Annotated in this window: 52 protein-coding genes (1 of these 52 only partly in view); 19 read left to right on the top strand and 33 right to left on the bottom strand. The window is 71.2% G+C overall.

Annotated elements, in window-relative coordinates; all coding sequences use genetic code 11:
- Nucleotides 1-458, bottom strand: the 5' portion of a protein-coding gene (locus tag QWM81_RS11175) for a DUF6758 family protein (RefSeq protein WP_290111675.1). Its footprint begins 181 nt before the window's first position; the window shows 458 of its 639 coding nt (coding positions 1-458); its start codon is at nucleotides 456-458; the stop codon falls past the left edge of the window.
- A gap of 162 nt (nucleotides 459-620) precedes the next feature.
- On the opposite strand from QWM81_RS11175, the gene QWM81_RS11170 reads away from it, so the two are divergent.
- On the top strand, nucleotides 621-1844 hold the full coding sequence (locus tag QWM81_RS11170; protein ID WP_290111674.1) for an MFS transporter: 1224 nt from the start codon (nucleotides 621-623) through the stop codon (nucleotides 1842-1844).
- A gap of 6 nt (nucleotides 1845-1850) precedes the next feature.
- Here the strand turns inward: QWM81_RS11170 and QWM81_RS11165 are convergent, their stop codons facing one another.
- Nucleotides 1851-2435 carry a suppressor of fused domain protein gene (locus tag QWM81_RS11165; RefSeq protein ID WP_290111673.1) on the bottom strand — a complete coding sequence of 195 codons (585 nt, stop codon included), beginning with the start codon at nucleotides 2433-2435 and terminating at the stop codon, nucleotides 1851-1853.
- 414 nt (nucleotides 2436-2849) lie between these two features.
- Between QWM81_RS11165 and QWM81_RS11160 the strand changes: the two genes are divergently transcribed.
- Both QWM81_RS11160 and QWM81_RS11155 read left to right on the top strand, forming a co-directional pair.
- A complete protein-coding gene (locus QWM81_RS11160) occupies nucleotides 2850-3974 on the top strand; it encodes a magnesium and cobalt transport protein CorA (protein ID WP_290111672.1) in 1125 nt (374 codons plus the stop codon).
- Nucleotides 3975-3997: 23 nt separating this feature from the next.
- Entirely contained in the window at nucleotides 3998-4510 is a 513-nt protein-coding gene (locus QWM81_RS11155; RefSeq protein WP_290111671.1) for a hypothetical protein, read from the top strand.
- Nucleotides 4511-4733: 223 nt separating this feature from the next.
- On the opposite strand, the gene QWM81_RS11150 is transcribed toward QWM81_RS11155, so the two are convergent.
- A complete protein-coding gene (locus QWM81_RS11150; protein ID WP_290111670.1) occupies nucleotides 4734-5531 on the bottom strand; it encodes a hypothetical protein in 798 nt (265 codons plus the stop codon).
- A gap of 174 nt (nucleotides 5532-5705) precedes the next feature.
- Here QWM81_RS11150 and QWM81_RS11145 point away from each other — a divergent pair, with 174 nt between their 5' ends.
- From QWM81_RS11145 to QWM81_RS11135, 3 genes are read left to right on the top strand one after another with little or no spacing between them, the layout of a single operon-like run.
- Complete coding sequence (locus QWM81_RS11145) at nucleotides 5706-6998, top strand: magnesium transporter MgtE N-terminal domain-containing protein (RefSeq protein ID WP_290111669.1); 1293 nt, start codon at nucleotides 5706-5708, stop codon at nucleotides 6996-6998.
- A gap of 43 nt (nucleotides 6999-7041) precedes the next feature.
- Entirely contained in the window at nucleotides 7042-7626 is a 585-nt protein-coding gene (locus tag QWM81_RS11140) for a DUF1003 domain-containing protein (protein WP_290111733.1), read from the top strand.
- 42 nt (nucleotides 7627-7668) lie between these two features.
- Entirely contained in the window at nucleotides 7669-8802 is a 1134-nt protein-coding gene (locus QWM81_RS11135) for an Mrp/NBP35 family ATP-binding protein (RefSeq protein ID WP_290111668.1), read from the top strand.
- Nucleotides 8803-8863: 61 nt separating this feature from the next.
- Here the strand turns inward: QWM81_RS11135 and QWM81_RS11130 are convergent, their stop codons facing one another.
- The 5 genes from QWM81_RS11130 to sigE form a co-directional block, all read right to left on the bottom strand.
- Nucleotides 8864-9550 (bottom strand): hypothetical protein, encoded by a 687-nt coding sequence (locus tag QWM81_RS11130; RefSeq protein ID WP_290111667.1) that lies wholly within the window; start codon nucleotides 9548-9550, stop codon nucleotides 8864-8866.
- 120 nt (nucleotides 9551-9670) lie between these two features.
- The gene (locus tag QWM81_RS11125; protein WP_290111666.1) at nucleotides 9671-10132 is read right to left on the bottom strand and encodes a sec-independent translocase; all 462 of its coding nucleotides are present in this window, start codon (nucleotides 10130-10132) and stop codon (nucleotides 9671-9673) included.
- A gap of 188 nt (nucleotides 10133-10320) precedes the next feature.
- The gene (locus tag QWM81_RS11120) at nucleotides 10321-12168 is read right to left on the bottom strand and encodes a S1C family serine protease (protein WP_290111665.1); all 1848 of its coding nucleotides are present in this window, start codon (nucleotides 12166-12168) and stop codon (nucleotides 10321-10323) included.
- A 90-nt stretch (nucleotides 12169-12258) separates the two neighbouring features.
- Nucleotides 12259-13158 carry an anti-sigma factor family protein gene (locus QWM81_RS11115; protein WP_290111664.1) on the bottom strand — a complete coding sequence of 300 codons (900 nt, stop codon included), beginning with the start codon at nucleotides 13156-13158 and terminating at the stop codon, nucleotides 12259-12261.
- Entirely contained in the window at nucleotides 13155-13919 is a 765-nt protein-coding gene (gene sigE, locus QWM81_RS11110) for an RNA polymerase sigma factor SigE (protein ID WP_290111663.1), read from the bottom strand. Before sigE ends, QWM81_RS11115 begins: the two co-directional genes overlap by 4 nt.
- Before the next feature lie 144 nt (nucleotides 13920-14063).
- Here sigE and QWM81_RS11105 point away from each other — a divergent pair, with 144 nt between their 5' ends.
- Nucleotides 14064-14729 (top strand): O-methyltransferase, encoded by a 666-nt coding sequence (locus QWM81_RS11105; RefSeq protein ID WP_290111662.1) that lies wholly within the window; start codon nucleotides 14064-14066, stop codon nucleotides 14727-14729.
- A gap of 148 nt (nucleotides 14730-14877) precedes the next feature.
- On the opposite strand, the gene QWM81_RS11100 is transcribed toward QWM81_RS11105, so the two are convergent.
- The gene (locus tag QWM81_RS11100; protein WP_003966491.1) at nucleotides 14878-15045 is read right to left on the bottom strand and encodes a DUF3117 domain-containing protein; all 168 of its coding nucleotides are present in this window, start codon (nucleotides 15043-15045) and stop codon (nucleotides 14878-14880) included.
- Between the two features lie 322 nt (nucleotides 15046-15367).
- On the opposite strand from QWM81_RS11100, the gene chcB reads away from it, so the two are divergent.
- A complete protein-coding gene (chcB, locus tag QWM81_RS11095; RefSeq protein ID WP_290111661.1) occupies nucleotides 15368-16150 on the top strand; it encodes a 2-cyclohexenylcarbonyl CoA isomerase in 783 nt (260 codons plus the stop codon).
- 62 nt (nucleotides 16151-16212) lie between these two features.
- On the opposite strand, the gene QWM81_RS11090 is transcribed toward chcB, so the two are convergent.
- Nucleotides 16213-16803, bottom strand: coding sequence for a DNA-3-methyladenine glycosylase I (locus QWM81_RS11090; protein WP_290111660.1), 591 nt, complete (start codon nucleotides 16801-16803; stop codon nucleotides 16213-16215).
- Nucleotides 16800-17234 (bottom strand): DivIVA domain-containing protein, encoded by a 435-nt coding sequence (locus QWM81_RS11085; RefSeq protein WP_290111659.1) that lies wholly within the window; start codon nucleotides 17232-17234, stop codon nucleotides 16800-16802. The genes QWM81_RS11090 and QWM81_RS11085 overlap by 4 nt, the downstream gene beginning before the upstream one ends.
- Before the next feature lie 102 nt (nucleotides 17235-17336).
- Between QWM81_RS11085 and folP the strand changes: the two genes are divergently transcribed.
- Nucleotides 17337-18197 (top strand): dihydropteroate synthase, encoded by an 861-nt coding sequence (gene folP, locus QWM81_RS11080; RefSeq protein ID WP_290111658.1) that lies wholly within the window; start codon nucleotides 17337-17339, stop codon nucleotides 18195-18197.
- 9 nt (nucleotides 18198-18206) lie between these two features.
- Here folP and QWM81_RS11075 read toward each other — a convergent pair whose 3' ends face one another.
- Both QWM81_RS11075 and dapE read right to left on the bottom strand, forming a co-directional pair.
- Nucleotides 18207-18977 carry an LOG family protein gene (locus QWM81_RS11075; RefSeq protein ID WP_290111657.1) on the bottom strand — a complete coding sequence of 257 codons (771 nt, stop codon included), beginning with the start codon at nucleotides 18975-18977 and terminating at the stop codon, nucleotides 18207-18209.
- 92 nt (nucleotides 18978-19069) lie between these two features.
- Nucleotides 19070-20149: a succinyl-diaminopimelate desuccinylase gene (gene dapE / locus QWM81_RS11070; RefSeq protein ID WP_290111732.1), complete on the bottom strand. Its 1080-nt coding sequence runs from the start codon at nucleotides 20147-20149 to the stop codon at nucleotides 19070-19072.
- Nucleotides 20150-20191: 42 nt separating this feature from the next.
- Between dapE and QWM81_RS11065 the strand changes: the two genes are divergently transcribed.
- Nucleotides 20192-21109: a VldE C-terminal domain-containing protein gene (locus QWM81_RS11065; protein WP_290111656.1), complete on the top strand. Its 918-nt coding sequence runs from the start codon at nucleotides 20192-20194 to the stop codon at nucleotides 21107-21109.
- A gap of 665 nt (nucleotides 21110-21774) precedes the next feature.
- On the top strand, nucleotides 21775-22206 hold the full coding sequence (locus QWM81_RS11060; protein WP_290111655.1) for an ATP-binding protein: 432 nt from the start codon (nucleotides 21775-21777) through the stop codon (nucleotides 22204-22206).
- A gap of 87 nt (nucleotides 22207-22293) precedes the next feature.
- Here the strand turns inward: QWM81_RS11060 and dapC are convergent, their stop codons facing one another.
- Both dapC and fdxA read right to left on the bottom strand, forming a co-directional pair.
- Entirely contained in the window at nucleotides 22294-23415 is a 1122-nt protein-coding gene (gene dapC, locus QWM81_RS11055; protein WP_290111654.1) for a succinyldiaminopimelate transaminase, read from the bottom strand.
- 82 nt (nucleotides 23416-23497) lie between these two features.
- Nucleotides 23498-23818 (bottom strand): ferredoxin, encoded by a 321-nt coding sequence (gene fdxA, locus QWM81_RS11050; protein WP_031078476.1) that lies wholly within the window; start codon nucleotides 23816-23818, stop codon nucleotides 23498-23500.
- A 113-nt stretch (nucleotides 23819-23931) separates the two neighbouring features.
- Between fdxA and QWM81_RS11045 the strand changes: the two genes are divergently transcribed.
- The 3 genes from QWM81_RS11045 to QWM81_RS11035 all read left to right on the top strand — a co-directional run bounded on the left by QWM81_RS11045 (nucleotide 23932) and on the right by QWM81_RS11035 (nucleotide 26302).
- Nucleotides 23932-24948: a GNAT family N-acetyltransferase gene (locus QWM81_RS11045; protein WP_290111653.1), complete on the top strand. Its 1017-nt coding sequence runs from the start codon at nucleotides 23932-23934 to the stop codon at nucleotides 24946-24948.
- Between the two features lie 5 nt (nucleotides 24949-24953).
- Nucleotides 24954-25781 (top strand): transglutaminase family protein, encoded by an 828-nt coding sequence (locus QWM81_RS11040; protein WP_290111652.1) that lies wholly within the window; start codon nucleotides 24954-24956, stop codon nucleotides 25779-25781.
- Between the two features lie 278 nt (nucleotides 25782-26059).
- Entirely contained in the window at nucleotides 26060-26302 is a 243-nt protein-coding gene (locus QWM81_RS11035; protein WP_290111651.1) for a DUF6411 family protein, read from the top strand.
- Nucleotides 26303-26422: 120 nt separating this feature from the next.
- Here QWM81_RS11035 and QWM81_RS11030 read toward each other — a convergent pair whose 3' ends face one another.
- The 4 genes from QWM81_RS11030 to QWM81_RS11015 form a co-directional block, all read right to left on the bottom strand.
- Nucleotides 26423-28351, bottom strand: coding sequence for a peptidoglycan binding domain-containing protein (locus QWM81_RS11030; RefSeq protein ID WP_290111650.1), 1929 nt, complete (start codon nucleotides 28349-28351; stop codon nucleotides 26423-26425).
- A 142-nt stretch (nucleotides 28352-28493) separates the two neighbouring features.
- Complete coding sequence (locus QWM81_RS11025; RefSeq protein WP_290111649.1) at nucleotides 28494-28862, bottom strand: DUF6113 family protein; 369 nt, start codon at nucleotides 28860-28862, stop codon at nucleotides 28494-28496.
- A complete protein-coding gene (gene mshB / locus QWM81_RS11020; RefSeq protein ID WP_290111648.1) occupies nucleotides 28859-29743 on the bottom strand; it encodes an N-acetyl-1-D-myo-inositol-2-amino-2-deoxy-alpha-D-glucopyranoside deacetylase in 885 nt (294 codons plus the stop codon). The genes QWM81_RS11025 and mshB overlap by 4 nt, the downstream gene beginning before the upstream one ends.
- A gap of 100 nt (nucleotides 29744-29843) precedes the next feature.
- Nucleotides 29844-30038, bottom strand: coding sequence for a hypothetical protein (locus QWM81_RS11015; protein WP_290111647.1), 195 nt, complete (start codon nucleotides 30036-30038; stop codon nucleotides 29844-29846).
- A 157-nt stretch (nucleotides 30039-30195) separates the two neighbouring features.
- Here QWM81_RS11015 and QWM81_RS11010 point away from each other — a divergent pair, with 157 nt between their 5' ends.
- Nucleotides 30196-32325, top strand: coding sequence for a S9 family peptidase (locus QWM81_RS11010; RefSeq protein WP_290111645.1), 2130 nt, complete (start codon nucleotides 30196-30198; stop codon nucleotides 32323-32325).
- A gap of 176 nt (nucleotides 32326-32501) precedes the next feature.
- On the opposite strand, the gene QWM81_RS11005 is transcribed toward QWM81_RS11010, so the two are convergent.
- The 12 genes from QWM81_RS11005 to QWM81_RS10950 all read right to left on the bottom strand — a co-directional run bounded on the left by QWM81_RS11005 (nucleotide 32502) and on the right by QWM81_RS10950 (nucleotide 49084).
- Nucleotides 32502-33530, bottom strand: a complete 1029-nt coding sequence (locus QWM81_RS11005; protein ID WP_290111643.1) for an ABC transporter ATP-binding protein — start codon at nucleotides 33528-33530, stop codon at nucleotides 32502-32504.
- Nucleotides 33514-34497, bottom strand: coding sequence for an ABC transporter ATP-binding protein (locus QWM81_RS11000; protein ID WP_290111641.1), 984 nt, complete (start codon nucleotides 34495-34497; stop codon nucleotides 33514-33516). The genes QWM81_RS11005 and QWM81_RS11000 overlap by 17 nt, the downstream gene beginning before the upstream one ends.
- A gap of 6 nt (nucleotides 34498-34503) precedes the next feature.
- Nucleotides 34504-35457: an ABC transporter permease gene (locus QWM81_RS10995; RefSeq protein WP_290111640.1), complete on the bottom strand. Its 954-nt coding sequence runs from the start codon at nucleotides 35455-35457 to the stop codon at nucleotides 34504-34506.
- On the bottom strand, nucleotides 35450-36373 hold the full coding sequence (locus QWM81_RS10990) for an ABC transporter permease (RefSeq protein ID WP_290111638.1): 924 nt from the start codon (nucleotides 36371-36373) through the stop codon (nucleotides 35450-35452). The genes QWM81_RS10995 and QWM81_RS10990 overlap by 8 nt, the downstream gene beginning before the upstream one ends.
- Before the next feature lie 22 nt (nucleotides 36374-36395).
- Nucleotides 36396-38015, bottom strand: coding sequence for a peptide ABC transporter substrate-binding protein (locus tag QWM81_RS10985; protein WP_290111636.1), 1620 nt, complete (start codon nucleotides 38013-38015; stop codon nucleotides 36396-36398).
- A 166-nt stretch (nucleotides 38016-38181) separates the two neighbouring features.
- A complete protein-coding gene (locus QWM81_RS10980) occupies nucleotides 38182-39345 on the bottom strand; it encodes an ABC transporter ATP-binding protein (protein ID WP_290111634.1) in 1164 nt (387 codons plus the stop codon).
- Entirely contained in the window at nucleotides 39338-40396 is a 1059-nt protein-coding gene (locus tag QWM81_RS10975) for an ABC transporter ATP-binding protein (protein ID WP_290111631.1), read from the bottom strand. Before QWM81_RS10975 ends, QWM81_RS10980 begins: the two co-directional genes overlap by 8 nt.
- 11 nt (nucleotides 40397-40407) lie before the next feature.
- Entirely contained in the window at nucleotides 40408-41355 is a 948-nt protein-coding gene (locus QWM81_RS10970; RefSeq protein ID WP_290111629.1) for an ABC transporter permease, read from the bottom strand.
- Complete coding sequence (locus tag QWM81_RS10965; protein ID WP_290111627.1) at nucleotides 41348-42277, bottom strand: ABC transporter permease; 930 nt, start codon at nucleotides 42275-42277, stop codon at nucleotides 41348-41350. The genes QWM81_RS10970 and QWM81_RS10965 overlap by 8 nt, the downstream gene beginning before the upstream one ends.
- A 118-nt stretch (nucleotides 42278-42395) precedes the next feature.
- On the bottom strand, nucleotides 42396-44012 hold the full coding sequence (locus QWM81_RS10960) for a peptide ABC transporter substrate-binding protein (protein WP_290111625.1): 1617 nt from the start codon (nucleotides 44010-44012) through the stop codon (nucleotides 42396-42398).
- Between the two features lie 459 nt (nucleotides 44013-44471).
- Entirely contained in the window at nucleotides 44472-46379 is a 1908-nt protein-coding gene (typA, locus tag QWM81_RS10955; RefSeq protein WP_290111624.1) for a translational GTPase TypA, read from the bottom strand.
- 347 nt (nucleotides 46380-46726) lie between these two features.
- On the bottom strand, nucleotides 46727-49084 hold the full coding sequence (locus QWM81_RS10950) for an ABC transporter family substrate-binding protein (protein ID WP_290111623.1): 2358 nt from the start codon (nucleotides 49082-49084) through the stop codon (nucleotides 46727-46729).
- 242 nt (nucleotides 49085-49326) lie between these two features.
- Here QWM81_RS10950 and QWM81_RS10945 point away from each other — a divergent pair, with 242 nt between their 5' ends.
- The 4 genes from QWM81_RS10945 (at nucleotide 49327) to QWM81_RS10930 (ending at nucleotide 53565) form a co-directional block, all read left to right on the top strand.
- Complete coding sequence (locus QWM81_RS10945; RefSeq protein WP_290111622.1) at nucleotides 49327-49557, top strand: Rv0250c family protein; 231 nt, start codon at nucleotides 49327-49329, stop codon at nucleotides 49555-49557.
- Nucleotides 49558-50014: 457 nt separating this feature from the next.
- A complete protein-coding gene (gene sdhC / locus QWM81_RS10940; protein WP_290111620.1) occupies nucleotides 50015-50872 on the top strand; it encodes a succinate dehydrogenase subunit SdhC in 858 nt (285 codons plus the stop codon).
- Between the two features lie 15 nt (nucleotides 50873-50887).
- A complete protein-coding gene (locus QWM81_RS10935; protein ID WP_290111618.1) occupies nucleotides 50888-52798 on the top strand; it encodes a fumarate reductase/succinate dehydrogenase flavoprotein subunit in 1911 nt (636 codons plus the stop codon).
- Entirely contained in the window at nucleotides 52795-53565 is a 771-nt protein-coding gene (locus QWM81_RS10930; protein ID WP_290111617.1) for a succinate dehydrogenase/fumarate reductase iron-sulfur subunit, read from the top strand. Before QWM81_RS10935 ends, QWM81_RS10930 begins: the two co-directional genes overlap by 4 nt.
- Before the next feature lie 69 nt (nucleotides 53566-53634).
- Here QWM81_RS10930 and QWM81_RS10925 read toward each other — a convergent pair whose 3' ends face one another.
- Both QWM81_RS10925 and QWM81_RS10920 read right to left on the bottom strand, forming a co-directional pair.
- On the bottom strand, nucleotides 53635-56175 hold the full coding sequence (locus tag QWM81_RS10925; RefSeq protein WP_290111616.1) for a SpoIIE family protein phosphatase: 2541 nt from the start codon (nucleotides 56173-56175) through the stop codon (nucleotides 53635-53637).
- Between the two features lie 147 nt (nucleotides 56176-56322).
- Nucleotides 56323-56751 (bottom strand): ATP-binding protein, encoded by a 429-nt coding sequence (locus QWM81_RS10920; RefSeq protein ID WP_290111615.1) that lies wholly within the window; start codon nucleotides 56749-56751, stop codon nucleotides 56323-56325.
- Nucleotides 56752-57039 lie beyond the last annotated feature (288 nt).

The following is a 57039-nucleotide window of genomic DNA, read 5'->3' as shown; positions in this document are numbered from 1 at the left end:
GCGTCGCTGACGTGCCACAGCGGGGTGGGGCGGCCGGAGGCGAGGACCTTGCTCTGCGGGCGGGTGCCGACGCACATGTGCGGCCCCGGGTCCGGGCCCTCGATCCCCGCGTACCGCGCGCCCAGCCCGACGCCCAGTTCCTCCGCGACCAGCAGCAGCTCCCCCATGCCGCCGACGGGTCCCGGGCCGGAGCAGGCGACGGCGGTGGCTCTGCCGCCGCTGCGGTCGTCACCGGCGTACGCGACACCGGTGAAGAGCCAGCCCACCGGCAGCGGCCAGGGCATCCACACGGGGACCTGCGAGCGGTGCGTGACGACGTCGAGGGCTTCGACGCTGGGCGGGATCACGGGCTGCAGCGGGTACACGGCGCCGTGCACATCGCACTGCCAGGAGTCGGAAAAGAGACCGGGCGCCCTGACCCGGCCTCCGCACTTCGGGCAACTGGGTTCGCCCCTCATAGGGTTCAACGGTCCTCCCCGGCCGTCGCCCCGTCAAGGACGATCACCCTTCCGGTGCGCCGATCGGTCCGCGCAGAACAAGCTGCTGCCTGCACCCATTAGACACGCTAACTTATTATGTGTATATAGCAACCATCTGCCGTCGAAACCGAAGGAGCACGCATGCACGGGAAGGACCCGCTGGACGAAGGTTCCGGCAGCATCCTGCGGCAGCCCCGGGCCGTCTGGGCGACCGCCGGCGCGTCCGTCGTCGCCTTCATGGGCATCGGCCTGGTCGACCCGATCCTGCCGTCCATCGCCCAGGGGCTGCGCGCCACACCCAGCCAGGTGTCGCTGCTGTTCACCTCCTACTTCCTGATCACCGCCGTGGCGATGCTGATCACCGGCTTCGTCTCCAGCCGTATCGGGGGCCGCAGGACGCTCCTCGCCGGGCTCGCGCTGGTGATCGTGTTCGCCGCCCTCTCCGGCACCTCCGGCTCGGTCGGCGAGCTGGTCGGGTTCCGGGCCGGCTGGGGGCTGGGCAACGCGCTGTTCGTCTCCACCTCCCTGGCCGTGATCGTCGGCGCGGCGGCCGGGGGCAGCGCGGCGGCGATCCTGCTGTACGAGTCGGCGCTCGGCCTCGGCATGGCCTGCGGGCCACTGCTCGGAGCGGTGCTGGGCGACGCGAGCTGGCGCTACCCCTTCTTCGGTACCGCCGCGCTCATGGCGATCGGCTTCCTGTGCATCGCGGCGTTCCTGAAGGAGCAGCCGCGGCCCACCCGCAAGACCTCGCTGCTCGACCCGCTCAAGGCGCTCGGCCACGGGGGCCTGGCCTCCGCCGCCGCGTCCGCGTTCTGCTACAACTACGCGTTCTTCACGGTCCTGGCCTTCACCCCGTTCGTGCTGAACATGACGCCCTACAAGTCCGGTGCCGTGTTCTTCGCCTGGGGCGTGCTGCTCGCGGTCTTCTCCGTACTCATCGCGCCACGGCTCCAGGAGCGGTTCGGGTCGCTGCGGGTGCTGGGCGCCTCGCTGGTCGCGCTCGCCGCCGATGTCGTCGTCCTCGGGTACGGAAGTCACACCACCGCGATCGTCTGCACGATCCTGTCCGGGGCCTTCATCGGCGTGAACAACACCGTCTTCACGGAGCTCGCCCTCGGTGTCTCCGACGCGCCACGCCCGGTGGCCAGCGCCGGCTACAACTTCGTGCGCTGGTTCGCGGCGGCCGCCGCGCCGTACCTCGCGCCGAAGATCGAGGAGTGGAGCGACGTCCGCATGCCGTTCGTCGTGGCCGGTCTCGCGGCGGCGGCGGGCGCCGGCATCGTGTGGGTGCGGCGGCGGGCGCTCACCCGCGAGGCCGAGGAGCACCTGCCGGTGCGGCAGGCAGCGGCCCTCGCCGCCAACTGACCCCGGTCAGTCGAGAGTTACCGAACGGCGCAGCGGGTCGCGAAGGTCCGTACCGGCCGCCAGCCAGCGCTCCTGAAGCGCCTGCGCACCGTGCACCCGCTTCCACGCCGCCTCGTTGGGCGTCATCGGCAGCAACGGCAGGAACCGCACCGGGTCCATCGGCTCGTCCAGCTCCAGGTCCTCGACCAGTCCACCGGACTCCGCGACCAGTACGGAGCTGAACGGCGCCCCCGGCCACAGGGGTTCGCCCAGGTCCAGCGAGGCGCCCGGGGCCACGACCACGCCCTCGACCTGCGGCGAGGCGGCCAGCACCGCGAGCGGCCGCAGCACCTTGTCCGTGTCGGCGGCTGCCGCCCGTACGGTCAGGAGCAGCTCCGCGCGCGGGCCCTTGACGGGGTCGGCCAGGGCGGCCGTCGGGTCGGTCATCGGCTGGGCGGACATCCCGAGAGTGGCGTATCTCACGAGATCGCCCCCGGTGAAGCGGAGCACTTCGATCCGATCCGTGCCCAGGAAGGTCACCGCGGCGCGCGCGTCCGGTTCCCCGAGCGCCGTACGCAGCCGGGCCTCGACCAGAGCTAGAACTTCTCCCATGCGGTGAGCATAAGCCGCGTATGGATGGGGCAAAGTAAGGGATTGACCGTCAGTCGGCTGATAGTCTTGGCCGTCTGCTGGTCGGGGCAGCACGCCAAGCGTGGCTTTCCAGTCCCGACGACACGTCATCCCCTACGGGGGACCGGCCGGAGGAGGTGGGGCTGCGGTGGATCGAAGTCGACCGTGCAGTACTAACCGCTCTTCCGCCCGCGGCCTTTCTCTGTGACCTGAGGCACTCTCACCGGGCTCACGGCTACGCGTACGACGGAAGAGCACATCGTTTTTGCCTGTCTGTAGCGAACGCCGTCACCGCGACTCCGCGGTGCCGCCCGCTTTGCGGACGTAAGCAACGCCACGTCCTCATTCCGGGCAGTGCCACGCCCTCGCGACGGCCTCTCCGTGAAGGAGCCCGCCATGTCGATGATCCGTGACCTGCGCGCAGCGGTCCGTCCGTCCCTGCGCAAGAGCAGCGCCCGGTACACCCCCTACAACTCCTACGACGCGACCCGTGACCCCTCGACGTCCACCGCCGTGGTCGACTGCGCCGTCTACCGCGACGGCCGCCGCCTCAAGGACGACTCGTGCCTCACGCCGCGCGAGGCGATGCGGCAGGTGCGCGAGGGCGGCGGCTTCGCGTGGATCGGGCTGCACGAGCCCACGGAGGCCGAATTCGCGGGTATCGCCGCGGAGTTCGGGCTCCACCCGCTGGCCGTGGAGGACGCGGTCCACGCCCACCAGCGGCCGAAGCTGGAGCGGTACGACGACACGCTGTTCACCGTCTTCAAGACGATCCACTACGTCGAGCACGCCGAGCTCACCGCGACCAGTGAGGTCGTCGAGACCGGTGAGGTGATGTGCTTCACCGGCCGGGACTTCGTCATCACCGTGCGGCACGGCGGGCAGGGCTCCCTGCGCAACCTGCGGCACCGGATGGAGGGCGAGCCCGAGCTGCTGGAGAAGGGACCCTCGGCGGTGCTGCACGCCATCGCCGACCATGTGGTGGACGGCTACATCGCGGTCGCGGACGCGGTGGAGATCGACATCGACCAGATCGAGATCGATGTCTTCTCGCCGCCCGCGAAGGGGTCGACGCGCGGCGCCGACACCGGGCGGATCTATCAGCTCAAGCGTGAGGTGCTGGAGTTCAAGCGGGCCGTGTCGCCGCTGCTGCGGCCGATGCAGCTGCTGAGCGAGCGGCCCATGCGGCTGGTGGACCCCGACATCCAGAAGTACTTCCGGGACGTCGCCGACCACCTCGCGCGGGTCCAGGAGCAGGTCATCGGCTTCGACGAGCTGCTGAACTCCATCCTCCAGGCCAACCTGGCACAGGCGACGGTCGCGCAGAACGAGGACATGCGCAAGATCACGTCGTGGGCGGCGATCATCGCCGTACCGACGGCGGTGTGCGGCGTCTACGGCATGAACTTCGACTACATGCCCGAGCTGCGGTGGAAGTTCGGCTACCCGCTGGTGCTCGTGGGCATCTCGGTGATCTGTTTCGCGATCCACCGCACGCTGAAGCGCAACGGCTGGCTGTAGCGCCACTGGCTAAGCTGCTGGCCATGACTCGCGACTCGCTGCTCGACCAGGCCCTCGTCGAGGAGGCCACCAAGAAGTCCGGCCTCATCTGGGTACGGGGCGAGGGCCCGGCCCGCGCGCTGTGGCACGTGTGGCACGACGGCGCGGCGTACGTCGTCGGCGACGGGCCGGGCGAGCAGCCGCTGCCGGGGCTCGTGGACGGCTCCACCGCGGAGGTCACCGTGCGCAGCAAGGACAAGGGCGGGCGCGTGGTGGCCTGGACGGCCGCCGTGAGCGAGGTGGCGCCGGGTTCGGAGGCGTGGGAGTCGGCGGTGGCCGAGCTGAAGGGCAAGCGGCTGAACGCCCCGGACGCGGAGACCATGACGGACCGCTGGGCGCGCGAGTGCCGGGTGCTGCGGCTGGCCCCGCGGGACGCGACGACGGCCCACCCGGACGGCTCCCTCGCGGCGCCGCCGCTGCCGACCACGGCGACCACGCGCCGGCCCGCCCCGGCGGGGCTCCCGCGCCTGCTGCTGAAGCGCACGAAGCGCCACTGACCCACGGCGCACGCCGGCGGCCGGGGCGCCAGTCGCCGGGCGCGTCAGTCGCTGGGGGGCGTCAGTCGCAAGGGGCCTCAGTCGCTGGGGGCGCCAGTCGCTGGTGCGGCAGTCGCTGGTGCGGCAGTCGCCGGGGCGCCTCAGTCCCCCGGGGGCCTCAGTCGCCGGAGGGCCTCAGTCGCCGGGGCGGCAGTCGCCGGGAGGCCTCAATCCCCGGGAGGTGTCAGTCGCTGGTGCGGGGGAGCTGGCGGCCGTAGTCGACCGTGTCGTCCTTCGACGGGGGCGTCAGCGGGAAGTCCTTGTTCCAGTCCGACAGGACGACCACCCCCGCCCCGCCGCCCCTGGCGAACTGCAGCGGGTACGGCGTGCCCTCCAGGGAGACGTCCAGCGTGCCGCCCTCGCCCCGCGGGCCGCCCGCGACCTTGATCGTACGGATGCCGCCGACTTTGTCGCGGTCGCCCTTGCCGAGCTCGCCGTACAGCTCCAGCAGCCCGTCGAGCAGCACGTTCATCTCGGTGAAGCCGCGCAGCTGCTTGTACGACGGGTCGTCCTGCGGCACCTTCACGTACTTGTCGTCCAGCTTGTCCGCCACCCCGGTGCCGGACCCGCTCGCTCCGCCGTCCCCGCCGTCCCCGCCGTCCCCGCCGGACGCGCTCTCCGCGTGCGTCCAGAAGGCGGCGTCCGCCTTCAGGTACAGCGCGTCGCCGATCCGCAGCAGCTCGAAGGTGGACGTCTTGGTGACGACCGAGCCGGTCGCGCCGGTCTGCTTCAGGCGCATGTTCAGCTTGTACGTGCCGCCCTTGCTGACCAGCGTGCCCGCCAGCCGTACCGCCTTCGCGCCGTCCGCCGCGGACCGGGCCTTGGACTCGATCTGGGCGGCGGACAGTTTGCCCAGCCCGTTCGTGCCCGCGTCCGGATCGGGTTCCTCTCCGCAGGCGGTGAGCACCACGGTCAGCCCGACGCACAGCGCGACGGGGAGAGCGGCCCGGCGGGCGCGCGAAGCCGGGGAAAGAACGGTCACCAGCGGACTGCCTCTCGTCAAACCGTGGGGGGTTGGCAGTGGGCAGCGTACCCGTGCCGCCCACGCCGGTCGCAGAGAGCCGTACGGACGCCCCGCCTGGGCGACCGGCAACGTGACGGACTAGCCTGAACCAGGACAGAGCCCTAATGTCCGACATGGAGGGAAGCGCGCGTCATGGCGGCAGGCGCCCCCCGGATCTTCGTCTCGCACCTCGCCGGCGTCCCCGTCTTCGACCCCAACGGCGACCAGGTCGGCCGGGTGCGCGACCTCGTCGCGATGCTCAGGGTGGGCCGCCGCCCGCCGCGCCTGCTCGGACTGGTGGTCGAGGTGATCGGCCGGCGCCGGATCTTCCTGCCCATGACCCGCGTCACCGGCGTCGAATCCGGCCACGTCATCACCACCGGGGTGCTCAACGTACGCCGCTTCGAGCAGCGCCCCACCGAGCGCCTGGTCCTCGGCGAGCTCCTCGACCGCCGCGTCCGGCTGGTCGAGGACGGCTCCGAGGTGACCGTCCTGGACGTGTCCATCCGGCAGCTCCCGGCCCGCCGGGAGTGGGAGATCGACAAGGTCTTCGTCCGCCGGGGCGGCGGCGGGGCGCTGCGCCGCAAGGGCGAGACGCTCACCGTCGACTGGTCGGCGGTGAGCGGGTTCTCGCTGGAGGAGGAGGGCCAGGGCGCCGAGAGCCTGCTCGCCACGTTCGAGCAGCTGCGCGCGGCCGACCTCGCCAACGTCCTGCACCACCTGTCGCCCAAGCGCCGCGCCGAGGTGGCCGCCGCCCTCCACGACGACCGGCTCGCCGACGTACTGGAGGAGCTGCCCGAGGACGACCAGATCGAGATCCTGGGCAAGCTCAAGGAGGAGCGGGCGGCGGACGTCCTGGAGGCCATGGACCCGGACGACGCGGCCGACCTGCTCTCCGAGCTGCCCGAGGCGGACAAGGAGCGGCTGCTGACGCTGATGCGGCCGGACGACGCCGCCGACGTACGGCGGCTGATGGCGTACGAGGAGCGTACGGCGGGCGGCCTGATGACCACCGAACCGATCGTGCTGCGCCCCGACGCGACGGTCGCCGACGCGCTCGCGCGCGTACGCCAGCGGGATTTGTCCCCGGCGCTGGCTGCGCAGGTGTACGTGTGCCGGCCGCCCGACGAGACGCCGACCGGGAAGTACCTGGGGACGGTGCACTTCCAGCGGCTGCTGCGCGACCCGCCGTTCACGCTCGTGTCGGCGATCGTCGACAGTGACCTGGAGCCGCTCGCGCCCCAGACGACGCTGCGTGATGTGACGCGCCACCTCGCCACGTACAACCTGGTCGCGGCGCCGGTGGTGGACGACAGCGGCTCACTGCTCGGCGCGGTCACCGTGGACGACGTACTGGACCACCTGCTGCCGGAGGACTGGCGCGAGACCGAGTTCGAGCCCGAGGACAGCGGGCGGACCGGGAGCGAGGTCGCGCATGGCGCCTGAGCGTAAGCACGACCGCGTCGAGCGCATCGAACGCATCGAACGCATGGAGCGGATGGACCGCATGGGCGAGCCGCCGGCGCCCCGCATCCGGCTGGACCAGCCGCGGACGCGGCGCCCCAAGCTGCTGCCCGCGTACGACCCCGAGGCCTTCGGGCGGCTGTCGGAGCGGATCGCGCGCTTCATCGGCACCGGCCGGTTCCTCGTCTGGATGACCGCCGTCGTCATCGTGTGGGTGGTGTGGAACACCTCGGCGCCCGACCGGCTGCGGTTCGACGAGTACCCGTTCATCTTCCTGACGCTGATGCTCTCGCTCCAGGCCTCCTACGCCGCCCCGCTCATCCTGCTCGCCCAGAACCGGCAGGCGGACCGCGACCGGGTCACCCACGAGCAGGACCGCAAGCAGAACGAGCGCTCGATCGCGGACACCGAGTACCTGACCCGCGAGATCGCCGCCCTGCGCATCGGCCTCGGCGAGGTCGCCACCCGCGACTGGATCCGCTCCGAGCTGGAAGACCTGGTCAAGGACCTCCAGGACCTCAAGGAACCGCCCGAGCGCACGGACGCGGGCGAGCAGGCGGGATCTATTCCCGGGACCGCCCCGGGCGGGAGTGACGAAGCCGACCGCTGACGGCCTTTCCGGCGCCGGGGTCGGGCGCCGTACCATCTCCGTATGGTTACGGAAGACGCGGTGCGCGAAGCGCTGGCGACGGTGAACGACCCCGAGATCAACCGACCGATCACGGAACTCGGCATGGTGAAGTCGGTCGGGATCGGCACGGACGGCGCGGTGGCCGTCACGGTCTACCTCACCGTCTCCGGCTGCCCGATGCGCGAGACGATCATCACGCGGGTGAGCGAGGCCGTCTCCCGCGTCGAGGGCGTCACCGGCGTCGACGTGACACTGGACGTGATGAGCGACGAGCAGCGCAAGGAGCTGGCCGCCGCGCTGCGCGGCACGACCGCCGAGCGCGAGGTGCCCTTCGCCAAGCCGGGCTCGCTGACCCGGGTGTACGCGGTGGCCTCCGGCAAGGGCGGTGTCGGCAAGTCGTCCGTGACCGTGAACCTGGCCGCCGCGATGGCCGCCGACGGGCTGAAGGTCGGCGTCGTGGACGCCGACATCTACGGCCACAGCGTGCCGCGCATGCTGGGCGCGGACGGCCGTCCCACCCAGGTCGAGAACATGATCATGCCGCCCTCGGCCAACGGCGTGAAGGTCATCTCCATCGGCATGTTCACCCCCGGCAACGCGCCGGTGGTGTGGCGCGGCCCGATGCTGCACCGCGCGCTCCAGCAGTTCCTCGCGGACGTGTACTGGGGCGACCTGGACGTCCTGCTGCTCGACCTGCCGCCGGGCACCGGCGACATCGCGATCTCGGTCGCCCAGCTCGTGCCGAACGCCGAGATCCTGGTCGTCACCACCCCGCAGCAGGCGGCGGCGGAGGTCGCCGAGCGGGCCGGTTCCATCGCCGTGCAGACGCACCAGAAGATCGTGGGCGTCGTCGAGAACATGTCGGGCCTGCCGTGCCCGCACTGCGACGAGATGGTCGACGTCTTCGGCACGGGCGGCGGCCAGAGGGTCGCGGACGGCCTGACGAAGACCACCGGCACGAACGTCCCGGTGCTGGGCTCCATTCCGATCGATGTACGGCTGCGGGAGGGCGGCGACGAGGGCAGGCCGGTCGTCCTCACCGACCCCGACTCGCCGGCGGGCGCGGCCCTGCGCACCATCGCGGGCAAGCTGGGCGGCCGTCAGCGCGGCCTGTCGGGCATGTCGCTGGGGATCACCCCGCGCAACAAGTTCTGAGGGTTCGGACATATGAGGAGGGGGCGGCCGATGGGCCGCCCCCTCCTCACGTCATCCGTTCCTAGGTGTACGTGGTGATGTCCCGGATCACCGCGAAGCCCAGGCCGTAGGCGCTCATCCCCCGTCCGTACGCACCCAGGTGGACGCCGGCGCCCGTCGTACCGGCCAGCACCCAGCCGTACTCGGACTCGCGGTAGTGGAACGGCGTCGGGACCCCGTCGACCGGCAGCGAGAGCGCCGACCACTCCGGTCCGTCCAGGTCGTCGGCGAGCTCGAAGGCCGCCTCGGTCTGCTGGTCCAGCCAGTGGTCCCGCAGCGAGTAGTCCAAATGGGGCGGCCAGGTGTACGCGAGGAGCCCCGAACCGGCCAGCCAGGCGGCGGAGGAGACACTCGTGGCGTCCAGCACGCCCGTACCGTCACCGCTGCGGCGCACCGGGCTCGCGGCGACCGTCACGACGGCCACGAACCGCTCCTTCTCGGCCGTGCTCGCGTCGGCCCGTATCGACGGCTCGTCCCCATGGCCGGTGGAACCGTGCTGGACCGTGCCGTCGGCGGACGTGCCGACCTGCATCAGCCAGCGCGGCCCGGTGAACGCCTCGTCCAGGCCGTACCAGGGGAACGACGCGCGCAGGTAGCCGTCGACCGTACGCCGCGCTGCGGGCCCCCCCTCGGAAGCCACGGACGCCTCGGACGTGGATGTGGTGCTGGGTGCGGCACCCTGCGCCCCTACCCGACTCGTCGTCTCCATCTGCCCGGCCGCCTCCTCGATCCCTCACGTCCGGCGCGGCCCGCCCCCACGGGCGTCCTCGCAACCGGACAGATGGAGAGGATAGCCACCTTGCGGGAGCTCTTTTTGGAAAGACGGGGCTCAGGTGGCGTCGGCGTCGAACGGCGGGCGGTCGGCGTGCTCGGGCCTGCCGCCCTTCTTCAGCAGGTCGGGGCCGGTGCCTCCGGCGCCTGCGGCGGCCCCCGCGGCGCGGCCCACCGCTGCCGGGACCGTCGCGTCGGAGGCATGGCCGTTGACCGCGTCGGCGACCTCGTTGATCTCCTTCTTGAGATCGAAGCTGCTGCGGATCTCCTTGAGATCCTCGTTCTCCGTGAGCTGCTTGCGGATGAACGTCTTGGGGTTCAGGTCCTCGAAGTCGAAGTCCTTGAACTCCGGGCCCAGTTCGCTGCGGATGTCCTGCTTCGCGCTCTCCGAGAAGTCACGGATCTTGCGGATGAAGCCGGAGACGTCCTGGATGACCTTCGGCAGCTTGTCCGGGCCGAAGACGAGCACGGCAAGGACCACGAGCGCCACCAGCTCGAGTGCGCCTATGTCATTGAACACCTTGCCGCTCCTTCACACCGGTCCGGTTCACGGGGCCCGCTCCACGGTACCTGCCCGAACTGTCGGGACGGTACCTTCCGGTGTCCTTCGGGTGGCCTTCGGCCGCCGGGGCGTCCGGCGCGGCCGGGCGCGGCGGAGGGAGTCCGGCGCCGGGCCGGGTCCCGGCGTCGGCCGGCGGCGCGCGTCGGTCAGCCGCCCGCGGAGGAACCGAGCGTCAGCGTCTTGGTCTGCTCCTTGCCTCCGCGCTCCAGGGTGAGGCGCAGTCGGTCGCCGGGGCGGTGGGCGCGGATCTTGACGATCAGCTCCTCGCCGCTGTGTACGCGCTGTCCGTCGACCTTGGTGATGACGTCGCCCGGCCGGATGCCCGCCTGGGCCGCTGGGCCACCGGGCGTGACCGAGGCCCCGCCGTCCTGGGCCTTGTCGCCGACCCTGGCGCCGTCGCCGCTGTACTTCATGTCGAGGCTGACGCCGATGACCGGGTGGCTCGCCTTGCCGGTGTTGATCAGCTCCTCGGCGACGCGCTTGCCCTGGTTGACGGGGATGGCGAAGCCGAGCCCTATCGAGCCCGCCTGGCCGCCGTCGAGGGCCGAACCGCTGTCGGCGGCGCGGATGGCGCTGTTGATGCCGATGACGCGGGCCTTGGAGTCGAGCAGCGGGCCACCGGAGTTGCCGGGGTTTATCGGGGCGTCGGTCTGGAGGGCGTCGACGTAGCTGATGTCGCTGCCGTCGCCCTTCTCGCCGCCCGCGGTGATGGGCCGCTCCTTGGCGCTGATGATGCCGGACGTCACGGTGTTCTGGAGGTCGAAGGGCGCGCCGATGGCGACGACCGGGTCACCGACGCGGACGTTGTCGGAGTTGCCCAGCGGCAGCGGCTTGAGGTTGGAGACGCCCTTCACCCGGACGACCGCGAGGTCGTAGCCGCCGTCCTTGCCGACGAGCTCGGCGGCGGCCGTCTCACCGCCGCTGAACGTGACGGTGATGTCGCCGGAGGCGCCGGCCGGGTCGACGACGTGGTGGTTGGTGAGGATGTGGCCCTGCGAGTCGAGGACGAAGCCGGTGCCGGTGCCCTGCTCCCCGCCGCCGCTGACGTGGAGGGTGACGACGCCGGGCAGCGCGCTGGCGGCGATGCCGGCGACGCTGTCGGGGGCGCGGCCGCTGTCCTCCCGCCCGGCCTGGGGCAGTTCGACGGTGGTGAGGCCGCCATGGCGCTCGATGTACGCGCCGACTCCGCCGCCCAGTACGCCGGTGAGCCCGGCGAACAGCAGCGCGGCGACCACAGCGAGGCCACGCCGCCGCTTCTGCGGCGCGGGGCTGCCGGCGTGGACGAGCGGCTGCCGCGCGCCCCCGGCGGGCGTGCCACCGGGGGTGCTCCAGGGGTCGTACTGCAGCCACTGCGACGGCTGAGGCTGCGCCTGGAGGTGTGCCGGGGGCTGCGGCGGGGGCTGCGACAGGGCGGGCGGCTGCGGGTGCGGCGCGCCGTACGCGGGCGGGGCGGGGGCCTGGGGGTGGGGCGTGCCGTGCGCCGAGGTGGCGGGCGGCTGCGGGTGGGGCGTGCCGTGCGCCGGGGTGGTCATGGGGCGCTGTACGGGGGGCGCGGGTGCCCAGGGGCCGGGCTCGCCGTAGGGCGGGGTGCTGTACTCGTCCGGCTGGTGCAGCGGCTGCGGGCGCGCCGGGGCCATGGCCGGCGGCTCGTCGGCGACCGGCGCACCGGGTGCGGGGTCCCGCGTGGGCCCGACCGCCGGCGGGGTGGTCTCCGTGGGGTGGCCCGCGGGAGCCCCCGTGCCGAGCGGCTCAGCGGCGGCGACCGGCTCCCCGGCTACGGGCCGCTCGGACGCGGGCTCCGGGGATACCCGCTCCCCGGACACGGGCTCCGCGGCTACGGGCTCCGCCGGGGCGAGCGCCGGAGCGGTGGGCTCCGGCGCGCCATCGGCTGTCGCCACCGTGTCCGCCTCGGTGGGCCGGTCCGTTGCCGCGTGCTGCCGCGCGGGGCGGCTCCACCACTTCGGCTTCGATCCCGTGGGCTTCCCGTCGTCCATGCTCTCCCCGCTGCCTGCCCGTCCGCGCCCCCTCGGGGCGGCTTGCCCGAGGATTCAACCAGGTGCGGCGGCCCTCGCGCACGGGGCCGGTCAGCGGCGTGCGGTCAGCGGCAGGGAGCTGGGCGACGGGGTGGCGGTGAGAGCCGGGCCCGTGGCGGTGGCGGTGGCGAGGTGCAGCGCCGTTCCCGTGGGGCGTATCAGCGGTGCGGGCGGCGTGATGTGCAGCGGGCTCACCATGCCCAGCGGAGTCGCCGACAGAAAGGGGTGGGCTCCGAGGCCCGGCTGCGGCGCCGCGTGGACCGGCACGGCGGCCGGCGGCGCTGTGAGGGGCGGGGCGGGCCGCTCGGGGGACCGGGTGGCGCCCGACGTCCCGTTGCCGCCGCGCCGGCGGCTGTTGTCCGTGCCGCCCTGGCTCTGGCCGGGCGAGCGCAGCGGCGTGACGCTGTTGCCGGTGCCCTCCCCGCGTGCGTCCACCGTGACGGCCGCGGGCAGGGCACCGCCCAGGGCGATCGCCGCGAACGACACCGCGCTGGCGGCCGCGAACGCGAATCGGCGGCCCCGCCACGTGGAGCGCTCCGTCCCCGGCCGGCTCACCTCGTGGATGCGGAAGCCCGACTCCGGTCCGCCCGGCAGGACGGGGGCTCCGGCGTAACGGAAGGCGTCAGGTCTCCCGCCGAAGGCACCGTCCTTCAGACGTCCCTGACCGAAGGGCCCTCCCCTGTCGTCATCCCCTCCGGGTCGTCCGGGACCGGCGCCCCCGGGCAACCCCTGGAGGCGTGCGAGCAGCCCTTCCGAGGGCGGTGGTGGGGCGGCCTGGGCGAAGACGCTCTTCAGCCGGCGCTGCGCGTCGGCCTCCGCCTTGCACTTGCAGCAGGTCGCCAGATGCGCGAGGACCCGCTCGCGGGCATCATGACCGAGCTCACCGTCGACGAGCGCGGCGAGGCGGTCCCCCAGATGCTGTTCCGCGGGGGTCGGACCTGTGCCACTCACGCGGACCCGCCCTCCCCGCCCACGGCCACGAAGGTGCGCTGCTCGGCCCGGGCCTCGGGCGATCGGTGCTTGAGGGCCTTGCGCAGATGGGACCGGCCGCGGTGGATGCGGCTGCGGACGGTGCCGAGCTTGACCCCGAGCGTCGCGGCGATCTCCTCGTACGACAGTCCTTCGATGTCGCACAGCACCACCGCCGCGCGGAACTCGGGCGCGAGGGTGTCCAGCGCCTGCTGCACGTCGGCGTCGAAGTGGGTGTCGTGGAAGACCTGCTGGGGCGACGGCTCACGGCTGGGCAGCCGCTCGGCCGCGTCGTCGCCGAGCGCGTCGAACCGGATGCGCTGCTTGCGGCGCACCATGTCCAGGAACAGGTTGGTGGTGATGCGGTGCAGCCAGCCCTCGAACGTGCCCGGCGTGTACGTCGACAGGGAGCGGAAGACCCGTACGAAGACTTCCTGGGTGAGATCCTCGGCGTCGTGCTGGTTGCCGGTCAGGCGGTACGCGAGGCGGTAGACCCGGCCACTGTGCGTGCTGACGATCTCCTCCCATGAGGGCGGAGTCCACGCCTGCGATTCCGCATCCGATGCGAAGGTCGCGGTGGTGGGTGCGGAGTCGATGGCGGCGCGGGAACTGTCAGCGGTGTTGGTCACGGATTTCGGCTCACCCGCCGACCTGAGAAAGCGCCGCAGCACTCCTCCCCGATCCACAGGCGCAGCCGCACCTCCCCTGTCGGCTCTGGTGGTGTCCAGTGGAGCCCCTACCATAGCCACCTCGCCCGTTAGCTCCGGATAAGAATCTTTACGTGAATTTGGGACCGGCTTCCGGCCTTGATCCACGTACTCCCCCTGCCTCTCCATAACGCACGGTCCCATCTGCGGGTTCCCGCCCCCGAACGGATACAGTCACCGTTGCGCCAACTACGGGGACAGGAGAGGGTCATTACCGCCAACCGGCAGACGAGCTGGGCGTTCGCCGACGCCTTTGTCGCCGAGGACGAAGCGCTGCGCTGGGCCCGTGACCGGGCCCGGGAGGCAGGGCTGCCCTCGGTGTCGCCAGGCACCGGCGCCGCGCTGCGACTGCTGGCGGCCACGGCGGACGCGAAGGCGGTGGCCGAGATCGGCACCGGGACGGGTGTGTCCGGCATCTATCTGTTGCTCGGTATGCGGCCCGACGGCGTGCTGACGACGGTGGACCCGGAGCCGGAGCGCCAGCAGTTCGCCAAGCAGGCGTTCCGTGCGGCCGGCTTCGCCGGGAACCGGGCGCGCTTCATCCCCGGCCGGGCGCTGGACGTGCTGCCACGGCTCGCGGACGGCGGGTACGACCTCGTCTTCTGCGACGGTGACCGCACGGAGTGTCTCGACTACCTCGCTGAATCGTTGCGCCTGCTGCGTCCTGGCGGGCTCGTCTGCTTCGAGGGCGTCTTCGCGGACGGCCGTACGGTGGACTCGGCGGCTCAGCCGGCCGAGGTGCTCAGGCTGCGTGAGCTGCTGCGGACGGTACGGGAGAGCCAGGAGCTGCTGCCGTCACTGCTGCCGGTGGGCGACGGGCTGCTGTGCGCGGTGCGGCGGGGCTGACCCCCGCGACTCGGAACACAGGCGAATCGGAACACGGGCGAATCGGAACACGGGCGAATCGGAATACGAACACCTACGAAAACCCCGGCCCGGTCGCGTCTGACGCGCGTACCGTGCCGGGGTTCTTGGAGAACTGGGGGTGTTCCGCTCAGCCGACAACCTTCTTGAGTGCGTCGCCGAGCGCGTCGGCCTCGTCCGGAGTCAGCTCGACGACAAGCCGACCGCCGCCTTCGAGCGGAACGCGCATGACGATGCCCCGCCCCTCCTTGGTCACCTCGAGCGGGCCGTCGCCCGTCCGCGGCTTCATGGCCGCCATGCTCGTTCCCCTTCCTGAAACCAGCTCATCGTCAGCCGACGGCCCTCTGGCATGGGCACGCATCACCGGCATCGAACACATTGCTTCCAGGTCATTATCCCGCATGGCAGGACCCGATGACCAACATCGGACGGCATCGCTTACGCAACGCGCTCTCGCAAAACCGTCCATTTCGGCGATCCGCCTGCGATACTTCGCCGCCGCGCGCGTAATGCCGGGTCTCACTTTCTCTGACACAGGGACGCAGGTCACATGTCCGGGCATGACGATCTCCGCCATGCTGGGCGGGACATCACCGCCGGAGCGCAAAGGGGACCCTGCCATGGCCGACACCGTGCTGTACGAGGTGAGCGACGGGCTCGCGACGATCACGATCAACCGGCCCGAGGCCATGAACGCGATGAACATGGAGGCGAAGGTCGCGCTGCGGGACTCGCTCCACGCGGCGGCGGAGGATACGGCCGTACGGGCGGTTCTGCTGACCGCGACGGGCCGGGCGTTCTGTGTGGGCCAGGACCTCAAGGAGCACGTCGCGGTGCTCGGCACCGAGCACACGATGAGCACCGTGCGGGAGCACTACAACCCGATCGTGCGGACGATCGCCGGGATGCCGAAGCCGGTGGTGGCCGGGGTCAACGGTGTCGCCGCGGGGGCGGGCTTCGGCTTCGCGCTGGCGGCCGACTACCGGGTCGTGGCCGACACCGCGTCGTTCAACACCTCGTTCGCCGGGGTGGCGCTGACCGCCGACTCGGGCATCTCGTGGACGCTGCCGCGCGTGGTCGGCCCGGGCCGCGCGGCGGACCTGCTGTTCTTCCCGCGCTCGATCGCGGCCTCGGAGGCGTACGAACTGGGCATCGCCAATAGGCTCGTCCCGGCGCAGGAGCTGGCCGGGGAGGCCGAGTCGGTCGCCCGCGCCCTGGCGCAGGGGCCGACGCTGGCGTACGCGGCGCTGAAGGAGTCCCTGGCGTATGGGGCGGCCCACACGCTGGAGGAGGCGCTGGAGAAGGAGGACGAGCTCCAGACGAAGGCGGGCGCGTCCGAGGACCACGGGATCGCGGTCCGCGCCTTCCTGGCCAAGGAGAAGCCCGCCTACGTGGGCCGCTAGCACGCCCGCCCCGGCGGAACTCGCCCGGACCCGGCCAGGGGGCCGGGCCCGGGCGGTGGGGGTCACCTGTCGGCGGCGGGGCGGGCGGCGCAGTCGGCCAGGTGGTCGTTGACCAGGCCGCAGGCCTGCATCAGGGCGTAGGCGGTCGTCGGGCCGACGAACCGCACGCCGTGTTTCTTGAGCGTTTTCGACAGCGCCGTCGACTCGTCGGTGACCGCCGGGACGTCGGCGACGGTCAGAGGCGCCGGACGGGACGCGGGGTCGGGGGCGTGGGACCAGATCAGGGCGTCCAGCTCGCCGGGCGCCCAGCCGGCCAGCACACGGGCGTTGGCGATACAGGCGTCGATCTTGGCGCGGTTGCGGATGATCCCCTCGTCGGCGAGGAGCCGTTCCCGGTCGGCGTCGGTGAACTCGGCGACCGCCGCGATCTTGAAGTCGGCGAAGGCCCGGCGGAAGCCCTCGCGGCGGCGCAGGATCGTGATCCAGGACAGACCCGACTGGAACGCCTCCAGGCAGAGCCGTTCGAACAGGGCGTCGTCGCCGTGGACCGGGCGGCCCCACTCCTCGTCGTGGTAGGCGAGGTAGTCCGGCGTGGACACGCCCCACGGGCAGCGCGGCTTCCCGTCCGGGCCGGGCAGGGCTCCGCCGGTCACCGGTCCCACTCCTCACCCCGTGCGTCCGGTGCGTGCGGGTCCTGTGCGTCCCGGGCGTCCCCTGCGTCCCGTGCCTCCGGCGCGGCCGGCCCGTGGCCGGGCTCGTCGAACGGGTCCGGCCGGCCGGCCGCCGCCGTCCGCGCTCCGGCCAGGGCGGCTTCCAGTTCGGCGATCCGCGCGTCGCGCTCGGCGAGCTCGGCGGCGAGCCTGCTCAGGACGTCGTCGACCTCCGCCATCCGGTAGCCGCGGGGCGCGACCGGCAGCCGCAGCGCGTCGATGTCGGCGCGGCTCACGGGCCGGGTCAGCGGAAGCTGGTCCACCGGCTGCTCGGGAGCCGCCTCGGCAAGCACCTCGTTCTCGCCGCCGCCGACGACCGCGAGGGTGACCGCGGCGACGACCACGACCATCGCTACAGCCAAGAACCAGAACACAAGCGTGCCTCTCCCCGGAGCGGAAAACGTCCTGTGCCGATCGTGCCATGTGCCACTGACGGTTAAGGTCGCAGGCGACCGAACGCGAGGAGGACATACGGGATGCTGCGCTTGGGACGGCGTGAATTCGACGCGCACGAGCCGGTGATCATGGCGATCGTGAACCGGACCCCGGACTCCTTCTACGACCGGGGTGCCACGTTCCACGACGAGCCCGCGCTCGCCCGCGTCGAGCAGGCGGTGTCGGAGGGTGCTGCCATCATCGACATCGGTGGGGTCAAGGCCGGTCCCGGGGAGGAGGTGACGGCCGAGGAGGAGGCGCGTCGCACGGTCGGTTTCGTGGCCGAGGTGCGGCGGCGGCACCCCGATGTGGTGATCAGCGTCGACACCTGGCGGCACGAGGTGGGCGAGGCGGTCTGCGAGGCGGGCGCGGACCTGCTGAACGACGCGTGGGGCGGGGTGGACCCCAAGCTGGCCGAGGTCGCCGCGCGGTACGGCGCGGGTCTGGTGTGCACGCACGCGGGCGGCGCGGAGCCCCGCACGCGGCCGCACCGGATCACGTACGACGACGTGATGGCCGACATCCTGCGGGTGACGGTGGGGCTGGCGGAGCGCGCCGTGGAGCTGGGGGTGCCCCGGGACGGCATCCTCATCGACCCCGGCCACGACTTCGGGAAGAACACCCGGCACAGCCTGGAGGCAACGCGCCGGCTGGGTGAGATGACCGGGACGGGCTGGCCGGTGCTGGTGTCGCTCTCCAACAAGGACTTCGTCGGCGAGACCCTCGACAAGCCGGTGAAGGAACGCGTGCTGGGCACGCTGGCGACGACGGCGGTCTCGGCGTGGCTGGGCGCACAGGTCTACCGCGTGCACGAGGTCGCGGAGACGAGGCAGGTTCTGGACATGGTCGCCTCCATCGCGGGGCACCGCCCCCCGGCGGTCGCCCGCCGGGGTTTGGCGTAGCCCGGCCCGTCAGGGGTGGCCGGGTCCGGTCTCCTTGGTGACCAGGGCGACCGCCTCCTCCACGTCGTCCGTGACGTGGAACAGCATCAGGTCGCGCTCGGATGCCTTGCCCTGGGCGATGACCGTGTCGCGGAGCCAGTCGACCAGGCCCGACCAGTACGAGGTGCCGAACAGCACGATCGGGAAGCGGGTGACCTTGCGGGTCTGGACCAGGGTGAGCGCCTCGAACAGCTCGTCCAGGGTGCCGAGGCCGCCCGGCAGGACGACGAAGCCCTGCGCGTACTTCACGAACATCGTCTTCCGTACGAAGAAGTAGCGGAAGTTGACCCCGATGTCGACGTGCGGGTTCAGGCCCTGCTCGAAGGGCAGCTCGATGCCCAGGCCCACCGAGACGCCCCGCGCCTCCCGCGCGCCCTTGTTGGCCGCCTCCATCGCGCCCGGCCCACCGCCCGTGATCACCGCGAAGCCCGCCTCGACCAGCGCCCGGCCGATCCGCACGCCCGCCTCGTACTCCGGCGTGCCCGCCGGGGTGCGGGCCGAGCCGAAGACGCTGATCGCGCTGGGAAGTTCGGCCAGCGCGCCGAACCCCTCCACGAACTCCGACTGGATGCGCATGACCCGCCAGGGGTCGGTGTGGACCCACTCGGAGTCGCCCGCGGTGTCCAGCAGCCGCTGATCGGTGGTGCCGGGCTGCACCTGCTCCCGGCGGCGCAGTACCGGCCCCAGCCGCTGCTCGGCCAGCGCTCGCAGTCCTTCGGCCTCGGCCTCGGGGTTGCCCATGATCCGCTCCCTCCGCTGAACATCGTTTCCCGCTCAGGGTAGGGCGACACAGATGACAAAAGGCGAAATTACGGAGGTCAGGCAGCGATCGGTCAGGCAGTGAGCCAGTCGTACAGCCGCCGCTCGCAGTGGGTGATCCGCTCGACGGCCACGTGCTCGTCCCGCTTGTGCGCCAGAAGCGGGTTGCCGGGGCCGTAGTTGACGGCGGGCACGCCCAGCGCGCTGAACCGGGCCACGTCCGTCCAGCCGAACTTGGGATGCGCGGTGCCGCCGACCGCCGCCATGAAGGCCGCCGCCGCCGGGTGCGAGAGGCCGGGCAGCGCGCCGCCCGTGTGGTCGTCCACGACGAACTCGTCGACGCCGCAGCCGGCGAACACCTCCCGTACGTGCGCCTCGGCCTGCGCCATGGAGCGGTCGGGGGCGTAGCGGTAGTTGACGATCACCGTGCACTCGTCGGGGATCACGTTGGTGGCGACGCCGCCCTCGATCCCGACGGCGTTGAGGCCCTCGCGGTACTCAAGGCCGTCGATGACCGGGCGGCGCGGTTCGTACGCGGCCAGCCGGGCCAGGACGGGCGCCGCGGCGTGGATGGCGTTGGAGCCCATCCAGCCGCGCGCGGAGTGGGCGCGCTCGCCCTTCATACGGAGGTGGACCCGCAGCGTGCCCTGGCAGCCGCCCTCGACCTGGCCGTCGGACGGCTCCAGCAGGATGGCGAAGTCACCCGCGAGCCAGTCGGGGTGTGCGTCGGCCACATGCCCGAGGCCGTTGAGGTGGGCGGCGACCTCTTCGTTGTCGTAGAAGACGAAGGTGAGGTCGCGGTTGGGTTCGGGGACGGTCGCGGCGATGCGCAGCTGGACGGCGACGCCCGACTTCATGTCCGAGGTGCCGCAGCCCCACAGGACGCCGTTCTCGTCGAGCCGGGAGGGGACGTTGTCCGCGATCGGCACGGTGTCGATGTGCCCGGCCAGCACCACGCGCTCGGCCCGCCCCAGGTTCGTACGGGCGACGACGTTGTTGCCGTGCCGGTCGACGGTCAGGTGCGGCAGGGTGCGCAGCGCCTCCTCGATCGCGTCGGCGAGGGGCTTCTCGGTGCCGCTGACGGAGGGGAAGTCGACGAGCGCGGCGGTGAGCGCCGGGCCGTCCTGGCTGAGGTCCAGCTTGGTGACGGGCATGGTCTCGGACATGGTGCCGAGCCTATCCCGGGCTCCAGTACGGTGGGCCCCGTGTCCGAGTCCACCCAGTCCACCCGCCCTCGCCGGCTGAGGATCGCCGCCGCGCTGGCCGTGTTGCTGGCGGTGATCGCGTACGTGATCGTGCAGTACGTGACGGGCGGCAAAGGCGCCCCGCGCTGCGTCGTGGGGAGCGGGAACAACACCTATCAGCTCACCCCCGAGCAGGCCTCGAACGCGGCGACCATCTCCGCCGTCGGCACCACGCGCGGGATGCCGGAGCGCGCGGTGACCATCGCGCTGGCGACCGCCCTCCAGGAGTCGGCCCTGCGCAACATCCGGTACGGCGACCGGGACTCGCTGGGCCTGTTCCAGCAGCGCCCCTCGCAGGGCTGGGGCACCGAGCGGCAGATCATGGACCCGGTCTTCTCGGCGGGGAAGTTCTACGACCACCTCGCCGAGGTCCCGGGCTACTCGCGGCTGCCGCTGACCGTCGCCGCGCAGCGGGTGCAGCGCAGCGGGTTCCCGCAGGCGTACGCCAAGCACGAGCCGGACGCCGCGCTGCTCGCCGCGGCCCTCACGGGGCGTGCGGCCGCGTCCCTGACCTGCACGAGCGGCAGCGGTCCCGTGCGGACCGGTGACCCGGCGAAGGTGCGGGCGGAGCTGAAGCGGTCGTTCGGCGAGGCCGCGCTGCCGGGCGGCGGTACGGCGCCGGACATCTCCGTACCGGTGCGGACGACGGCGGCGGGAACGGCCGGCCCCGAGGGCGCCCTCTCCGGCGGCGGCTCCCGCGGCGGCTGGGAACTGGCCCAGTGGGCAGTGGCCCGGGCGGACGCGCTCGGCCTCGCGGAGGTGTCGTACGCGGGCCGGGTATGGAGCGCGGCGGAGTCGGAAAAGGGCTGGCGCCCCGCCCCGGCCGGCGCGTCGGCCACGGACGAGGTCCGCATCCGCGTGGCGCGGTAACGACACGGGGCTCGCATCGGCCGTGCCCGCGCCCGCACCGGGCCGGGCGGATCGGTCGGGGTCGGAGTCGGGGTCGGGCAGGGCCGGCGGCATGGCCTCACCGGGCCACGCACGTGCCGGGCGGCTCGGCCCGGCGAGAACCTGCCCGCCGCCACCTGGCACGCCTGGCACGACCGGACCGGCCTGCGGCGGGGGTGGGCACGCGGCCCCCACCGGGCTCGCCTCTCTCCCAGAAGGGGGCACCCCCACGCGGTCGGCGGGGGCACCTGTGCCGGATCGGGCACCCCGTCACCCCCCCATCCGATGCGAGGACGCCCCCGCACGGCCCGCACGGCCCTTGCGGCCCGCCCGCGTGCAATCGAAATGCGACCGGGCGCGCGTGCGGGGATTCACTCCGGCGAGGCACTCAGTATCGCGTCGGCGGCCCGATTTCCCGCAGGCCGTTTCTCGGCGCCGAATCCCTTGGCAGCGCGGGGAAGTGACGATTCTTCGCGCGCTCGGAACTCTGCTCTTTTGACCGGTTTTAGGTAAGGCCGATAATGCGACCCATTACCAACTCTTTACCTTGGGCCACCGCAACCTATCCCGCCCCCCGACCGGTTGTCACAGCGTCCGATCGTCGGACAGGCACCACAGTCAACGACCTCTCCCGTCGAAGGAGCATCATGTCCCTCCCCCTGACCCGTCGGATCGCCCGTGCCGCGCTGCTGATCGCAGCGGGCGCAGCTCCCGTGGTCGGTGCGGCCGGCTCCGCAAGCGCCGTGGACCTCTCCCAGACCCCCGAGCTGGGCGGTGTGAGCAGCCTCGACACCGCTTCGGTGACCGACACCGTCAGCGGCGCCTCCCAGAGCACCACCGGCCTGGCAGGTGAGGCCGGCGGCAAAGCGGTGAAGCAGGCCGTCCCGGCCACCGGCCAGACCGTCGCCAAGACCGGCGAGACCGCCACGCCGGCCGTGCAGAAGGCCGCCGGTGACGCGGCCGGCAGCGCCGGCGACATCGTCGGCGGGGCGGCGGGCGCCGCGCCCACCGGCGCCCTCGGCGGCGGCCTCCCGGCGGCCGACCAGCTGCCGGTGAAGACCCTGCCGGCGCTCGGCTAGTCACCGCTGGTCACCACCCGCGAACGCGCGCGTACGCACGGAAGGGCCCGGGGAGTCACACACTCTCCCCGGGCCCTTCCGCATGCGCTAGCCGAGCCGCTTCACCGCGGCCTCCACGCGCTCGTCCGTGGCCGTGAACGCCACCCGCACGTACCGCTCCCCCGCCTCGCCGTAGAAGTCCCCCGGCGCGACCAGGACGCCCAGCCCCGCCAGATACGCCACCGTGTCCCAGCAGGGCTCGTCGCGGGTGGCCCACAGGTACAGGCTCGCCTCGCTGTGCTCGATGCGGAAGCCGTGCGACTCCAGCGCCGCGCGCAGCGCCGCGCGCCGGGCCGCGTACCGTGCCCGCTGCTCCGCCACGTGCGCGTCGTCGCCCAGCGCCGCGACCGTCGCCGCCTGGACGGGCGCGGGCGTCATCATGCCGCCGTGCTTGCGGATCTCCAGCAGCTCGCCCAGCACGCCCGCGTCACCCGCGATGAAGGCGGCGCGGTAACCGGCCAGGTTGGAGCGCTTGGACAGGGAGTGGACGGCGACGACGCCCTCGTACGTACCGCCGCACACATCGGGGTGCAGTACGGAGACGGGGTCGGCCTCCCAGCCGAGCTCCAGGTAGCACTCGTCGCTGAAGAGCAGCACCCCGTGCTCCCGCGCCCACGCCACGATCCGGACCAGCTCCTCCTTGGCGAGCACGCGGCCGGTCGGGTTGGACGGGGAGTTCAGCCACAGCAGCTTCAGGCCGGCCGGGTCCAGCTCCGCCGGGTCGTCGTAGACGACGGGCGTGGCCCCGCACAGCCGTGCGCCGACCTCGTACGTCGGATACGCGAGCCGCGGGTAGGCCACCTTGTCACCGGCACCGAGCCCCAGCTGCGTCGGCAGCCACGCGACCAGCTCCTTGGAACCCACCACCGGCAGGACGTTGGTGTGCGCGAAGCCCCGCGCTCCCAGGCGCCGCTCGCACCAGCCGGTGAGCGCGTCGCGCAGCTCGGCGGTCCCCCACACCGTCGGATAGCCCGGCGAGTCCGCCGCGTCGACCAGCGCGCGCCGGATCACCTCGGGGACGGGGTCCACCGGCGTCCCGACGGAGAGGTCCACGATGCCGTCCGGATGGGCCATGGCCGTCTTCTTGTACGGCGCGAGCTTGTCCCAGGGGAAGACGGGGAGGCGCGAGGAGACGGCGGAGGAGACGGCGGAAGAGACGGGGGAGGACACGGTGCTCGCTTTCTTCTGCTTCAGGGGTGATACGCGTCGGTCCCGTACAGCGGCGGAGCCGTACGGGACCGAGGGCGCGCGATCAGCCGTTCTGCGGCGGCAGCGCGGCGATGAAGGGGTGGTCGCGCTCGATCAGGCCCAGCTTCGAGGCACCACCGGGCGAGCCGAGGTCGTCGAAGAACTCGACGTTCGCCTTGTAGTAGTCCTTCCACTCCTCCGGAGTGTCGTCCTCGTAGAAGATCGCCTCGACCGGGCACACCGGCTCACAAGCACCGCAGTCGACGCATTCGTCCGGGTGGATGTACAAGGACCGCTGGCCCTCGTAGATGCAGTCGACGGGGCACTCCTCGATGCACGCCTTGTCCTTGACGTCGACACAAGGCTGCGCGATGACGTAGGTCACGCTGGTCGTTCCTCCTCGGTAGGGCTGTTTGCGCGGGAGCGCGGCGTCGTCGATGCCCGCACCTAGTATCTCCGTTCTTGGGACGGAACCGAACAGGAGGGGCGGACACAGCTGTGGAATTCACTGCGGGCGGACGGCTGGAGGTCCGGATCAGCCCTTCTGACGTGGGTAAACGAGTGTCCGTCCGCCGGTTGAGCGACCCTGGAGCGGGCCAGGAGAAGTTCACCGACACGGTTGGTGTTCTCACATCATGGAACGAGGGTGTGCTGCTGATCACACGGCGGACCGGTGAGACTGTCCGCATTCCGGAATCGTCGCTGGTCGCGGGCAAGGTCGTGCCCGCCGCGCCCGCGCGTCGGCGGGGTCCCGCGGCGGGGTTCGAGGAGCTGGCGGGAGTGATGGCGCGGGCCTGGCAGCCGGTGGAGAGCGAGGCGCTCGGCGCGTGGACGCTGCGCGCCGCCGGAGGCTTCACGCGCAGGGCCAACTCGGTGCTCCCGCTCGGCGACCCGGGAATGCCGCTGGACGATGCCCTGGCACACGCGCGTGGTTGGTACGAGGCACGGAACCTGCCCGCCTATGTGCAGGTCGCGACCGGGGCGGAGGGCACCCAGGAGCAGCTGTGCGCCGCGCTGGAGGAGCGGGGCTGGCGGCGCGAGGTGACGGCGGAGGTGCGGATCGGGGCGCTGGCGCCGGTCGCGGACCTGGAGACGGGGACCGGGACGGAGGGCGTACGGCTGTCGCGGTCGCCCGGCGAGCCGTGGCTGCGGCGCTACCAGCGGGTCGGGGTGCCCGGGCCGCATGTGCTGCACGTCCTGGGCAGCGGGCCGTCCGTGTGGTTCGCCTCGCTACCGGGCGAGGGTGACGACGTCCCGGCCGCGATCGGGCGGTGTGTGGTCGACGGGCGCTGGGCCGGTTTCATGGCGGTCGAGGTGGACCCGGCGTCCCGCCGCCAGGGGCTCGGCACGGCGGTGATGGCGGCGCTGGCCCGGCGGGCGCTGGAGGAGGGCGCGTCCGCCGCGTGGCTCCAGGTGGAGGCGGACAATGGTGGTGCGCTCGCCCTGTACGAAGGGATGGGCTTCGCCACCCACCACCTGTACCACCACTTCCGATCCCCCGACCCGGGTACGTGACGCGTATGCACCACACCACCGAGTGGCGGCGCCGCTTCGCCGACGAGGCCCGCGAGGAGCGGCCGGACCTCGCGACGCTGTGCCTGCTGCTGGGCGCGGAGGCGGACCCGGCGCTGGGCCAGGACGGGCTGGACGCCGCCGAGATCGAGCTGGACCGGCTGGCCGGGCTGCTGCCGTTCGGGCTGCGCAGTCCGCGCGCGTGGGCCGCCGCGCTCGCCGACCTGCTCGGTGCGCGCCACGGCTTCCACGGCACGCCCGCCGACTACGACCACCTGGAGTCCTCACTGCTGCACGAGGTGCTGCGGCGGCGCCGGGGCCTGCCCATCCTGCTGTCGGTGGTGTGGATCGAGGTCGCGCGGCGGGCGGGTGCGCCCGTCTACGGCGTCGCGCTGCCCGGGCACTTCGTGGTCGGCTTCGGCGACCCGGACGAACAGGTGCTGGCGGACCCGTTCGCCGGGGGCCGGGCGCTGACCGGGGCGGACGCGGAACTGCTGGTGGCCGGGGCGACCGGCGAGCGGCTGCACCCGTCGATGCTGGTGCCGGCGGACCCGCTGGACATCGTGGTGCGGATCCTGAACAACATCCGCGTCTGGGCCGCCGCACGCCCGGAGCGCTCGGACGTCGCCCTGTGGGCGGTGGAACTGTCCCTGCTGCTGCCCGCGCACCCGGCGCGGCTGCGGTACGAGCGCGCCCAGTTGCTGGTGCAGCGCGGCGACTTCCTGACGGGCGCGGCGGAGATGGACGCGTACGCGGAGGTGGTGGCCGCCGTCGAGCCGGCGGTGGCGGAGACGGTCCGCCACCGGGCGCGGGCGGCCCGGGCGATGCTCAACTAGGGCCGGCCGTTTCCCCTCCTCGCCGTTGCCTCCCCTCACCGACCGGGTCGATCGACCGCAGCGTGGGCACCACCTTCTTGATGCTCCCGTCCGCGGCGAACTCCAGCCGGTCCAGGGTCGTCTCCCGCTGCGTGCCGTCACCGCGCGGTGTGCCCCGCGCCCCTCATGCCGCCCGCCCGGACAACCGCCCGGGCAGGGGAACGGCGAACCGGCCGCACGACACATACCTGAACGTGCAGCGGGCAACCGCACAGCACACCGACCGGAAGGAGCGTCCCGTGGTCGCCGTAGCCGTGGTCGCCATATGTGTCGCCCTGGCCATCCTGGCCTTCCTCGTACCGCGCCTGTCCCATCACGCCCAGCGCGGTACCCAGCGCTCCCTCGGCATGGGTGCCCGCGCGGGCGGAAAGGCCCCCGGCCCACTGGGCCGGCTTCTCGCCAAGCCCTTCCACACCAGCTCCCGCGCAGCCGGCCGCAGCGGCTCCGCCGGCCGCCGCGCCCGCCGCCGGATGCCGTTCTGACCCACCGTCACCGCGAGTGCCGACTGCCGGTGCCGAGGCCGTCGTCCCGTCACGTCGCGGGCGACCGGCGTACGAGAGCCCCCACCCCGGGCGGGGTGGGGGCTCTCATGCGTCAGGAGGTCAGCCCTGGGGGTTGAGCTCGATCGTCTCGGTGCGTTCGGCGGGGGTCTTGCCGAGGAGGGCCTTCTGCAGCGCATGGGCCACGTCGTCGGCGGTGACCTCGTGCTGCTTGCCGTCGCCCTTGGTGATCATGACGCCTTCGAAAACGCCGTCCAGAAGGTCGTTGATCGCCTTCTTGTCGTAGACCTCGACCAAGCGGCCGTTGATGGGCTTCATGGAGAGGATCTTCGGCAGCGACCTGGCCGGGCCGAACTGGATCTGCTTGCCGCCCGCCTTGATGGTCACCAGGCCGGACATCGCGGGCTCCGCGAAGTCCTTCATCGCCCGGTTGAGTTCGGCCTGCGTGACCGTGGGCTCCTTGGTGACGACGGGAAGCTCGACCGTGTTGGTGCGGCCGGTCTCCACCTGGGCGCGGTACGCGTCCCGTACGGAGATCATCGAGCGCTGGACGTCCAGCGCCTTGCCCGCCTTGCCCGGTACGGCGACGGCCTTGCCCGGCTCGAACCTGATCGTGCCCTCGGTGGCCGAGCCGGACGCGCCCGCCAGGTCGGTGAGGGCGACGCCCAGCTTCTCCTCGTCCACCGGGATCACCGGCTGCGCGACCCGCTCCCCGCCGAACAGGGAAGTGATCACCGAGACGGGGTTGTAGTCGGCGCCCGCGGCGGCCCGGACGGTCTCCTGGGCGTCCAGGGACAGACCGGCCTTGTCCGGGGCCAGCTCCTCCTTCTTGCCGCCCACGGTGAGCTGGAGCGGCGCGGAGGCGCGCTCGCCGAAGGCCGTTTCGAGCTTCTGGACCGCCTGCTCCTTGGTGCCGCCGCCGATGTCGACGCCGAGGACCGTGGTCCCCTTGGGCACCTCGGAGTGGTTGAGCAGCAGACCGGCGCCGTACGCGACACCGGCCAGGCCCAGCACACCGGCAGCCAGGAGGGCCGACTTGGAGCGCCCCTTCTTCTTCGGGCGGGCCGGAGCCGGGGACGCCTGAGGGGCCGGGGCCGCGGCCGGCGCGGGGGCCGGCTCGGGCTCCCCGTACAGCGGCGCCGGGCCGCCCGCGGCGACCTGCGCCGGGCCGGACACCGGGAACGGCGACGCGCCGCGGTGCTCGGGCGGGACGACCGGGATGCCGCTCGTGAGCGTGTCCCCGGAGACGTTGCCGGCGGGGGGGCCACCCACCGGGGGGCCACCGGCCGGGGGCCCGGCTGGCGGGCGCACCTGGCCGTGCCCGGGCGCGTGGTTCTGCGGCGTCAGTACGGCCGTGTCGTCGGACACCCGCGGGACGGCGCTCATCCCGCCCGTCACCGGACCGGTCGTCGGACCGCTCGGGTACGAGGGGCCACTCGCGTACGAGGAGTCGCTCGCGTACGAGGAGTCGCCCGGGTACGAGGAGCCGTTCGCGTACGAGGAGTCGCCCGCGTACGACGAGGTCGCGCCGCCCGCGTTCTCGGCGAGGTCCTGGAGGGCGCTGTGCGGGGCGCCGGAGTTGCCGTACCCGGTGCTGTCCGTATCCGGACCCGAAGGCGCCGGCGCGGGCGCCGGGGGCTTGCGGGGGGCGAACCAGTCGCTCGCCGGCTTGTCGTCGGCCGCCGGCTCCTCCACCCGCTGCGGCGGCTCGGCCGCCGGCGGGCGCTCGGGGGCCTGACCGGCCGGTGCCGCCGGCGGCACCGCGTCGGCCTCGCTCACCGGCTTGCGCATGACGACCGGCGGGATCGGCCGCGAACCCGGGATGTTGATCCGGATGCGGGTGGTCAGTGTGGTCTCGGTCCTGGGCTCGTCCGGCTGCGCGGCGGCGGCCCCGGCGGCCTCGTCCGGAGCGTCCTGCGTCGGGTGCGGCGACGGGTACTGGCGCGATCCGTACGGCGGTGTACCCGAGGGGTACGCGGCTCCGCCGCGCCCCTGGGGGCCGGAGGACGAACTGTCAGTTTCACGACTCAAAGCAGGTTCTCCCGGTTGGCTCCGCCGCCCGCTCTTACACGTGCGGGCGCTCGGCGGCGCGCACCACCATACTGGCCGCCACCGACAGGTCTCCCGCGACCGGGAGAACGCGAACAGTCATTCCGGCCCAAGTCCGGGCACGTCACACGCCAAGTGGGCCGGTCCGGCCACCCGGTGGCGGCGTCCGCGACACCGTGGCACACATCACAGCGATGGTCATAGCGCCCAATACGTACACGAGCTCGGCGACGCCGCCCCAGAAGACCTGGTCACCTTCCGGCCGTCCGAGGTACAGCAGCACCACCGCCACCAGCCAGCCGGCGCCCGGCGCCACCACGCCCAGCTGCGTGCCCGTGGCCCGCAGCCCACCGTAGAACAGCCCCGCGCACGCGGCCAGCGCCAGCAGCAACCCGCCCGGGAACCAGGCGCCTTGGACCAGCGCCCCGGCGGCGCCGACCACCGCGCCCAGCACGGCGAGGCCCGCGTAGGCGGCGCCGCGCGCGGCCCTCATGAGGCCACCCCGGCGAACAGGTCGCACTCCCGCTCACCGGCCGGGGCTCCGGACTCGCCCCGTACCAACTGGTAGAACTCCGTGGTGAAAATGGGCTGGCCCAGGTGGTTGGAGAGCGCGAAGAACTCGCCCTCCACCACGATCTGGGTGGCGTGGGCGCGCATCGCCGCCGCCTTGCGCTCCACGTGGGCGGTGCCGTCGATCTCCGCCGTGACAAGCGAGTCGTCCACGACGCCGGGTACGTCGTCGGGCGAGCCCACGGCGGGGAAGGTGCCGGCCGCGCGCAGCCGGGCGAAGCCCTCCTCGGCGACCGTGCGCGGCACCCGGTTCCAGTAGATCTTGGCGATCTGGTGGGGATTCCCGAGGTCCCGCCGGAAGGCCGGTTCTGCGGCCAGTTCGGCGGCGCGCATCGCGACGCGGTGGGCCTGGATGTGGTCGGGGTGGCCGTATCCGCCGTCCGGGTCGTACGTCACGAGCACCTGCGGGCGTACGGAGCGGATGACCTCGACCAGGTACGGGGCGGCGTCGTCCACGTCCGTACTCCAGAAGGCGCCCTCGCGGCGGTTCTGCGGGGCGCCCATCATCCCGGAGTCGCGGAACCGGCCGGGCCCGCCCAGGAAGCGGTGGTCGGTGACGCCCAGCTCCTTCATCGCGGCGGCCAGTTCGCCGACGCGGTGCTCGCCGAGCCGGTCCTCGCGGTCGGGTGCCAGGTGGGCGAGGGCGGGCGGAATGACCTCGCCCTCCTCGCCGCGTGTGCAGGTCACCAGGGTCACCTGGGCGCCCTCGGCCGCGTACCTGGCCATGGTGGCGCCGTTGTTGATCGACTCGTCGTCGGGGTGCGCGTGCACCAGGAGCAGACGACGGGCGGGGAGTTCCGTCATACGGACACCCTAGAACCTGGGACCGACAACCTCGGAGCGGGAACGCGAGTCCGCCGGCCTGGAACGTGAGTCCGCCGGGCTAGAACGTGAGTCCGCCGGGCTAGAACTTCAGTCCGCCGATCATGCCCGCCACGTTGGTGGTCAGCTCGCTGATGGTGGGGGCGATGGAGGAGCTCGCCAGGTAGAAGCCGAGCAGCATGCAGACCACCGCGTGTCCGGCCTTGAGGCCGGCCTTCCGGATCAGCAGGAAGACGACGATCGCCAGCAGCACCACCGCCGAAATCGAGAGTGCCACGGCGGTTCACCTCCATACATATTCGTTCCGGACCGGGCAGGGCGCATGTGCCGGAGGGTTCATACCCACCTGGTGCTACGGATCATAACTATCCGTTCCCACGCATCGATCGGTGCACGGCAGCACATGGGGGCGCACGACCGCTAGTTTCGGTCGTATGACCTCCAGGCAACAGCTCTCATTTCCCCGCCAGTACGCCAGGACACAGCGCTACACCCTCGGTGTTCCCCGGGCGTTCACCGTGTCGCCCGACGGTTCTCGGGTCGTGTTCCTCCGCTCCCCTTCCGGGACCCACAGAGCCAACCGGCTGTGGGTGCTCGACCTGGACGGCCCCGTGCGTGAGCGCGTGGCCGCCGACCCCGAGGCGCTGCTGGGCGGCGCCGAGGAGAAGCTGTCGCCCGAGGAGCGGGCGCGCCGCGAGCGCAGCCGCGAGGGGGCGGGCGGCATCGTGGCGTACGCGGTGGACGGTGCGGTGGAGTTGGCGGCGTTCGCGCTGTCGGGGCGGCTGTTCGTGGCGGAGCTGCGGGCCGGGACGGCGCGTGAACTGCCCGTACGGGGACCGGTGATCGACCCGCGGCCGTCGCCCGACGGGCGGCATGTCGCGTACGTGGCGGGAGGCGCCCTGCGGGTGACGGGCGCCGGGGGCGAGGGCGATGACAGGGCGCTGGCCGAGCCGGAGGCGGAGGGCGTCACCTACGGGCTCGCGGAGTTCATCGCGGCCGAGGAGATGGGCCGTTCGCGGGGCTTCTGGTGGTCGCCCGAGTCGGACCGGCTGCTGGTCGCGCGGGCCGACGACAGCCCCGTACAGCGCTGGTGGATCGCCGACCCGGCGCATCCGGACCGGGAGCCGGTGAAGGTCGCCTACCCGGCCGCCGGGACGGCCGACGCGGAGGTGACGCTCTGTCTGATCGGCCTGGACGGGACGCGTACGGAGGTGGAGTGGGACCGGCGGCGCTATCCGTACCTGGCGCGGGTGCACTGGTCACCGGCCGGGGCGCCGCTGCTGCTGGTGCAGGCCCGTGACCAGCGCACTCAGCTGTACTTGGCGGTGGACACGGCGTCGGGTACGACGCGCACGGTGCATGTGGACGAGGACCCGGACTGGCTGGAGCTGCTCGCCGGGGTGCCGGCGTGGGCTCCGGACGGGCGGCTGGTGCGGATCGCCGACGAGGGCGGGGCGCGGGTGCTGGCGGTCGGTGACCGGCCGCTGACACGTGGGGGGCTCCACCTCCGCTCGGTACTGGACGTCGGCGACAACGACGTGCTGGTGTCGGCGTCGGCGGGCGAGGAGGCCGCGGAGGCGGAAATTGGCGAGATTCATGTGTACCGGGTCAACGAACTGGGCGTGGAGCGCGTCTCCGAAGGGCCCGGCATCCACGCGGCGGTGCGCTGCGGCGCGGTGACGGTACTGGCGTCGGCGCGGCCCGGCGAGCCGGGCACGACCGTGCGGGTGCTGCGGGACGGCAAGCAGGTGGCCGAGGTGGCCTCGTACGCGGAGAAGCCGGTGCTCTCGCCGCGCCTGACGCTCACCGAGTCGGGTCCGCACCGCATCCCGTGCGCGGTGCTGCTGCCCAGCACCTACCGGGAGGGGGACGAGCCGCTGCCGGTGCTGCTGGACCCGTACGGCGGGCCGCACGGGCAGCGCGTGGTGGCGGCGCACAATCCGCACCTGACCTCCCAGTGGTTCGCCGAGCAGGGTTTCGCGGTGGTCGTGGCGGACGGGCGGGGCGCGCCGGGCCGCTCGCCGGGCTGGGAGAAGGCGATCAAGGACCGGCTGACGCTGACGCTGGACGACCAGATCGAGGCGCTGCACGGGCTGGCCGGCCGGTTCCCGCTGGACCTGGAGCGGGTGGCGATGCGCGGCTGGTCGTTCGGTGGCTATCTGGCCGCGATGGCGGTGCTGCGGCGGCCCGATGTGTTCCACGCGGCGGTGGCGGGGGCGCCGATGTCCGACCTGCGGCTGTACGACACGCACTACATGGAGCGATATCTGGGCCTCCCGCAGGAGGCCCCGGAGGTGTACGCGGCGAACTCGCTGATCACGGACGATGGTCTGTCGGCGCCGGAGAACCCCACCCGGCCGCTGATGATCATCCATGGTCTGGCGGACGACAATGTGGTGGCGGCACACACGCTACGGCTGTCGTCGGCGCTGCTGGCCGCGGGCCGACCCCATGAGGTGCTGCCGCTGACGGGCGTGACGCATATGACGCCACAGGAGCAGGTGGCCGAGAACCTGCTGCTGCTCCAGGTGGACTTCCTGAAGCGGTCGCTGAACATGGCGTGATGCGGGGCCGGGAAGCGACGACCGGCCGGGGCGACATGGCGCGCCCCGGCCGGTCCACGGCACCCGCACGGCCGTACGCCGCTCAGACTGACGCGTCCGTATATCGGTACGGGTTCGGCAGAGTGACCGACTTGTTAACGGAATTGAGGGCTCCTCAGACCCTATGTCGCCCCGCCCTATGCGCCGCCGAGGACGATGTGCTTCTCGTCGGCGAAATGGCACGCCGAGCGGTGCCGGGCCGGCGTGGCGACGTCATGGAGCGCCGCCGGGACCGCCAGCGCCGGGACCTCCAGGGCGCACCGCTCGCGCGCCTTCCAGCAGCGGGTGCGGAAGCGGCAGCCGGAGGGGATGTTCGTGGGCGACGGTACGTCCCCGGTGAGCAGGATCCTCTCGCGCCGCTCCCGGGCGTCCGGGTCGGGGACCGGGACGGCCGACAGCAGGGCCTGGGTGTACGGGTGCGTGGGGTGGTCGTAGATCTCCGCGTCCGTACCGGTCTCGACGATCCGCCCGAGGTACATCACGCCCACCCGGTCGGCGATGTGCCGCACGACCGACAGGTCATGGGCGATGAACACGTACGACAGTCCGAATTCGCCCTGAAGACGCTCCAGCAGGTTCACGACCTGCGCCTGTACGGAGACGTCGAGGGCCGAGACCGGCTCGTCGGCCACGATGATCTCCGGCCGGAGCGCGAGGCCCCGGGCGATGCCGATGCGCTGGCGCTGGCCGCCGGAGAACTGGTGCGGATAGCGGTTGATGTACTCGGGGTTGAGCCCGACGACGTCCAGCAGTTCCCGCACCCTTCGGCGGCGGTCGCCCTTGGGGGCCACTTCGGGGTGGATCTCGTAGGGCTCGCCGATGATGTCACCGACCGTCATCCGGGGGTTCAGGGAGGTGTACGGGTCCTGGAACACCATCTGGATGTTGCGGCGGACCGCCTTCAGCGCGCGGCCCGACAGCGCGGCGAGGTCCTCGCCCTTGTACAGGATCTGTCCGGCCGTCGGCCGCTCCAGGCCGACGAGCATCTTGGCGACCGTGGACTTGCCGCAGCCCGACTCCCCCACGATGCCCAGCGTCTCGCCGGCGGCCAGCTCGAAGTCGACGCCGTCGACCGCTTTGACCGCCCCGATCCGCTTCTTGAACAGCACGCCCCGGGTGAGCGGGTAGTGCTTGACCAGGCCGCGCACCTCAAGAATGGGAGGCATCGAGGGTCTCCTTCCAGAAGTGGCAGGCGCTGCGCCGGTCGGGGGCGACCGGGTGCAGCGGCGGTACGTCGGTGCGGCACACGTCCCGGGCGCGCGGGCAGCGCGGGTGGAAGGCGCAGCCGGGCGGGATGTCCAGCAGGCTGGGCGGCAGGCCCTTGATCGCGTACAGCTCCCGGCCCTTGTGGTGCAGGCGCGGGATGGAGTCCAGGAGGCCTTGGGTGTAGGGGTGAGCGGCCGCCTTGTAGATGTCGTGGACGGGGGCGGTCTCGATGATCCGCCCGGCGTACATGACGGCGATGCGGTCGGCGACGTCGGCGACGACGCCCAGGTCGTGGGTGATGAGGATCAGACCCATGTCGAGTTCCCGCTGAAGCTCGGCCAGCAGCTCCATGACCTGGGCCTGGACGGTGACGTCGAGGGCGGTGGTCGGCTCGTCGGCGATGATCAGCGCAGGTTCGAGGGCCATGGCCATCGCGATCATGATGCGCTGGCGCATACCGCCGGAGAACTGGTGGGGGTACTGGCCGACCCGTTCGCGGGCGGCCGGGATACGGACCCGGTCCATCAGCTCGATCGCCTTCGCGCGGGCGTCCTTCTTCGACATACCGCGGTGGACGACGAACATCTCGCCGAGCTGGTCGCCCACGCTGAGCACCGGGTTCAGGGCGGACAGCGCGTCCTGGAAGATCATCGCCATCCGCGCGCCCCGCACCTTGCGCCGCTCGTCCTCCTTGAGGGTGAGCAGGTCCCTGCCCTGGAAGAGGATCTCGCCGCCGGTGATCCGGCCGGGCGGCATGTCGAGGATGCCCATGACGGCCTGCGCGGTGACGGACTTGCCGGAGCCGGACTCGCCGAGCACGGCGAGGGTCTCGCCCGCGTCGACCGCGTACGAGACGCCGTTGACGGCGTGCGCGATTCCCTCCCGCGTACGGAACTCGACGTACAGGTCACGGACTTCGAGCAGCATGAGGGCCTACCGGAGCTTGGGGTCGAGGGCGTCGCGCACCGCGTCGCCGAGCATGATGAACGCGAGCACCGTGACGCTGAGGGCACCGGCCGGCCACAGCAGCATGTGCGGGGCGTTGCGGATCTGCGGGGCGGCGTTGGAGATGTCGATGCCCCACGAGACGGTGGGCGGCCGCAGCCCGACGCCCAGGAACGACAGCGTGGCCTCCAGCGCGATGTACGTCCCGAGTGCGATGGTCGCCACGACGATCACCGGCGCGACGGCGTTGGGAGCCACGTGCCGCAGCAGCATCCGCGCGCTGCCCGCGCCCAGCGCCCGCGCGGCCTGCACATAGTCGTGCTGCTTGGCGGTGATGACCGCGCCCCGCGCGATCCGGGCGACCTGGGGCCAGCCGAGCAGCACGATGAAGCCGACCACCGGCCACACCGTGGAGCTGGTGACGACGGACAGGAAGACCAGGCCGCCCAGGATGACGGGGATGCCGAAGAACACGTCGGCGATCCGGGACAGCAGGGCGTCCCACCAGCCGCCGAAGAACCCGGCGAGCCCGCCGAGCAGGCTGCCGAGCAGCGCGGCGCCGACGGTGGCGCAGACGCCCACGGTGATGGAGGCGCGGGCCCCGTACACCGTACGCGTGTACACGTCACAGCCCTGGGTGTCGTACCCGAAGGGGTGGCCGGGGGCGGCGCCCTGCTGCGACTTGGACAGGTCGCAGCGGAGCGGGTCGGCGCTGGTGAGGATCTGGGGCCACAGGGCGATCAGGACGAGGAAGACGATCAGCGCCGCGGAGACGAGGAAGACGGGGTCGCGGCGCAGCTGGTGCCAGGCGTCGGACCACAGGCTGCGGGGCCCGCGCCCGTCTGCGCGGACGGTTTCGGCCTCGCTCATGGCGAGGTCCATGGCGCCGCCCGCGCCCGTGGGGGCGATGGCTTCCTTGGCGTTCTCGTACGGCTCAGGCATAACGGATCCTCGGGTCCAGGACCGCGTAGAGCAGGTCGACGAGCAGGTTCGCCACCAGGAAGACGATCACCAGGATCGTCACGAAGCCGACGACGGTCGGCGCGTTGTTGCGCAGGATGCCCTGGTAGAGCTGGTAGCCCACGCCGTGGATGTTGAAGATCCGCTCGGTGACGATGGCGCCGCCCATCAGGGAGCCGATGTCGGCGCCGATGAAGGTGACGACCGGGATGAGCGAGTTGCGCAGCAGGTGGCGGGTGATCACCCGGTGGCGCGGCAGGCCCTTGGCGATGGCGGTGCGGACGTAGTCGGCGCGGACGTTCTCGGCGATGGACGTGCGGCTGAGCCGGGTGACGTAGGCGAGGGAGACCAGGGCGAGGACGATGCCCGGGAGGATCAGCTCGTCGAGGCGGGCGTCGGAGGAGACCGAGGGGCGTACCCAGCCCCATTTCACGCCCAGGAGGAACTGGAGGAGGTAGCCGGAGACGAAGGTGGGGACGGAGATGACGACGAGCGTGAGGACCAGCAGCCCGGTGTCGAGGGGGCGGCCGCGCCTGAGGCCGCTGATGACGCCGAGCGTGATGCCGATGATGACCTCGATGACGATGGCGACGAGGGTGAGCCGCAGGGTGACGGGGAAGGCGGCGGCCATCAGCTCGGTGACCTTCTGCCCGTTGAACGCGGTGCCGAAGTCGCCCTGGAAGATGGCCCCCATGTAGAGCAGGTACTGCTTCCACAGCGGCTGGTCGAGGTGGAGGTCCTTGCGGATGCGGGCGGCGGTGGCGGGGTCGGGCGCCTTGTCGCCGAAGAGTGCCGCGACCGGGTCGCCCAGCGCGTACACCATGAAGAAGATGAGGAACGTGCTGCCGATGAACACCGGGATCATCTGGAGCAGCCGCCGGATCACATAGCGCCCCATGGGAGCTCCAAAGGGGTTGGCGTCAGCTGACCTTGATCTGGTCGTAGACCGGGACGCTGAACTGGTTCAGGGTCACGTCGGAGAGCCGGTCGGACCAGCCGGCGCTGCCGTTCTGGTACCAGAGGGGAATGGCGGGCATCTGTGCGGCGAGGATGCGCTCGGCGGCCTGGAAGTCCTTGACGGCCGCTGCCCGGTCGGTCTCGCGGTTGGCCTTGTCGACGAGCGCGTCGAACCGCTTGTCGCTGAACTTGCCGTAGTTGGAGGAGCCGCCGGTGTAGTAGAGCGGCTCCAGGAAGTTCTGGATGAGCGGGTAGTCGGCCTGCCAGCCGGAGCGGAAGGGGCCGGTGAGCCGGAACGCGGTCTGCTGGTTACGGAAGTCGGCGAAGGTGCCGACGGGGTTGACGGTGCAGACGGCGCCCCGGCCGAGCGCGTTGTTGACGCTGTTGCAGACCGCGTCCATCCAGGCGCGGTGGGAGCCGGTGTCCACGTTGGAGGTGAGCGTCAGCTTGCCGCCGGGCAGGCCGCCGCCCTCCTGGATGAGCTTCTTGGCCTGGGCGGGGTTGTACGCGCACGCGTCGCCGCACATGTCCTCGTAGCCGCCGTCCCGGCCGAGAGCGGGCGAGGTCCAGTCCTTGGTGGGCGTACGGGTCCGCTGGAAGATCTGCTGGGTGATCTCTTTGCGGTTGATCGCCATGGACAGCCCGCGGCGGACCTTCTCCATGCCGGGCTTGGACCACTCCGGCCGGTACATCGGGAAGACCAGGGTCTGGATGATGAGGGCCGGCTGGTTGACGTAGCGGTCGCCGAGGTCGTTCCTGACGTTCTTGAGCTGCTGGGCCGGTACGTCGTCGACGAGGTCGAGGTTGCCGGCCATCAGGTCGGTGTAGGCGGTGTTGTTGTCGGTGTAGACGGTGAGGTCCACACCGCCGTTCTTCGCCTTGTCGTCCCCCTTGTACCCGTCCCACCTGCGCAGCTTCATGCCGCTGCCCTTGGCGTACGACTCGACGGTGTAGGGGCCGTTGCCGATGGGCTTGTTCAGCCAGGCGTCGTGGTCGGTGAAGAACACCCGGGGCAGCGGGACGAACGCCTGGTAGCCGAGGGTCTCGGGCCAGGAGGAGAACGTGTCCTTCAGGGCGACGGTGAAGGTGCGGTCGTTCTTGACGACCAGGCCCCTCATCGTCTTGGCCCGGGGGTTTCCGGAGGCGGGGTGGACGTCGTCGTAGCCGACGATGTCGCTGAAGAAGGGCGCGTTGGCCTGCTTGTTGCCGACGTGGGCGCCGTAGTTCCAGGCGTCGGTGAAGGACTTGGCGGTGACCGGCTCGCCGTTGCTGAACGTCCAGCCGGGTTTGAGGGTGATGGTGAAGTTGCGTGAGTCGGTCGTCTCGATCCGCTCGGCGACCATGTCCTTGGCCTCGCCGGTCTTCGGGTCGTACCGCTTCAGGCCCCGGAAGATCATGTCGAGGACCTTGCCGCCCTGGACCTCATTGGTGTTGGCCGGCTCGATGGGGTTCTGCGGGTCGCCCCAGGAGGAGCTGAGGATGCCGTCGGCGCCACCGCTGCCCGCGCCGCCGCCGCAGGCGGTCGCCACGAGGGCGACGGCCGCCGCACCTGCGGCCCACTTGGCGTGCGTGGCTCCGCGCATGGGTGCCTCCCGTTGGTCCTCGGTCTCGGCCTAGGCCCACATACCACCCCATACGCACCGATAGCGCACTCTTTACCCGCCCGTCCGGGCGGCCGACCACCCGCATGCGGGAGGGCGCCCCGGGCCGGATCGGCCCAGGGCGCCCTCGTACACGTACCGCACAGGCTTACGCCGCGTGGACGACGTCCTTCTCCTCGGCGAAGTGGCACGCCGACTCGTGCGCCGCCGGGCTGTCGGAGCCCTGGAACCGCTCCGGGACCGCCAGCAGCGGCGCCTCGGCGGCGCACTTGTCCTCCGCCTTCCAGCACCGCGTACGGAAGCGGCAGCCGGACGGCGGGTTCGCCGGCGAGGGGACGTCACCGGTGAGGATGATCCGCTCGCGGCCCTCGCGGGCCTCCGGGTCGGGGACCGGGACGGCCGACAGCAGGGCCTGGGTGTAGGGGTGCGTCGGGTGGTCGTAGATCTGTACGTCCGTACCGATCTCGGCCATCTTGCCCAGGTACATCACGCCGACCCGGTCGGAGATGTGCCGGACGATCGACAGGTCGTGCGCGATGAAGAGGTACGACAGGTTGAACTCGTCCTGGAGCTTCTCCATCAGGTTGATCACCTGCGCCTGCACCGAGACGTCCAGCGCCGAGACCGGCTCGTCGCAGATGATGATCTCCGGGTTGAGCGCCAGGCCGCGCGCGATGCCGATGCGCTGGCGCTGGCCGCCGGAGAACTGGTGCGGATAGCGGTTGATGTACTCGGGGTTCAGACCGACCACATCGAGCAGCTCCTGCACCTTGCGGCGCCGGTCGCCCTTCGGGGCCACCTCGGGGTGGATCTCGTAGGGCTCGCCGATGATGTCGCCGACCGTCATCCGGGGGTTCAGGGAGGTGTACGGGTCCTGGAACACCATCTGGATGTTGCGGCGGACCGCCTTCAGCGCGCGCCCGGACAGCTTGGTGATGTCCTGGCCCTTGTAGAAGACCTGGCCCGAGGTCGCCGTCTCCAGCAGCATCAGCAGCTTGGCCACGGTCGACTTGCCGCAGCCGGACTCGCCGACGATGCCGAGCGTCTCCCCCTGGTAGAGGTCGAAGGAGATGCCGTCCACGGCCTTGACCGCGCCGACCTGCTTCTTGAACAGGATGCCCTGGGTCAGCGGGAAGTGCTTGACCAGGTTGCGCACCTGGAGGATCGGCTCACCACGCTCGACGGGGGCCTCGACAGCGGCTACGGCCTCCGCCTCGGTGGCCGCCTCGACCGTCTCGACCTCGGTGACGCTGGGGGTCGCGTCCACGGCCGCGCCCTCTGCCGACGTGGCGGCCTTGCTGAGCTCAGCCATGGATGGTCTCCTTCCAGAAGTGGCACGCGCTGCGGCGGCCGGGCAGTTCCGTCCCGTCCTGCTCGGTCACCGGCACCAGGGCCGGGAAGTCCGTACGGCAGACGTCCTGTGCCTTGGGACAGCGCGGGTTGAAGGCGCAGCCCGCCGGGACGTGCAGCAGGTTGGGCGGCAGGCCCTTGATCGCGAAGAGCTCCTGGCCCTTCTGGTCCAGGCGCGGAATGGAGTCCAGCAGGCCACGCGTGTACGGGTGGGCGGGCCGCTTGTACAGCTCGTGGATCGGCGACTGCTCGACGATCCGGCCGGCGTACATCACCGCGATCTTGTCGGCGACGTCGGCGACCACACCGAGGTCGTGGGTGATCAGGATCAGGCCCATGTTGTACTCGCGCTGAAGGTCCGCGAGCAGGTCCATGACCTGCGCCTGGACCGTCACGTCGAGCGCGGTGGTCGGCTCGTCGGCGATGATCAGGTCAGGCTCCAGCGCCAGCGCCATGGCGATCATGATGCGCTGGCGCATACCGCCGGAGAACTGGTGCGGGTAGTCGTTGACGCGGGCCGCCGCGGCCGGGATCTTGACCTTGTCCATCAGCTCGATGGACTTGGCCTTGGCCTGCTTCTTGGACATGCCCTCGTGCACCCGGAACATTTCGCCGAGCTGGTAGCCCACGGACAGCACGGGGTTGAGGGAGGACAGGGCGTCCTGGAAGATCATCGCGATCTTCCGGCCGCGGATGTTCCGCCGCTCCTCGTAGGACATCTTGAGCATGTCCTCGCCGCGGAAGAGGATCTCTCCCTTCGGAATCCTGCCGGGCGGCATGTCCAGGATGCCCATGATCGCCTGGGCGGTGACGGACTTGCCTGAGCCGGACTCGCCCAGCACGGCCAGCGTCTCTCCGGCGTTCACGCTGTAATTGACACCGTTGACGGCCTTGGCCACGCCGTCACGAGTGTGGAACTCCACGTGCAGATCGCGTACTTCGAGCAGCGAACCGCCGCTGTCCTCAGCGCCGCGCGGGGCGGGGACGTCCGTCTTCTTGTCGATGGTGATCACGTACGCCTCCCTCAGCGCAGCTTGGGGTCGAGGGCGTTGCGGACCGCATCGCCGAGCATGATGAACGCCAGGACGGTGATCGACACCATGACCGATGGGATGATCAGTACGAATGCGGCGTTGCGCAGCTGTTCCTGGCCGGAGGAGATGTCCACACCCCACGACACGGTCGGCTCGGCGAGACCGATGCCCAGGAAGGACAGCGTGGCCTCGGCCGAGATGTAGCCGCCGAGCGCGATGGTCGCGACCACGATGACCGGGGCCATGGCGTTGGGCAGGATGTGGCGCAGCAGGATGCGGCTGGTGGAGGCGCCGAGCGCCTTCGCCGCCACGACATAGTCCGCCTGCTTGATGGTGATCACCGAGCCGCGGGCGACACGGGCGATCTGGGTCCAGCCGAGGAAGGCCAGCGACAGGATCACGACCCACAGCTTGCGCTCCTCGAAGGAGGTGAGGACCACCATCGCTCCGAGGATGAAGGGGACGCCGAAGAAGACGTCGGTGATGCGGGACAGGATGGTGTCCAGCAGTCCGCCGAAGTAGCCGGCGAGCATACCGACGAGGGTGCCCAGGATGGTGACCAGCGCGGTCACGCCGACAGCGACGGCGATCGACGCGCGGGCGCCGTAGATGACACGGGCGTAGATGGAACGGCCCTGGATGTCGTAGCCGAACCAGTCCTCAGCGAAGAAGTGCGACCAGTTGGGCTTCTGGAGGTAGTGCTTCGCGAGGTCCGCGTGGCGCGGGTCGGCGCTGGTGAACAGCCAGGGAGCGACTGCCATTGCCAGCAGGACGACGATGAGCACCGCTGAGACGAGAAAGAGTGGGTTGCGACGCAGGTCGTGCCAGGCGTCGGACCACAGGCTCCGCGCTCTCGCGTCCTTTTCCGCAGGCGGTGCCGCGGGGACCGACTCGGGTGCGGTCGCGTCCTTGGTGGTCGCTTCGAGTGCCTCAGGCATAACGGATCCTCGGGTCCAGGACCGCGTAGAGCAGGTCGACGAGCAGGCTGGCGACGAGGTAGACGATCACGATCAAAGTGACGATGCCCACGACCGTGGACCCCTCGCGGTGCCGGAGCGCTTGGAAGACGGCGTTACCGACGCCCTGGACGTTGAAGATGCCCTCGGTGACGACCGCGCCGCCCATCAGGGTGCCGATGTCGGTGCCGAGGAAGGTGACGACCGGGATCATCGAGTTGCGCAGCAGGTGGACGCCGATGATGCGGCGGCGTGGCAGGCCCTTGGCCACTGCGGTGCGCATGTAGTCGGCCCGCAGGTTCTCGGCCACAGAGGTACGGGTGAGCCGGGCGACGTACGCCAGCGAGAGGGAGCCGAGAACGACGGCCGGCAGGACGAGTTCGTCCCAGGCCGCCTCCGGACTCACGTTGGGATCGACCCAGCCCAACTGGTGGGCGAAGAAGACCTGCGCGAGGAAGCCGAGGACGAACGACGGGACGGAGATCAGCAGCAGCGTGATGAGGAGCAGCGTGCGGTCCCGGAGCATGTCGGCCTTCAGGCCGGCGAACACGCCCATGGCGATGCCGACCACGGTGGTGAAGACGAAGGCGAACAGGGCCAGACGGATGGTGATCGGGAACGCCCGGGCGATCTCTTCGGCCACCGGCCGCTGAGTGGCGATCTGCGTGCCGAAGTCACCCTGGAACAGGCCGGTCAGATAGTTGAGGTACTGGTGCCAGAGAGGAAGGTCGAGCCCGAGCTCCTTCTTCATCGCGGCGATCTGCACCGGGTCTACGGCTTGTTCTCCCGCGAGCGCGCGCACGGGATCGCCGGGCAGCGCGTACATCATGGAAAAGACCAGCAAGGTTGACCCGATGAAGACCGGGATCATCTGGAGCAGTCGCCGCGCGACGTAACGCCCCATTGTTTGCCTCCGTGTGGATAACTACAGCCCGGGGCCGCTCCCTGGATCCAGGGAGCGGCCCCGGGCCTGCCGCCGGTGCGGTGGCGGCTGATGGCCGGGTGGGGGGCCCGCAGGGGGGTTACTTGACGGTGACTTCGCTGAGGTTGAAGTCACCGTGGAAGTCGACGGTCACGTTGTCGACCGCCTCGGAGTGACCACCGTTGATCTTGTACTCCCACAGCGGGATGGCCGGCATCTTGGCGAGCACCAGCTTCTCAGCGTCCTGGTAGAGCTTGATCGACTCTTCCAGAGACTTGGCGTTGTCGGCCTTCTTGAACGCGGCGTCGACCGCCTTGTCGGAGAATCGGCCGTTGTTCGCCTCGGCGGTGGAGCTGTAGAGCTCGCGCATGAAGTTGGCGTTGACCGGGTAGTCGGCGACCCAGCCGCCGCGGTACATCGACTTGACCTGGTTGTTGTCACGCGCTTCCAGGTCGGTCTGGAAGTCCGGCTTGGCGTCCGGGATGCACTCGACCCCGGTCGCGTTGCGGATGGACTCGCAGACGGCCGTGACCCATTCCTTGTGGCCGCCGTCGGCGTTGAACTGGATCCAGATCTTGTTGCCCGGAATGCCGCCGTTCTCGGCCACCATCTTCTTGGCCTTGGCCGGGTTGTACGTGAAGACGTCGCTGCCCAGGTCCTGCTTACCGGCGACGCCCTCGGGGACGAAGCTGGTGGCGGGCTTGCGGGTGCCGTTGAGGACGGTCTTGGTGATCGTCTCGCGGTCGATAGCCATCGACAGACCCTGGAGGACCTTCGGGTTGATGCCCTTGAAGGTCTTCGAGTAGAACACCGGCACGAGGCTCTGGATGGCCGCGTACGGCTGCTCGATGGCGCGGTCGCCCAGGTCCTGCTTGTACTTCGGCAGGTCCTTCGGGCCGACCTGGCGGATCATGTCCAGGTTGCCGGAGAGCAGGTCCTGGTACGCCGCCTCCACGGTGGCGTAGTTCTTGAACAGGATGCCCTTGTTCTTGGCCTTGTTCGGACCCTTGTAGTCGGGGTTCGCCTTGACTCGGATCAGCTTCTTGTGGTCCCACTTCTCGAAGATGTAGGGACCGTTGCCGACCGGCTTCTGACCGAACGCCTTCGGGTCGGCGTAGAACGACTTGGGCAGCGGGGCCCAGGTGGTGTAGCCGAGCTTGTACTCGAAGTACGGGACCGGCTTGGAGAGCGTGATGGTGAAGGTGTGGTCGTCCACGGCCTTCAGACCGGACATCTTGTCGCTCTTCGGGTCACCCTTCTCCGGGTGGACGTCCGCGTAGCCCTCGATGTCCTCGAACCAGAAGGCGTTCTGCTGCTTGTTCTTGACGTTGGCGTACCAGTTCCACGCGTTGATGTACGACTCGGAGGTGACCTCCTCGCCGTTGTGGAACTTCCAGCCCTTCTTGAGGGTGACCGTCCAGACCTTGGAGTCGGTCGTCTTGATCGACTCGGCGTTGGTGTAGACGATCTTGCCCTGCGCGTCGAAGTCCAGCAGCTGAGTGAACAGCGACTGGATCACGTAACTGCCGAGCTGCTCGTTCGTGTCGGCCGGGATGAGCGGCTTCTGCGGCTCGCCGACGTCGACGGAGACGTAACCCGCCGGCTTGCCCTTCTCCTTCGAAGCGGCGTCGCCGTCCTTGCCACCGCCGCACGCAGTCGCGGCCAGGGCGACGACTATCGCACCCGCGACCCACTTGGCGCTCTTGGCACCGCGCATGGGTTTCCTCCTCATGAGTCCACTTGTCACTACAAGAGGGGCACTTCCGGTTTCGCCGACACCCCTGACGACGAGGAACCAAGTGCCCCGAGTGTGCTCGTGAGTCGGCGCTCCCCACAGCGCGTGACCCATTGACCCGAGCTCAATGGAGCCAACTATTAAGTACGTCCAAGCCGTAAACCACACTTAAAGGGTCTCGTTTTGACAACATCACCAAGACCTCGAAGCCCGAAATCCGGACAAAGCGATCACACACAGACACCCGCGAAACGGACCGTTAGCACACCTAACGGAGAAGGGCGGCCGATATCCGGACACCCGGGTGTCCAAAGTCGTTTGACAGTCCTCCGGATCGGAACAAGACAACGGCCCCTCACGGGAAACCGTGAGGGGCCGTCAGGTCCGTGCACTGCCATGCCGATGTCACGCCGAGTCTGGTCGGCGCCACGTCGGCGAAGCTCAGCCGTGCTTGGCGCGTGAGGCGGCGCGGGCGCGCTCGCGGGCGTCCAGGTTCACCTTGCGGATGCGGACCGCCTCCGGGGTCACCTCGACGCACTCGTCGTCGCGGCAGAACTCCAGCGACTGCTCCAGCGACAGCTTGCGCGGCGGGACGATCGCCTCGAACGAGTCGGCCGAGGACGACCGCATGTTCGTGAGCTTCTTCTCCTTGGTGATGTTGACGTCCATGTCGTCGGAGCGGGAGTTCTCGCCGACGATCATGCCCTCGTACACCTCGGTGCCCGGCTCCACGAAGAGGACGCCGCGCTCCTGAAGGTTGGTCATCGCGAAGGCGGTGACCGCGCCGGAGCGGTCGGCGACGAGCGAGCCGTTGTTACGGGTCGTCAGCGTGCCGAACCACGGCTCGTGGCCCTCGTGGATGGAGTGGGCGATGCCCGTGCCGCGCGTCTGCGTCAGGAACTCGGTACGGAAGCCGATGAGGCCGCGGGACGGCACGACGAACTCCATGCGCACCCAGCCCGAGCCGTGGTTGGACATGTTGTCCATGCGGCCCTTGCGGACGCCCATGAGCTGCGTGACGGCGCCCATGTGCTCCTCGGGCACGTCGATGGTCATGCGCTCGACCGGCTCGTGGACCTTGCCGTCGATCTCCTTGGTGACCACCTGCGGCTTGCCGATGGTCAGCTCGAAGCCCTCGCGGCGCATCTGCTCGACCAGGATGGCCAGCGCCAGCTCGCCGCGGCCCTGCACCTCCCAGGCGTCGGGGCGCTCGGTGTCGAGGACGCGCAGCGAGACGTTACCGATCAGCTCGCGGTCCAGGCGGTCCTTCACCTGGCGGGCGGTGACCTTGCGGTCCTTCACGGCCGCCTTGTTGTCCGCGCCCTTGCCGGTGGCGCCCCGGCCGACCAGCGGCGAGGTGTTCGTACCGATGACCATCGAGATCGCCGGCTCGTCGACCGTGATCAGCGGCAGCGCGACCGGGTTCTCCGGGTCGGCCAGCGTCTCGCCGATCATGATGTCCGGGATACCGGCGACCGCGCAGATGTCACCCGGGCCCGCCTTCTCGGCCGGCTTGCGGGTGAGCGCCTCGGTCATCATCAGCTCGCTGATGCGTACGTTGGAGACGGTGCCGTCGCGCTTGATCCAGGCGACCGTCTGGCCCTTGCGCAGCTCGCCCTGCTCGACGCGGAGCAGCGCGATACGGCCGAGGAAGTTGTCGGCGTCCAGGTTGGTGACGTGGGCCTGGAGCGGCGCCTTCTCGTCGTACTCGGGGGCCGGGACGGTCTCCAGCAGGGTGGAGAAGAAGGGCTCCAGGCTGTCGCTGTCGGCCGGGACGGTGCCGTCCTCGGGCTTGGTCAGCGAGGCGACGCCGTCACGGGCGCAGGCGTAGACGATCGGGAACTCGATCTGCTCCTCGGTCGCGTCCAGGTCCAGGAACAGGTCGTAGGTCTCGTCGACGACCTCGGCGATCCGGGAGTCCGGGCGGTCGGTCTTGTTGATGCAGAGGATGACCGGCATCTTGGCCTGGAGGGCCTTGCGGAGCACGAAGCGGGTCTGCGGGAGCGGGCCCTCGGAGGCGTCCACGAGAAGGACGACCGCGTCCACCATCGACAGGCCGCGCTCGACCTCACCGCCGAAGTCGGCGTGGCCGGGGGTGTCGATGATGTTGATCGTGACCGGGTCCCCGCCGTCCTTGGGGTGGTACTTGACGGCGGTGTTCTTCGCCAGGATCGTGATGCCCTTCTCACGCTCCAGGTCGTTCGAGTCCATCATCCGGTCGTCGAGGTGCTCGGCGGCGTGCGCGGCGAACGCACCGGCCTGCTTCAGCATGGCGTCGACCAGAGTGGTCTTGCCGTGGTCGACGTGGGCGACGATGGCTACGTTACGGATGTCGTGGCGCGTGGGCATGAGTGGCTGGCGCTTCTCTCAAATCGTGGGTGCGGCGTCTCTTTGTTCCTCGTACGCCCGCCGGGCGGACGCGCCACGGCTGTGTCCCATGGTACGGGGCCGACGCGCGCTTGGGCCTCGCGGCCCGTTCGAGAAGATCGAACAGGGGCGTGAGCGCAGGTGGGGAGCGCGAGGGTGGCCGCGGGAGCGGGCGCGCGGAGGGCGGCTGTCCTGCCCGGGGCGGGGTCCGCACGCCAGCTTGCCCGCCGGCGGTGCCGACGGGCAAGCGACGTAAGCCGATTCCGGCTCTGTGACCTTTGGTTTTCTTCCTGTTTACGGTGTCGTGGCGGCTGTGGCGGCCGTGGCGGCTACTTCTTCGGCCGCTGGGTGAAGCCGATGTCCTCGTACCGGGGCGTGGCGAAACCGAAGGCCCCGGCGTTCACGACGTCCGTCCTCGCGGCCACCAGCTGCGGCCGCTGGTACAGGGGGATCGAGCCGGCCGCGGCCCAGATTCGGGCGTCGGCCTGCTTGACCAGCTCCCGGGCGGCGTTCTCGTCGAGCTCGGCGGCCGCCTGGTCGAAGAGCTGGTCGATGTGGTCCGTACCGACCCGGGTGTAGTTCTGCTCCACCAGCAGGGAGCCGTCGCCGGCCGGCTGGGGCTTGGCGAAGATGGGCCGCCCGTCCGTGGCCGGGTAGGCGGTGGCGGGCCAGGAGTAGAGGGCCAGGTCGTAGTCGCCGGAGGCGATGTGGTCCTTGAAGTAGCTCTCGTCGGGGACCTTGGTGATCTCGGTGCTGATCCCGACGCGGTCCAGCATCCCGGAGATCTTCTCTCCGACCGCGCGCAGGGACTCGGAGCCCGGGCCCGAGGGGAGCACGAAGCGGAGGGTGAGCGACTCGCCGTCCTTGCCGAGGGGGCCGGCCGCCGCGGCGGGGGCCGGGGCGGCGGTGCCACGGGGCGCGTAGGCGCCCGGGACGCCGCCGCCCTGGGCGCTCTGGGCGCTGTGCGCCTTGGGCCGGTCGGGCGCGCCCTTGTCGGCGTCCGTGTCCCCGACGGCCTCGGCCTGGCGGAGGAGGGCGATGCCCTGGGCCGCCGCGGCGGGCGCGGGGGCGAGGACGTGCGTACCGTCCGGGCCGCTGTTGGCGCCGATGCCGGGCCTGTCGATGCCGGGTCTGTCGAGGGCGGGACTGTCGAGGCTCGGCTTGTCGTCGCCGACGATGTAGAGACCGTCGCTGGACGGGGCGTCGCCCTTCTCGTCCTTGCCGGGCTTGTGTGCCGCCGCGGAGGCCTCGGCGCCGGCTCTCTTCGGTCCGGCGTCCGGGCCGGCGGGCTTGCGGGCGCCGCCCCGCGTCCAGCCCGCGTCGGCCAGCAGGGCCTGGGCCTCCTCGGTGTCCTGGCTGCCCAGGGCGCCGCTGCTGTCCGCGTACGCGGGCTGCCCGGCGAGCGCGAGATGGCTGCCGACCGGCTGGGCGGGCAGCCCGAGGGGCTTGAGGACCGTCTCGGCGAGCTCCTGGCGGTTCAGGGCGCGGGCCACCGCGCGGCGTACCCGCTCGTCGGAGAGCGGGCCGGACTCGCCGTTCATCGCCAGCTGCGTGTACGCCGGCTCCAGCGACTTGCGGACGACGAAGCCGCGCAGCGCCTTCTGCTCGGCCGCGTACGCCGCGATGGCCTGCTGGTTCCTCTGGCGCGCCGCCTGGAACAGCCGGGCCTTCGCGGGGTCGGAGCCGTACGCCAGCGCCCAGGACTTCAGGGCGGCCGAGGGCGTGACGTCCGCACCCGGGCCGTGCGTCAGGGGCTGGCCGTGCGCCGGGTCCGACTCCCGTACCGCGAGGGCGATGCGGTCGGCCGTGGCGCGGTCGATCTCGGCGAGGTGGACCGTGCCCCGGGCGAGCGCGGTGGCGCGGCCCGCGTGCGGGACGGCGCTGAGCACGATCGAGTCGAGCTTGGCCGGCTGGCCCCACCAGCGCGGGTTGCGTACGAGCGTCGCCGTACCGCTCGCGGTGTCGATGCCCTGGAACTGGAAGGGGCCGGCGGACGACTTCAGCTGCGTACGGGCGCCGTCGTTGAACGCGGCCGGCGTCCCCATGACGTCCTTGGGGTAGAGCGGCGAGAACAGGGCGCGCCAGTCGGCGTACCGCCTGTTGAACGTGACCCGGACCTCCAGGTCGCTGGCGCCGCGCTCGATCTTCTCGATGCGCTCGTAGCCGGCGTTGCGGGCGGTCCAGTAGGCGGAGTTCTTGCCGCTGAGGGCGCGCCACTGGGCGACGAAGTCGGAGGCGCCGATCTCGCGGCCGTCGGTCCACACCGCCTGCTGGTTGAGCTTGTACAGGACGACCTGCTTGGGCTCGCGCTCGACGATCTCGGCGGACTCCAGGTAGTCCGGGTTGCGCTGGGGACGGCCGCGGTCGTCCAGGGTGAAGAGGCTGGGCAGCACGGCCTGGGCGATGCGCGCGGTGGTGGCGTCCGCGTCGGCCTGGAAGGCGTTGAGGGTCGTCGGCATCGCTTCGACGGCCCAGCGCAGCGTGCCGCCGTCGGCGACCTTGGCACGCGCCGCGGGGGCGATGTCCGGGGCAGCGGCCCTGGCGCCGCTCTCCTCCTCGCCGGAGCTGCATCCGCTCAGTACGGAGACGGCGAGTACGCCGGTGGTGAGGAGGACGGCGGACCGGAGTGTGCGGGAACGGGGACCCCGGGAGCATGTCCTCCCCCGAGGGGCGCCGACGTGGGACATGTCTTGTACCTCTTCGTCCTGTTTTGTGGAATTTAGGGATGATCACACCTATTGCCCATACACTGAAATGGACCGGGAGGGCCCCGCGGCGGCGACACGGCGGGATCGGCCGCGAACTCCACCCGTGCGGCCCAAGCCCGGGAGAGTGGAATCCGTGCACGTGGCTTCACAATGGGGGATGTGACGCGCAACACTCGCAGGCGCGTGTTTGCCACCCGCGATCGCGGAAGTGAGGGCAATTCATGTCACTTCAAGATGATTTGACGGCCGTCAAGCGCTGCCTCGACGACCTGGTCCGCTCCGTCGGACAACTGGAGCGGAGCCTCGCGCAGCAGCGGGAGGGGAAGCCGGTTCCCGCGGCGGTCGGCCGGCCGGACGGCCTGGTCACCATCCCCGACACCCCGTACGACAGCTCGCTGTGGACGGACTCGGACGACGAGGGCCTGGGCGCCCGAGACCGCCACGCGCCCTGACGGGCGGTGGACCGGGCTCGGGGCGCGGGCCGTGGGCGGGCGCCCTGCGCGCGCCCCCTCGCGCCACGCCACCGCTCCGGCGACGGCGCGTCCAGGTGCCTGCTCGGTACGGGCGGGGGCGCGCCCGGTTCGGCGCTCGGGCGTCGCCCGGGGGCTGCCGTTCCGGCGCCCCCCGCCGGCATGGGTCACGGCTCCGTGGCCCGGCCGGTCCCGCCCCGCCCGGCGTCCGCACGTACGCCTCCGCCTCCGCCTCCGCCTCCGCCTCCGGAGTACCGGCAGGCGCCCGGCCGGTACGCACCTCCACCCAGCCCCCGGGCACCCGGCCCGGCCACCACCGCCCGGCCACCACCGCCCGGCGTCCGAACGCCACCGCACCGCCTCCGCCACCCCCGCCGGACCCCCACACCCCTGACCGACCGGCGCGCGCCAGGACCGGCCCGCGCCCGAGGAGATCCCGTTGGCCACAGGCACCGAACCACCCGACACCGACACGGGCCGCGCCGGCGGCACGGGCTGTGTCGACGCCACCGGCGTGCACAGCCCGACGCGCGCCGCCATCGCGCCCCGCCACCTCCGTACCGACCGCTGGTGGCTCGCGCCGGCCGCCACCGCCGCCGGACTGCTGGCGTTCGTCGTCTACTCCACCTGGCGCGCCTTCGCGAACAGCGACTACTACGCCGCGCCCTACGTCTCGCCGTTCTACTCGCCGTGCCTCGCCGAGAACTGCGTACCGATGAAGGACGGCCCCAACTGGGAGATCTTCGGCAACTGGTGGGGCCTGTCCCCCGCCCTGCTGATCCTGATCTTCCCGCTCGGCTTCCGGCTGACCTGCTACTACTACCGCAAGGCCTACTACCGGGGCTTCTGGGCGTCGCCCCCGGCCTGCGCGGTCGCCGAGCCGCACAAGAAGTACACCGGCGAGACCCGCTTCCCGCTGGTCCTGCAGAACATCCACCGGTACTTCTTCTACGCCGCCCTGCCCGTCGCGGGGATCCTCACGTACGACACCGTGCTCGCCTTCCGCGACGCCTCCTACGCGTGGGGGCACATGGGTCTGGGGACGCTGGTCTTCCTCGTCAACATCGTGCTGATCTGGGCGTACACGCTCTCCTGCCACTCCTGCCGGCACATCGTCGGCGGCCGGCTGAAGCACTTCTCGAAGCATCCCGTCCGCTACCGGATGTGGAACTGGGTCGGTCGGCTCAACGCCCGCCATATGCAACTCGCGTGGGCGTCGCTGATCAGCGTCGCGCTCGCCGACTTCTACGTGTACCTGCTGGCCACCGGCGCTTTCGACGATCCGAGGCTGTTCTGACATGGAAGGTGCCTGATGACGCAAGCGGAACGGCAGCAGTGGGACGTCGTCGTGGTGGGCGCCGGCGGCGCCGGGCTGCGGGCCGCCATCGAGGCGCGTGAGCAGGGCGCCCGTACGGCCGTCATCTGCAAGTCGCTCTTCGGCAAGGCCCACACGGTGATGGCGGAGGGCGGCATCGCCGCCTCCATGGGCAACGCCAATCCCGGTGACAACTGGCAGGTGCACTTCCGCGACACCATGCGCGGCGGCAAGTTCCTCAACCAGTGGCGCATGGCGGAGCTGCACGCGCGCGAGGCGCCCGACCGGGTGTGGGAGCTGGAGACGTGGGGCGCCCTGTTCGACCGGACGAAGGACGGGCGGATCTCGCAGCGCAACTTCGGCGGCCACGAGTACCCGCGTCTCGCGCACGTCGGCGACCGCACCGGCCTGGAGCTGATCCGTACGCTCCAGCAGAAGATCGTGTCCCTCCAGCAGGAGGACAAGGAGCGGTTCGGGGACTACGAGGCCCGGCTGAAGGTCTTCCAGGAGTGCACGGTCACGCGTGTGCTGAAAGACGATGGCCGGGTCTCCGGGGCCTTCTGTTACGAGCGGGAGTCCGGCCGCTTCTTCGTGCTGGAGGCCCCTTCCGTGATCCTCGCGACCGGCGGGATCGGCAAGTCCTTCAAGGTGACGTCCAACTCCTGGGAGTACACGGGCGACGGTCACGCGCTGGCGCTGCTCGCGGGCGCGCCGCTGGTGAACATGGAGTTCGTCCAGTTCCATCCGACCGGGATGGTCTGGCCCCCGTCGGTGAAGGGCATCCTCGTCACCGAGTCCGTACGCGGCGACGGCGGCGTGCTGCGCAACAGCGACGGCAAGCGGTTCATGTTCGACTACATCCCCGACGTCTTCAGGGAGAAGTACGCCGAGACGGAGGAGGAGGGCGACCGCTGGTACGAGGACCCGGACAACAACCGGCGCCCCCCCGAGCTGCTCCCGCGCGACGAGGTCGCCCGCGCGATCAACTCGGAGGTCAAGGCGGGGCGCGGCTCACCGCACGGCGGGGTCTTCCTGGACGTGTCCACCCGTATGCCGGCCGAGGTGATCCGGCGGCGGCTGCCGTCGATGTACCACCAGTTCAAGGAGCTGGCCGATGTCGACATCACGGCCGAGCCGATGGAGGTCGGGCCGACCTGCCACTACGTGATGGGCGGGGTCGCCGTCGAGTCGGACACGGCCGCGGCGGTCGGTGTGCCGGGGCTGTACGCGGCCGGTGAGGTCGCGGGCGGAATGCACGGCTCCAACCGGCTCGGCGGCAACTCGCTGTCCGACCTGCTGGTCTTCGGCCGCCGGGCCGGGCTGTCCGCGGCTCAGTACGCGGCCGGGCTCGGCGCCGCGCGGCCGGCGGTGGCGGACGCCCAGGTCGCCGCGGCCGCGGAGGAGGCGCTGCGGCCGTTCGCCGCCCACGGTGCCGCGGCCGGCGGGCGGCCGGAGAACCCGTACACCCTGCATCAGGAACTCCAGCAGACGATGAACGACCTGGTCGGCATCATCCGGCGCGAGGAGGAGATGAAGCAGGCCCTGAGGACGCTGGGCGAGCTGCGGGTGCGCACGCGCGGGGCGGGCGTCGAGGGCCACCGGCAGTTCAACCCCGGCTGGCACCTGGCGCTGGACCTGCGCAACATGCTGCTGGTCAGCGAGTGCGTAGCGCGGGCGGCGCTGGAGCGGACGGAGAGCCGGGGCGGCCACACCCGCGAGGACTACCCGGACATGGAGCGGGACTGGCGGCGGGTGAACCTGCTGTGCCGCCTCGCCGATCCCGACGCCGACGAGGGGCAGATCGCCCTGGAACGTACGAACACCGAACCCATCCGTCCCGACCTGCTCGCCCTCTTCGACAAGGAGGAGCTGGTCAAGTACCTCGCCGAAGAGGAGCTCTACGAGTGACCACCTATGACGCCAGCTTCCGGGTGTGGCGGGGGGACACGGCCGGCGGCGGACTGAAGGACTTCACCGTCGAGGTGAACGACGGCGAGGTCGTCCTCGACATCATCCACCGGTTGCAGGCCACCCAGGCCCCGGATCTCGCGGTGCGCTGGAACTGCAAGGCGGGCAAGTGCGGTTCGTGCAGCGCGGAGATCAACGGGCGGCCCCGGCTGATGTGCATGACGCGCATGTCGGTGTTCTCGCGCGACGAGGTGATCACGGTGACCCCGCTGCGCGCCTTCCCGGTCGTCCGCGACCTGGTCACGGACGTGTCCTTCAACTACGAGAAGGCCCGCGAGATCCCCTCCTTCGTCCCGCCACCGGGTGTCGCACCGGGTGACTACCGTATGCGGCAGGAGGACGTGGACCGTCCGCAGGAGTTCCGCAAGTGCATCGAGTGCTTCCTGTGCCAGGACACCTGCCATGTGGTCCGCGACCACGAGGAGAACAAGGCCGCCTTCGCCGGACCGCGCTTCCTGATGCGCATCGCCGAGCTGGACATGCACCCGCTGGACGCGGCGGAGGAAGCGGGCCTGGACCGCAAGCGCACGGCGCAGGACGAGCACGGTCTCGGCTACTGCAACATCACCAAGTGCTGTACGGAGGTCTGCCCCGAGCAGATCAAGATCACCGACAACGCGCTGATCCCGTTGAAGGAGCGGGCGGTGGACCGCAAATACGACCCCCTGGTCTGGCTCGGCAACAAGATCGGCCGCCGCCGACCCTGACCCGCAGCCCCTGACCCGCATCGCCGGCGGCCGGTCTCCGGCCGCCGGCGATGCGGTGGTCGCGTCGCGTCAGAACATGCTCAGCAGTTGGTCGACGGTCGGTTCGGTCGCCCTGTCGCCGTCCGGCAGGGCGAGCTCGAACCAGACCGTCTTGCCGCGAGGTGTGCGGCGCGAGCCCCAGCCCGCGCTGAGCAGGCCGACGAGCTGGAGGCCGCGGCCGCCCTCGTCGGTGTCCCGGGCCCGCCGCCGCCGGGGCTGGACCAGGCCCGCGTCCCACACCTCGCAGACGAGGGTGCGGTCGCGCAGCAGCCGGAGCCGTATCTCGCCCTCGCCGTACCGCAGCGCGTTGGTGACCAGTTCGCTGACGAGCAGCTCGACCGTGTCCACCAGTGGTTCGAGGTCCCAGGCGATCAGCTGGGCGCGGGCCAGTTCCCTGGCGCGCCCCACCGACCGGGGCTCGCGCGGCAGCCGCCAGTCGCCCACCGCCTCGGCCGGCAGGCCCTGGATGCGGGCCATCAGCAGGGCGATGTCGTCCTCGCCGTGCCGGGTGTCCAGGGTGTTCAGCACGTGGTCGCAGACGTCTTCGAGCGGCCGTCCGGGATCGGTCAGCGCACGGCGGAAGGCGTGCATGCCCTCGTCCAGGGGGTGGTGACGCGACTCGACGAGCCCGTCCGTGTAGAGGGCGAGCAGCGCGCCCTCCGGCAGCTCGACCTCCACCTCCTCGAAGGGCTCGCCACCGACCCCGAGCGGCATCCCGGGCGGCACGTCGAGCTGCAGCGCCGCCTCCCCCGGCTCGACCAGCACGGGTGGCAGGTGGCCGGCGTTGGCGAACGTACAGCGGCGGGTGACGGCGTCGTAGACGGCGTACACACAGGTCGCGAGGTAGACCTCGGACAGCTCGGGGCCGCGTGCCTTGGTGGCGACCCGGGAAGCCTGGCGGCCGCCCGTCGGGGTGCCGAGGCCGCGGGCGATCTCGTCGAGATGGGAGAGGACCTCGGCCGGCTCCAGGTCGAGCTGGGCCAGGGTGCGTACCGCGGTGCGCAGCTCGCCCATGGCGACGGCGGCCCTCAGCCCGCGTCCCATGACGTCGCCGACGACCAGGGCGGTGCGGTGTCCGGGCAGTTGGATGACGTCGAACCAGTCGCCGCCCACCTCGGTCGCGGTGTTGCCGGGCAGATAGCGGCAGGCGATGTCCAGGCCCGCGGCCTCCGGGTCGCCGGGCGGCAGGAGGCTGCGCTGAAGGATCAGTGCCCGCTCGTGCTCCCGGCGGTAGAGGCGGGCGTTGTCGATGCAGACGGCGGCGCGTGCGGCCAGCTCGACGGCGAGGGCCCGGTCCCGCTCCCCGAAGGGCTCGCTGCCCTTGGTACGGGAGAACTGCACCAGCCCGACGACGGTGTCGTGCGCGACCATCGGCACGACGAGCGTGGACTGTACGGGGCTGCCGTCGACTCCCGGCATGGTCTGGAGCCTCCCCGTGCGCAGGGCGCTCGCACACGACGAGGTGAACGGGTAGCGGTGTACGGCGCCGACGTCGATGGGGCCCGTGTCACAGCAGCCGGGCAAGGAGCCGGGGTTGCGGAGCGGGACGTCGGATACGGCGCTGGCGAAGGCGACCCGGCGCAGTTCGGCGCTGCTGCCGTCGGCCCTGCCCGGTGGTGCCTCCTCGCCGGTGAGCAGGCCTTGGTAGAGGTCGACGGAGGCGAGGTCGCAGAAGCCGGGTACGGCGACGTCGAGCAGTTCGCGGGCGGTGGTCTCCAGGTCGAGGGAGTTGCCGATGCGGGCACTGGCCTCGTTGAGGAGGGCGAGGTTGCGGCGGGCGCTGGCGGCCTCGCGGGCGGCGATCTGGCGGCGGGTGACGTCGGTGCCGAGTCCGGCGACGCCGACCGGCCGGCCGGATCCGCTGTGCACGCGGTAGAGGTTGATCGACCAGTGCCGGCGATCGGTGCTGCCGGGGACGGCGCCGGTGACCTGGAGGTCGGTGACGGACTCGCCGGTCTCCAGTACGCGCCGGAGGGCGGCGGTCATCCGCTCGGCCTCGGGACGGGAGAGGTAGTCGTGGACGGTGCGGCCGCGGTGGTCGTCGGCGGAGCCCCCGAAGACGGTCGCGAAACGCTGATTGGCGCGCTTGACCGTGAGGTCCGTGTCGAACAGCAGGAAGCCAAAAGGGGATTGGCCGAAAATGGCCTGCGAAGCAGCGAGATCCGTCTCTATCCGCCGCAGTGCGCGGACATCGACGACGATGCAGAGCGCCGCCCGTTCACCGCGCTCGGTCTCGCTCGGCATCACATAAACCTCGGCGATCCCGCGCACCTGCCGCTCCCCCGGCAACCGGAACGGGACGAGACCGGTCCATTCCTTGCCGTTGAGGATCTCGGCGACCTTGCGGTGACCGCCGGCCCGCAGCTCGGCCGGCATGAACGCCTCGACCGGGTCCTTGCCCCTGACCTGCTCGGCCGTGATGCCGAACAGATCAGCGGCGCGCAGGCTCCACTGGTCGACCAGCCCGTCGGGGCCGATCGAGAAGGAGGCGACTCTGATGTAGTCATAGATCGAGCCAGGCGGACTGCTCTGCCACATGACGCCGTTCGCCGTCTCAGGTATCTCGCTCACGCGACCGTCCCCTCCAGCTCACCGCACCGGACCGGCCATCCCCGCAGTATTCAGCACTACGGCCCCCGTCGGCACGCCGTTCACGATCACAGGGTGGTCTCGTTCGTTTTGAGCCGAGCCGGAAGTGATCGTTGTCCCTTCACTCTTCTAACCAGGCAGGGCCAGCTCGAACCACACCGTCTTGCCCGACCTGCCTTTGCGGGTCCCCCAGCGGCGGGCCGAGCAGGCGACCAGTTGCAGCCCTCGGCCGCCCTCGTCATCGGGGCCCGCGGCCCGTTCCAGGGGCGGATCCGGAAGCGGATCGGAGACCTCGACCAGGAGAGCCGGGTGCGCCGGAAAGGACCCGTCATCGGCGTGGAGCCGGATCATCCGGACGCCGATCGGACCGTGGGCGTACCGCAGGGAATTGGTCACCAGCTCGCTCACCAGCAGCACCGTCACATCCCCGATGGCCGCGTCCAGCTCCCAGGAGCGCAGGGTGTCGCGGACGACATGGCGGGCGGCACGTACGGCATCGGGCTCAGCCGAAAAGGTCCACTCGGCGCACGCGCCTTCGGTGTCGATCACGCCGACCACTTCCCCAGACCCAGCGCCAGACCCACGTCCAATTTCGGGGGGTTAATCAGCACATACCCGATATTTGAGGCGGGGTATCGCCATGGCGGGCGCATCGTGGCACGAACGGCGTACGCGCCGGTCGCACACTCCTGGCGAGGCATCGCCCTCGCCGCCACGGCCCGTTCGCCGACCGGCGCCGGCGCCGCCAGCCGCGCACCGGCGGCACCGGGCGAGCGGCAGGCCGTCAGCCCGCGCCACCCGCACGCTCGCCGACCGCATCGGCGGACGGGTCAGCGGCCGCGCGGG

This window comes from Streptomyces ficellus (assembly GCF_030406405.1).
In the GTDB taxonomy this organism is placed as follows: domain Bacteria; phylum Actinomycetota; class Actinomycetes; order Streptomycetales; family Streptomycetaceae; genus Streptomyces; species Streptomyces ficellus_B.
Note: the sequence above shows the minus strand (reverse complement) of the source record. Positions and strands in the feature narration are given on the sequence as shown.

Coding starts and splice junctions, on each gene's coding strand:
- QWM81_RS11170 (WP_290111674.1), top strand. CDS start 621: ATGCACGGGAAGGACCCGCTGGACGAAGGTTCCGGCAGCATCCTGCGG.
- QWM81_RS11165 (WP_290111673.1), bottom strand. CDS start 2,435: ATGGGAGAAGTTCTAGCTCTGGTCGAGGCCCGGCTGCGTACGGCGCTC.
- QWM81_RS11160 (WP_290111672.1), top strand. CDS start 2,850: ATGTCGATGATCCGTGACCTGCGCGCAGCGGTCCGTCCGTCCCTGCGC.
- QWM81_RS11155 (WP_290111671.1), top strand. CDS start 3,998: ATGACTCGCGACTCGCTGCTCGACCAGGCCCTCGTCGAGGAGGCCACC.
- QWM81_RS11145 (WP_290111669.1), top strand. CDS start 5,706: ATGGCGGCAGGCGCCCCCCGGATCTTCGTCTCGCACCTCGCCGGCGTC.
- QWM81_RS11140 (WP_290111733.1), top strand. CDS start 7,042: ATGGAGCGGATGGACCGCATGGGCGAGCCGCCGGCGCCCCGCATCCGG.
- QWM81_RS11135 (WP_290111668.1), top strand. CDS start 7,669: ATGGTTACGGAAGACGCGGTGCGCGAAGCGCTGGCGACGGTGAACGAC.
- QWM81_RS11130 (WP_290111667.1), bottom strand. CDS start 9,550: ATGGAGACGACGAGTCGGGTAGGGGCGCAGGGTGCCGCACCCAGCACC.
- QWM81_RS11120 (WP_290111665.1), bottom strand. CDS start 12,168: ATGGACGACGGGAAGCCCACGGGATCGAAGCCGAAGTGGTGGAGCCGC.
- sigE (WP_290111663.1), bottom strand. CDS start 13,919: ATGGTAGGGGCTCCACTGGACACCACCAGAGCCGACAGGGGAGGTGCG.
- QWM81_RS11100 (WP_003966491.1), bottom strand. CDS start 15,045: ATGGCGGCCATGAAGCCGCGGACGGGCGACGGCCCGCTCGAGGTGACC.
- chcB (WP_290111661.1), top strand. CDS start 15,368: ATGGCCGACACCGTGCTGTACGAGGTGAGCGACGGGCTCGCGACGATC.
- folP (WP_290111658.1), top strand. CDS start 17,337: ATGCTGCGCTTGGGACGGCGTGAATTCGACGCGCACGAGCCGGTGATC.
- QWM81_RS11075 (WP_290111657.1), bottom strand. CDS start 18,977: ATGGGCAACCCCGAGGCCGAGGCCGAAGGACTGCGAGCGCTGGCCGAG.
- dapE (WP_290111732.1), bottom strand. CDS start 20,149: ATGCCCGTCACCAAGCTGGACCTCAGCCAGGACGGCCCGGCGCTCACC.
- QWM81_RS11060 (WP_290111655.1), top strand. CDS start 21,775: ATGTCCCTCCCCCTGACCCGTCGGATCGCCCGTGCCGCGCTGCTGATC.
- QWM81_RS11040 (WP_290111652.1), top strand. CDS start 24,954: ATGCACCACACCACCGAGTGGCGGCGCCGCTTCGCCGACGAGGCCCGC.
- QWM81_RS11025 (WP_290111649.1), bottom strand. CDS start 28,862: ATGAGGGCCGCGCGCGGCGCCGCCTACGCGGGCCTCGCCGTGCTGGGC.
- mshB (WP_290111648.1), bottom strand. CDS start 29,743: ATGACGGAACTCCCCGCCCGTCGTCTGCTCCTGGTGCACGCGCACCCC.
- QWM81_RS11010 (WP_290111645.1), top strand. CDS start 30,196: ATGACCTCCAGGCAACAGCTCTCATTTCCCCGCCAGTACGCCAGGACA.
- QWM81_RS11005 (WP_290111643.1), bottom strand. CDS start 33,530: ATGCCTCCCATTCTTGAGGTGCGCGGCCTGGTCAAGCACTACCCGCTC.
- QWM81_RS11000 (WP_290111641.1), bottom strand. CDS start 34,497: ATGCTGCTCGAAGTCCGTGACCTGTACGTCGAGTTCCGTACGCGGGAG.
- QWM81_RS10995 (WP_290111640.1), bottom strand. CDS start 35,457: ATGCCTGAGCCGTACGAGAACGCCAAGGAAGCCATCGCCCCCACGGGC.
- QWM81_RS10990 (WP_290111638.1), bottom strand. CDS start 36,373: ATGGGGCGCTATGTGATCCGGCGGCTGCTCCAGATGATCCCGGTGTTC.
- QWM81_RS10985 (WP_290111636.1), bottom strand. CDS start 38,015: ATGCGCGGAGCCACGCACGCCAAGTGGGCCGCAGGTGCGGCGGCCGTC.
- QWM81_RS10980 (WP_290111634.1), bottom strand. CDS start 39,345: ATGGCTGAGCTCAGCAAGGCCGCCACGTCGGCAGAGGGCGCGGCCGTG.
- QWM81_RS10970 (WP_290111629.1), bottom strand. CDS start 41,355: ATGCCTGAGGCACTCGAAGCGACCACCAAGGACGCGACCGCACCCGAG.
- QWM81_RS10965 (WP_290111627.1), bottom strand. CDS start 42,277: ATGGGGCGTTACGTCGCGCGGCGACTGCTCCAGATGATCCCGGTCTTC.
- QWM81_RS10960 (WP_290111625.1), bottom strand. CDS start 44,012: ATGCGCGGTGCCAAGAGCGCCAAGTGGGTCGCGGGTGCGATAGTCGTC.
- typA (WP_290111624.1), bottom strand. CDS start 46,379: ATGCCCACGCGCCACGACATCCGTAACGTAGCCATCGTCGCCCACGTC.
- QWM81_RS10950 (WP_290111623.1), bottom strand. CDS start 49,084: ATGTCCCACGTCGGCGCCCCTCGGGGGAGGACATGCTCCCGGGGTCCC.
- QWM81_RS10945 (WP_290111622.1), top strand. CDS start 49,327: ATGTCACTTCAAGATGATTTGACGGCCGTCAAGCGCTGCCTCGACGAC.
- QWM81_RS10935 (WP_290111618.1), top strand. CDS start 50,888: ATGACGCAAGCGGAACGGCAGCAGTGGGACGTCGTCGTGGTGGGCGCC.